This is a genomic window from Chelativorans xinjiangensis (assembly GCF_009812055.1).
Lineage (GTDB): Bacteria > Pseudomonadota > Alphaproteobacteria > Rhizobiales > Rhizobiaceae > Chelativorans > Chelativorans xinjiangense.
The window spans coordinates 173,015-223,699 of sequence record NZ_WQNH01000002.1; the positions used below are offsets into that span (position 1 = coordinate 173,015).

The following is a 50,685-nucleotide window of genomic DNA, read 5'->3' on the forward strand; positions in this document are numbered from 1 at the left end:
CGTCGCCGCCAGCACCAATCTCGCGCCAGTCGTCTGGAAGAGACGAGGCGGACGGTTCGTCGCCCTTCGGCGAGTCGGGATCACCCTCAGGTGGGTCTTTGGGCGCCCGGTCGCCACCCGGAGGATCGCCAGCAGGCGGATCGGCCGGAGGGTCAATCGGTGTCGGGTTGGGGTTCTGCGGATCGACGGGATCAGCAGCCGGGTCTAGTTCGCTCATGCCTCTGCCTCTGGTTTCTTGCCTCTACGCGGAGACCGCTTTGTGGTGGCGGTCTCCAATGCCTTCAACGTATCGTCACGCAGCATCTTGACGATCTGGGAGCCGACGAAGCGCCGACCCTCATGGAACGCCGTGGCGGTCGGGTCGGACTTGCGGTAGCTCATGTCATACAGGTTGCTGGCGGCGTTGATGATCCAGTCCATCGCCAGTTTCTGTTGGCCGTCATTCGCCTTGCCAGCGATGCATGCGCGGACGGCCATCAACACGACCTTGTCGTATTTGGCCGGGGAATGGGCCTCCATCAGTGCAGGTCGCCCGGAAGGATGATGCTGCTGGCGCTGGACCGCATTGCATCCATGCCCATATCGACGTTTGCCACGGCCATTTCTCGGAGTTGGCGGCGGACGTTCCTGTTTGTGTTCGGATCGCGCATGATGGCGGCGCCGGCACAGAACGCCAGGACACCGACAATCCCTTCGATCTTCATCGGGGATTGCGTGGTGTGCTGCATGATGACATCGCCAATGGCGAGCATCAGGCGCTCGTGGCTTTCGTCCACCTTCGTCTTTACGATGGCCATAGGTTTTGCCTCTCTATGGTCGTTGTGGTAGATTTGCGGAATGACAGATTATGTGCGGACGGCAACAATCGTAGGCATTGAGCGTCACCCGATTGGGCGCGCCGCGAACTCCATCGAATGCGATATCTGTCAGCGCTTCGCCGTCATTCCTCGCGGTGGCCTAGACGAACTCCGCCAAGCGGGTTGGCGCATTCAAGAGCGGCAGATACTCTCACCCGACAGGGACGATGACGTTATTCGGGACATCTGCCCAGATCACTAGGCCAATCCGGCCTGCTGAAGCTGGGTTGTGGCACCGGCAACATCACTCGCCACGCCTGCACCCTCACGAAGCGCTGCCGCAGCCGCCTGCAAGCCCTCAACAGCCTTCGCGGCCTCTTCCTCGCTCTGCTGCACCTCTTCGTCATTGAACCAGTCTGCTGGCGCACCAGTGCCCTTCACGGCGTCCTTGGTCATGTCCTTGAACTTCATGAGGGTCGGCACGGTCTGGTCAAATTCCGCCGCACCAGCCAGGATTTGCACGCTCTCCTGGAACGCCTGGACATTCGCCCTGCCCTCTGCGGTATGTAGTGGGCTATCAAACGTAAATGTGACATCGGCCTCGGACAGCGCATCGGGCATTTCGCGGACATTGAACTGATCGTTGCGCACCGCCATCTGGAACGCCACGTCGAGCAGCGGCAGGTGATATTCGCTCTCGACCGGGCCGAAGAACGGCAACACAGCCCTGCGGAACTCAGCAAGACGGGCCTGCGTTTCAAACGCTGTCATCTCCCTTTGTGCGGGGAGCAGAAGCTTGTTGAGCAGGAATGCCTCGGCAATCAGGTTGCGAACGTCCGCCTTCATCTCAAGGCCGGCGTTGAACCCCTGATGCGGCTCCTCGAACATCATGGCGTCACGGATATTCTCGTCTGCCTCCAGATCTACATAGGTCATGCCGCCGGCGTAGCGGTTAATCGCATCGCGGAATATCTCGCCCCGGCCGTACATCGGCGGGTCAAGGGCCTTTTCTCCCTGCTCCAGAACAATGCGGGCGATGGATTGCAGCATGCGCCCATCGGGCAACGCCGTAATCGCAGCCGGTGAGAAGCCCTGCGGGTAGTTCGATATCGTCTTCCAGCGGGGAATGACGTAGTTGAAGACGGGCAAGCCGCCCTCGCCCAGTACGATTTCATGCTCGCAATCGATATAGAGAGAGACGAAGGACAAATCCTTGAACTTGCGGCGCTTCGCCTTGTCGTCGCCGTAAATCTCATCGAGCGGCAGAACGATGTGGCGCAGCTTGAATTCCTTGGTCGGCTCCTTCTGCGCTGCGTCCTTGATGGACTGGTGCGCGTTCTTCGCCCACATTGGTCGGCTCATGATACCTCGAGCCGTCATCATCACGTTGCGCTGGTTGTGGTCGATCTTGCCGACGCCGTTTTCCATCCACGCGCATTCCTTAGGATGCCATGAACGGAACAGGAAGTGCGATCTGTCAGGGCTCTCTTCCACCGACAACACCGGATTGCCAAACGCAACCCAGTCGTGATCCGCCTCGCCCGTGGCGCGCACGAAGTTGGCGCGACGGTCATAGATCAGATTGCGGAAATGCTTCGTCGTGTGCTCCATCCAGCGGGCGCTCGACGGGTCTTCGTTCAGATACTCCTCTGACGTCTTGACATCAAACCATTCGCCCTGGCGCAGCATGGCGGAGGGTGCATTGCCGAGCGTCTCCCGCGCCAGCACCGGGAAGGAATCCATGATGCCGGTAGCGAAGTCCTCGCCAAGCGTGAAGCTCTCCGTGAAATCGGCGCGCAGCGGATAGAAGTTCTCCGCTATCTCCTGGCACAGCTCATCGTACTGGACCTTCTTCTTGAAGAGCCCATCGCCTATTTTGGTGAGTTCGCGCGCGCGGCTGTCCATTTAGGCGACCGTCACGCGGTGGAAGGAGCCGATGTGGAATACGGCATCGCTCGGACAGCCGGCCGCAGACCAATAGGCGGCAACGGTATGGCTGATGTCATTGCCGGGACGCTGGTCAGGGTTTTGCTTCAATCTATAAACGCGCCATCTCAGTATGCGTCCCATGCAGCCCACCTCTTGATCGCGAACGACCTTGAACGGGCCGCTCTCAACATAGTCCGGAGGCATGCAATCGGGGCTGAATGCCGGAAACATCAGCCGGCCTGCCCGAGAAGGCTATTGGTGAAGGCCTGCGTGCCGGCACCGCCGCCGCTGCGTTGCGACAGGATGGTGGACGTGCGGCCCGAGCGCGCGGCTATCTGGCGGCGCTTGCGCTCTTCGGCCTCCATGCTCTCCGGGTCTTCCGGGTCGGGCATACGGACAGGCTTTGCGACCTCGGGCATTTTAGGCTTGAAAAGGTTTCCGATGGGAGTATCCTCCGAGTTGCAACCCATGAAAGGATTGACAGTTGCCTCGTTTCTACGATCATACCGGGCAGACGTTCGGGCGGCTTTTTGTCGTTGGCAATAACGGCCAGCATCCCAAAACTTATGAGCGTCTATTCCTTTGCCGCTGCGAGTGCGGGACCGAAGTCACCGTCGCTGGAAGTCAATTACGACGCGGGAAATCAACTTCCTGCGGATGCCTGCGTTCAGAGCGCGTACTGGGCCTTGGGCGCACCACGTTTTATATGCGCTTATACCAAGGCTGGAATGTATATGACGCGGCAACCACGCCCGCAAAACCAGGACAGTCCGCAAAGCGTTGATCGTTTGATTCGCCTAGCGTCTCCGTTTTTTCATGTGCGCATACCCGACATTGACCTTCGGCCTGCCGGATGGATTGTTGTGAACACGGATACGGGCTGAGACGCTGCTTTCGCCCTCGCTCCACGCCATGACGACCGCGTCGCCTTTGTCGGTGGACCGACCGAGACGCTTGCGGATGTCTTCCTTTTTCTCGATCTGAATGCCCGCGCTGGTCAGTTTCCAGCACGGCGACGTGAGGTCTGCCAGCAACTCTTGATCAGTCGGGAGTGCGATGGGTTCCCCAAGGTTGGGCTCTAGAGCCTCCCTAAACTTCCACCAAAGCTCTGCCCGCTTGTTGAAAAAGGCCAGCTTGCCGTCGCGCGTTCGCTTCTTGGAGGCGTTCGCAACGTTGATGCCGCGCACGTCGATACCGGAAACGTTGTTCTTCAGATGTGAAAACGTCCCGGACCCAACCCCGATGACATCAACCGCGACCGGGCACTTGTCCCGCATGAGCGTGATTGCCTTGGCCGCCGTGTCAATTGGGTCTTTCGTTTCCCTACCGGGCACCGTCACCAGTTCATCGAACCAGTGCCCATGCCTGCGGGCGAATACAGAGTTGTCCTCTCCACCAAGGGCCGGGTCTATGGCGAGACAAGACATACCCATTCCCTCGGGTGCCTTCTCCTGCCACCGCGCCATGGCGGCGCGAACCCATTCCGTGGGGATGACTTGGTAGTCATCGTCCTTGAACGCGGTCTGGAAGCCACCCATGAGCAGGGAGCGATACGGCTCGGGGAGAGCGTCAAGCTGCCTTTCGTAGTCCGTGGCGGCGTAATACGGGTTGTCCTTCACCGACGCCGGGATATAGGTCCGTGACGTTGGCCGGATGATCTTGCCGTTGACCTCCCGCACATCGTCAGGGCCATCGACCCATTCGTCCTTGCCGTCCTCGTTCGAGACCACCCACCGCAGTTCACCCGGCCTGGCGGGGTCTGGATAGCGCGGGTCCAGCCAGGGAGCGAACATCTGGTTCACCCACAGCCCCTCAGCGGTCAGCGGCGGGTTGGTCGCCAGCACAGTGCGGCAACGCTGGCCCGGTATTTCGGTACGCACCCAGCCCATCAGGAACCGGATCTGCGATTCCGCGAAGTGGGTAGCCTCATCTATGCCGAGGAAGTCACGGCCCTGGCCCATCGTGCCCTGCTCATCACCGACACGGTGAGCGGCGCGGAAATTGATGACCTGGTCTTCTGATATTCTGAGGCGAGGAGGAGGCGAACCGTTGAAGCCGTTGCGGCCGCCATTGATGGTCAGCGCGTCCTCGATAATCCTTTCCAGATCGCCGTATTCCCGGCGCATGATGAGCGAGCGCTTGTGCTCGTTGAACGCCAGTCCGAGAATGAGCTGACTCTTTCCCCCGCCAGGTTCGCCGCCATACAACAGGCAGTCGGCCTCACTGAAATAGGCGTCGGTCTGTGGCCCGTCGTTGGGCACCCACCACATCTTGGACGTGCCGGCGAACGCCTCCTTGGTCAGGTCTGCCCTTTCCTTCTCGCCAAGCGTGCCGAGGCGAGCCAGGATATCGTCAAGCATCCTGACGCGTGGCCTTGTTCAGCAGGAAGGCGACACGACGGGCAACCTCAAGGTCTGAGGTATCCTTGGTCTCGATTGGACCACCATCCTTGCCGGTGTGCTCCTGCTTTTCCGCAAGGCCCAGATCGCGGGCGATGATGTTGGCATTGAGCAGGTCAGCAGCAGCACCAGAGAACTTCTGATCGCGGATGATTTCTTCGGCTCGCGTAACGACCGGCAAATAATCTTCTCTTCCTCGATATTCGTCCCATGTGCGCCGGCTGATATCGAGGAAGATGCACAAGCCGCCAATCGTCATGGCTCGCATCTTGCAGACTGGCTCGTGCGTGGTGACGCCCTGGTAGGAGACGAGCTTGTCTTCCCACAGCGGGTTCTCTTCAACCCACTCGAAATACTCGACGCAGGCTGTCCACAAGTCCTCGGGCGCAGCAAAGATTGGATTGCGCCCGTGGGAGCTACGGGCTTTCCAGAACTGGTTTCCTTTAGGAGCGGCCATCTTTACCACAAGTCGCCGGCATCGACGACAACCGTGCGGACGCCCGCCTTCTTATAGTGAGCATGGAGTTCGTACATCTTCTTATCGAATTCCGCCGTGAATTCCGCCGCAGCGTACCGCCGTCTGCGCTCCATGATGCCGCGAAGCACAAATAGGCGCTCGGGGAGATCGTTCGCCCACAAGCCGGAGCGATGTGCCCTTTCAATGAGCCGAGCGCCCTCCTGTGAGGCTTGCTGATAAGAGAACCCGTCGTATTGATGTGTGTCGCACTCGCGTGTCTCGATGGTCATTGATTTTTGCCTCTCAATGAAAAGCCCGGCCCCATCGAATGATAGAGCCGGGCTTTGTTACAGTGTTACACTAATTAGGTAACGGTTGCAGAGAACGGCGTTGCTTCCGTCCCGGTTGCCGAACCGGTCACGCGCACGTGCCAGAGATCGGCTGCGATATCGACCAGCTCGACCATATCGCCCTTAACGCCGCCGGTCGTGGTGCCGTTGAAGGTGATTGTGTCGCTATCGGCGGCGGTCTCAAAGCCCGACACACTGTTGTCGGTGTCGTTGGCGATCAGTGCGACACCAGTCACGGTATCGTTGCCAACGACCTTGATCGTGGTCGTATTAGACGTAACCGTCGTGCCGACGATGAATTTGTATGCCACCCCCGAGCCCGAGGCCGCAGGAAGCGTCACGGCGATGCCTGCGGCGCGATTGAGCGTGACAACGCGGCTGTCGTGGCCATCTGCCGTAACAGTGAGCGTGGCTGCCGTGGCGTCAACGACACGCGTGGTGGGGATAATGGTCTGATTCGCACCGTGCTTGACAAGGAGCGAGCCGTCCTGCGCAAGCCCGAGACGCTTGCCGTGAATCGAGGTTAGAATGTCCATGTGTGGATCTCCGATTGCTTGTTGCTGTTGCTGGGGAGGGTTTGCCCGGATGAAGCGACGGGCGCGCTATCGGTTGCGGCTCTATCCTGCCGCCCATATCTCAAGTTCAGCGTTGCGTGTGCTTACCAGTGTAGCGGGGAGTATGCGTATCCAGACGTGATCCCACAGCGTTGTGGTGTCGTTGCTGTTGATCGTCTTGACCTCGCGCACAGAGGTATCCGTGAAGGTTATGCTGCCTAGCAACGTGCCCTCTGAACTGAGGGTTGGCGCGACGCCCTGCTTTGCCCGCAATTCAATTGTTGCGTCGCCATTGTCGTTGACGAGGAAGCCCTGGTTGTTTGCGCCGTAGCAGACGATATGGTCTATGGCCGCCGGGACGGCGAGCGTCTTACCCACGAAGGCGTCAAGCGTGGCGGTTTTAGCCGACGACGACGCCCCGCTCTGATCATCAATGCCGTCGAATGAGGCAGCTAAGCCGCCCACCTCCGTCATGTCACCAATGGCTGTGCCCGACGTGCGATCGATCAAGACGGGCGCTACCTCAGCGGCGCGGTAAAACGGCCCGAACGCATGGTCCGGCCAGAACGCAGACATCATGCAAAGCATCACACATACGCGATGTTGAGCCCAACAACATCGGCGGCGGTCAGGGCACCCGTGTCAGCATCCGCAACGCCGGTGGTCAGGGCGAAGGCAAGACCCGTCTTGAAATAAACCGGCACCGGGAAGTCGAGCGCGAAAGCCGTCGACGCTGGCAGCGGTATTGTCATGAACGGCGTATCGGTGCCGACAGTCGGGGCCGATGCCTTGTCGTAGAGCTTCAGGTACCGGAGCGCGGCAGCGGCATTGTAGCCGATTATCGAATACATCTCTGCCGGCGCTGCCTTGGCCGATGTCGCATTCGTGCTTGCCGCAGCCGATACCAGGCGCGTAACTGCTGTAATGGTCATGCTGGCAGTCCTTTCGCCGGCCTAACCGGCTATTGCTTGGCACGCCAAAATGGCGCATCGTACACTATGAGCCAACGCCACGAAGAGCGTTGACGGAATTCCCCATAGCGAATTTTCGGCGGCCACCATTCTATTTGTCTACTATGGCCCTCGTTAAGCGCGCTACCAATCACCAGCCTGCCATAATAACAATAGCAATAGATGTGGCGGGTACCGAGACGAATGTTTAGGATCGCCCTAGCAAATGTAATTCGCCACGGAAGTTGTATAGCTACCATATTCAGAGTCCCTAACGCTCGCGGAGCGCGATACTGGGCAGTCCTTTCGGAGATTGCCGGGGATGGGTCAGGAATGCTGACGGAACTTCACGAAGCCAATGGGTGCCATCTCCTCGACGGCGTAAAGCTCATTGCCTCGCGCATCGAGAAGGCCCGTTGGGATCGGCTTGGGATCTAGCTCGTAGACAGTGCGGGCGAGGAAGTCTGTGCCGTTCGCGTCCCAATCGTCTCTGTTAGCGCGGGGCTTGGTGCAGTAGCGGCGCATTATAGAACGTCACCCCATCCGTCGTTCTTGCGCATCACGCGCCTTCACACTCATCAGCCGGCACCCACTTGTCGCAGATCCGCACCAGCGCCGTTCCATCGGGCTGTACGGTCTGGGCGGTTACTGTGCCGATGGTGATGAAAGTTCCATCGTGGTGCTGGAGGAGCATGCCAAGCATGGTGGGTTCCCTTTCTTCGAAAAAAAATTGCGATGCCCTATTGTAATCCGTAGTCCGATAGACTACATTGAGATTATCAGCAAGGGAGATAGACAGATGACCAACACGGCCTGCGAAGTTTTCGAAATCACTGACAGCCGGGGCGATAAGTTTCTCAAAGCCTACAGCCCGGCACAGTACGACAAGGCGCTGATCGGCCGCATGAAGAACCTGCGCGGCGCATACTGCCGCAAGGACGAGCGCGGCTTTGTCTGGGCCATCGCAGCCGACCACGCCTGTGCCGACGAATTTCGGGCCGCATTCGACGCCGCCGCCCAGCGCATCAGTGCCTCGGCCGGCTCTTCGATCAACGGCAAGAACCTCGCCCATCACATGTACAACCCCAATGGCGCGCTGTACGGCTAAGGAGGATATTATGGTTACTATCATTCAAGCCGACGAAACCGAAACTGGCCCAAGGCTGCGCAAGACGCTTGTCGATAAGCACGGGGTCGAATGCGTCCTGGAGCGAACGGCTATTGGCGGCATCGTGACCGGAGACTACACCAAGCCCAAGATCGATCTCTATTCTTACGTGCGCCCATCCAACGGCGAGAGAATGTGGTTTGTCGAGGCGGAGCTTTTCTTTCCGCCCGACGTCCAAATGTGGCGATCCTATTCGCTCGATGAATCCCCGAGCGACGAACAGATCATAGAAATCGTTGCATCCGACCTACAGGCCGGGTCTCACCTATGAGGCAGCTTCCATAATTGTCGCCTCTCACGAGGGGCGTGGATCGAAACCGGTCAATCCGACGCAAAGAGGACACCATGGCAGCTTATTCCAAAGCCCGGCAAGCCGATGAAGCCTTCTTCGAGGACTGGTCCGAATGGGCCAGCCTTGATGACCTCCCGGAACTGCCGCGCATCAATGGGCAGCGCATGCGCCGCCACCGTGTTCCCCTCGGGTCGCAGCACCATCGCTATTACTGCCGGCTCTCTCTCGGCATGGCGGGCGCACCACATTTCGAGTTATCACTACCCCCTGCTGCGACCATCCTTTCGATTGTCGAAGCTATTCCCGGTGCGCGAATGCATCCGCGCGCGACGGGAGAATCCCGCGATGCCGCATGGAGTGGATTGGCGAGCACGCGATATATCCCGGCCGAGAATTGGTACCATCTTCGCGCCGCCCTCCCGGCTATCAAACAAGCCGTCTGCGCATGGGTGCGCCGATGACCCTCACCGACAAAAAAACACGCGCCCAGCGCTTCCGAGAAATCAGGGAGCGCCTTGGCATTTCGCAAGAGGCCTATGCCGATGCCCTTGGTGTCCCTGGCGGTAGGCAGCGCATCTATAAGCTCGAAGTGGGCCGCGCCGATATCCCCGAGCCGGTCTTTCGCCTTGCGCTCATGATGGGACAGCACGGACTGCCAAACCAGATCCACTAGGTCATGCCTTTAGACCAATGCAGCGGAGTGAATTGCCCGCGCTACCCACTCGCTAAGAGCTAGGATTGCTTCTGTGGTGGTCGATGGGTGGCGGGCAAATGAAAAGGCCGCGCGACTGACTGTCGGCGGCCCGTCGGAAGACAAACTTCCTGTTGTGAATATCTGCGCAGGAAAATACATTGGTGCGAAGCCCCAGTCAAGCCCTTGCGAAGTGGCGAGACAGTGCGTTCCCCAATTCTCTCAGGGCGCCGATCATGTACGCGTGTTCCTCCTCTCTCAGCACACAGTAATCGAGCGCGGCCCATAGGTTGTGCGACCGTTCCGCGTTCTGCATCTGCTGGATTGCCTCGGATGCATCCTTGTGAGCAGTGATGACAGACGTGCGCCATTCGGCTGTTGCGTCGTCGTCGCCCTCATTGGCCGATAGGCGCGGCTCGTAATAAGCGCCCGGCGCTCCAATAGCCTTGAGATAGTCGTTATGCAGCTCGCGGTATTGCAGGAGAGCGAAATACTGCCGTGTCGAGATGCTTTGAGAGGGTTGCGACGGCTCCATACCCCTGCCGCGCTTCTCCCATTCCTGATAGAGCTTCTTCCACGCCATGTAGGCCATGTGAAGCCGGCCAAGATATGTCGCTGCATGCTGATCCTTGGCGCGTTCAACGCTGATTTTATGCATTCTGGCCCTGGCTTCCAATGCGAGTTTCGATGGCGGGTCTTTGGCGCGTGAGATTTGCCCGGATTCCGTGCGATATACGTCTTCCTTCTTGGGCCTGCCCCGGCGCTTCTGGCTCTTGGTTTTCGCCTTACCCATGAAGAGCCCACCGCCTTCCGGATACAATGCCGCATATCGTAGAGTATGAAACTCCGTACTCATCAGCGAGTTTCTTCTGTTGTCCGCGCCGACCCGTATAGCGCCTTCGAATCGTCGCCACCTGTTCGTCTGTAAGTTTTGCCAATGGGTGCCTTTCGCACTTGAGCCGCGTGCCGTGTGCTTCTTTATCGGCCTCGTTCTCGGCCTTAGTAGCCCATCGCACATGATTGGGCGCGACACATCCCATCCTTCCGCGACCGCAGTTGTGCGCCGCTTCATGTTGTGTGGGGGGTAGCCCATACAGACTCTCACATATGTATCGAGAGACTTGCATGTTCCTACCGTTAACCCTGATTTTCGCGTATCCTTTATTATCATGATGAAATGGCCATACTAGGCACTCCTCTCCCTGGTAGGACAGGTGTTCCTCGATCCATTTCAGCGTGTCGCCACGATCTGGGTAATCTATCTCTGTAACGAGCGGATCGCCGTGCTTAAGCCATCGCTGGTAGTGCTTCGAGCACCACTCTCTTTTGCAAGCCGTCCTCGCGCACCCATCAATCCGACAAGGAAAGTTTTTCGCCTTCATTCCGTCTCCTCGCTGAGAGCGGCGTCAATCATGGCGCGGTATGCGTCATAGTCGCTGCGAGCATCGCCGGTTTCACCGACATCTTGCGTGCCGTTATTCTTCTGACGCCAGAAGGCCGCGATCATCTCAACTTCCGGCTCGCGCATGGCCTCTATGGCTGCGCGGGCGCAAGAAACGTAAAACTCCCAATTGCGCTTGTCCTCGCGCGGTACGTCAAAATCGTATTTGTCTGGGTAGTGGCCGTCGTCACTGCAAATTGCCCGCGCCACGCGCTCAATCATGTTCATCATTCCGTCTCCCGCTTCACGATCTTGCCGCAGCGCACGCAAACGTCATGCACGTATGTTTTGGGCTTCATGATCTCGAAAAACTCCAGGGTAGCGCGTTCAAAAGACTTGAAGCGCGATAGGTCTGGCGGCCCGAGATCATAGCGGGCCTCAAATCTGCACCCGCCAATCCACTTCCCCAATCTCTCGCACCTGTCGGTCATCATTCCGTCTCCTGCGCCATGCGCTCGATGTGCTTGCGGATGCCGTAAGGCTCCCGTTCCGTGCCCGTATAGCCAAGGACACGCTCTGCCGCTTTCCGTGCGATTTGCGCCTCATGTAGCGTTTTGAACGATCCGAGATAAACGTGGCGAGGGCCATTCCAGATGCGCGCCACCCAACGGCCGTCTCCTGGCTTGGAATTGTATTGCGGTTTCCAATTGACGCCATGAACGCCAGATGTGTTGTTGATGCGTCTACTACTGTTGCGCTGGTTTCCGCTCTTCGTGACTTTGCGGAGATTGGAGAGGCGATTGTCGTCGCGATTGCCGTTGATGTGGTCAATCTCGTATTGAGGATATTCGGCCCACTCCCCATGGATCATAAGCCAAATCACCCGGTGGGCAGAGTGGTAGGTGCCATCGATCAAGACCTTGATATAGCCATCTTGGTTGGGGCAACCGGCTGGCTTGCCTATGCGCTTAAGGTGGTCGCTGTAGCGCGGTGGCGAGAACTCCTCGCGCGGACGTTCCTTGAACGTCAGGACTCCAGTCTCTGGATCGTAATTGAAATATTCACGCGCACGTGCTTGTGTCGGCTTAGCCATTTCGGGCGTCCCTATCGCTCGTCTGGTCAGGGCTGGTTTCGGTGCTCGCAACACCAAATCAGCCCGTCTTTTATAGACTATTTCACCAATTTCGGCAAACACTTAGCTACCTCACCGCGCGAAGAAATCGGCCCATGGCGGCACGTTTTTTCGGATAAGCATTCTTCCCTGACAGGCAGGTAGTATGATCACGGCCGCCGATGAGTCTGCCAATCTCCGGAAGCGAGCGTTTGGTGAGCCGGCAGGTCCAGTACATGACGGCTTGGCGCGCCAACACGGTTCTCTTATCCCTCCGATTTGCCAGTAACTCCGCCCGGTTCATGCCGAATACGCGGCAGATGCGGCGCTCGATGGATTGGTACGAGTGCCATTTGGCAGAGACATGCACCTTGGGCTTGCCGGCGACGATCCATTCCAGCTCGCGTATCTTCGCAGCCATGACATCAATCTCACGGCGCAGGGCGATGACGACTTGGCTCTCAGGCACAATAACGGGCTCTGGGGCCGGAGGTGGTGGTGGTTCACGGTGCCGACGCGCCGCAGCCCTCATGCGCTCCTGAGCCGCTTTGTATTGCGCGTGGAGCTGTGCCTGGGTGCGGGTTGGATTTGTCGTGTATTGAGCGTCGTTTGTCGTGCATTGCGGTTCGCTCATGGCTATTCCTCCTTCGGCATGGACTGGAGGCTGGCGCGCGCCAAAATCTCCGCTGCCTTCCTGGCTCGTTCTTTCTGGTGCGCCTGCCCCTCCGGGGTGGAGAGCCATTGCTGATGGCGCTTCCATTCCTCTGCCTCGTCCAATTGGCTTTGGATGGCCTTCTGTTTCATCTGGCGGGAGGCTTCGATTTCGACGTGCTTGCGGGCCGCGAAGGCGATTTCCTCGGCAGCGGGGAGTTTGCCCCGTGCGCGGCGTTCGACGCGGCCCTGAATGAAATCCGTTACGGCCTGCTCGATGGCCCACGCAGGGATGCCCTGAACGGCAAGGACATATGCTCGCACTTTCGCATCGATCAGCTCTTGCGCATGGCTGGCGCTCTTGTCTGACCAAGGCTCTGGATAAGCAGCGAAGAGCATGGCTAGCGGCTGGCGCGCCTCGTCTATCGATAGAGGCGAGAGCGGTAGCTTGCTCTGGGTCTGGGTGGCTGGGAGTGTCAATGGTGCCTCGCGTATAGGGCATCGACAAGGGCGTGACCGGTGGAGGGGGGGGCACCTGGGCGCGGGCGATCACGCGGCCATGAGGCGTTGAAACCTTGCCAGCACTTCTCAATCATAATTTCAGCGGCCTCGTTTGGGTCTCCCCACTCGGAAAACCGCTTGGCAAGAAGCTTCGCGGCAAAGGGGGTGAGCTTGGCCTTCTTTGTCACACGCCGATATTCCTCGACGGCACGGGCGTGTTCTTCATCGAGACCGCCAGCCATGAGATTTTCGAGGATTTTCTTCATTTCGCGCTCTCCTCGTTGAGAGCGGCGTCTAAGATCGCATTGAAGATCGCCCGGCTGTCTCCATTCTCGGAATACGCTTCCTCGCCAGCTATTCGGATGGGTTCAGGGCAATCGGTGCCGTCCTCGTTAAAGCGCATTGCCTCTATGGCGGCGCGGGCGTACCCACGATAGCGATCCTTGATGCTCTCACCCATTTCGGACCAGTCGCCAAGATCATCGTCAGTCCCGATAGGGAACAGTGCTTCTGCAACGCGCTCAATAATGCTCTGTGTCATGCCTTCACAATCTCCACATCCAGCCCGAGAAGCGATTTCATGAGTTTGCGCTTGATCTTGAATTCCTTCGTCTCGAAGCCCTTCACGTCGATCACCCGGAAGCGATTTTCGATGTTGTCCCAGAAGGCTGCATCGGCGCGATAGGTGGTGATGAGCATTCCGTCCGGGCCTATCAGCGCGAATGGCCTCTGAAACTCGATGGCGCTCACCTCTCCCGCTTTCTCGCGGAGCAGGAGCGTCTCGCAATACGCGGCTTCCGCCTTGCTGTCGTAGGTGCGGCCGTCCACCGTCACCTTGCGGGCGTTGAACTTGTTGCGCTTGGGCTTCTTGGCCATGGCGCGATATTCTTTGGCTGAGATGGGGCTCATGGCGCGGATCATTCTCCAACCCTCATAGATGGGCGCTCGATGCGCTTCGGCGCGTCCGCCTCGATGGGCGGCTCGTGAAACGTCATCTCGCCACCGTCGCCGTCCATGGTAATCTGCACGCCATTGCCGCTCTCTATGGCGCCCTGCAATTGCTCTGCGGCTTGTGCGCTGTAGGGGAGACGGTGATAACGAGGGGGCTCACCGTCCAAGAGGACATAGATCGCCTCGTCAACGTCGATCCTGGCGCCAAGCACCTCGTACTCGCCGGGCGGAAGGCCACCATCGGCGGGCTTGCCGAGCATCGAGGTCAGGGCAAGCCACACCGCAGCCAACGCTAACGGCAATGCGGCTACCGCGATGTAGCGGCTGGCCGTAGGACGGCGCGCCCAAATTGTGAGCCATGCGAAGGCGGCGAGGATGGTGGTCAAGGCTAGCCAGGCGGTGGTCATTCGTCCCAATCCTCTCTGCCAAACACGATAATGTCGTAGGCAATCCCGCCGACAGCGAGCGCGAGGATGGCAATAGACATGACGATGATGATGGTCATCTTCTGCTCCTCAGTGGACGAAAGACGTGATCGACGCTGCCGGGAATGACATCTCCGTCTCCGTCGAGCTTGAACCGCACGACGGTCTTTTCCTGCGCGGCGCGAAGCACCACCGTCTCTTGAAAAAGCAATGCCTGCCGTCTGCCAAATTCGCCCTTACGGACCTCGACGGCGACCGTCACCGGCGAATTGGGAAGGCGGAAACCATGCAGGTTGATGATGTATTCTCCAGCAGGCAGGCCGCGACTGTAGGCGTGCTCCATGTTGAGCGGCATGGGGTCCGACGACGTGCCGAGGTCATCTCGAAGGAGGTTCCACAGACTGCCGCCGCGATTGCTATAGCCAACGGGTTTTGCCTGCCCCGGCCCGATGAGCCACAGGTCAACATCGTCGCTACCTTCGGGCCAGACGATGGTCACAGACATGTTGCCCGGCGGGGTTGCCGTGTCTGCCTCTGTCGGCGGGTTGATGAGCAAGAGCATCGCCAGCAGAGCCAGGAACAAGAAGTCGGTGAAGATGACCGGAAGGGCGAAGGTGCGCCGCGTCAACGTACGTCCTCCACAAATCCGGCCGTCGCCGTATCCAGCATTTGCGCGTTGACGCTCGTCCAAAGAGACAGGAAGCCCCCGAGGATTGTAGTGCCAATCGCCGTGCGCAGTCCCTCAAGCACAACGGTTGTCTCGTCGCCTTCAAGGCCGCCGATAGCAATTGAAAACCCAACAACAGTGCCGAGGATACCAAGCACCTGTAGCCATCCGGCGATGGCGCCAATGTGAGCGTTCTTGTCGGCAGACTTCGCCGCCTTCCGGCGCTTGGCTGCATCGGCTCGGCGGTCGGCTTTATGGCGATTGATGGCCTCGCTCACCTTTGCGGCGCGGACGAAGGTCGAGACGAGACCGGTCACGAAAAGCGCGACAATAGCATACGAAAGGCGCGATACATCGGCAGCAAAGATCGGCGTAATAAAGCCATTGGCGTGCGCCCATATTGCTAGGACGCAACCGGCGACGGTGACGATGGCAAGCCGCATGAGGAGGAGATGCGAGAGCATCAGCTCGCCTCCACGCAAGTTACCGTCCAAGAACCCTCAATTGCTCCCCTTGCGAAATTCTCTTCGATTACGCTTGTTGCGTGTATCGCATCCGCAAGGCATGCTTCATGCGTCTCGTATGGAAGCTTCTGGTACAGGGGAAAGCCACCAGATAGTGTGATGATGACGATCAACATCCAAGTCATTAAATCATATCCCCCGACAGCGGCAGCTTCTCTTGCGACCAATACACGCCGGAGGCCATTATGCAGGCTCTGCCATCGGCGGTTACGGAGACGAGGGTCCACGTCCGGCCGTCCGGTGATGCGAAGACGTGCACAATGGTTGTCTCATTGACGAGCCCGATACTTGTCGGCTGCTCGTGATATTTCTCCGCCAGACTGTCGGACAGCTTATCGAACGGCATGCAGGCCTGGCGCTGCTGTGAATGAGCCGGCCAAGCCGCTACAAGCGCGCCGGCAACCGCCGTGGTGGCGATGATGGAAGTGGCTACGGTCTTGAGATTACGTATCATCATCGTTCTCCTTGAGTCAGATGGGGATATCCCGAGCGTCACAGAACCGTGCCGACCGCTACGCCAATCGAAAAGACGACTAGAACAGCGGCGATGGCGGCTATGACGCCGGTGAGATTGAGAGCGAGTTTTTCTGATGGGGTTGGGGTGTACATTAGTCGTCTTCCCCCGGGAGGCGTTCGAGGATGTGCAGGCGCTTCTTGGTCAACCCGCAGAACTTCCATCCGTCCTGATAGAAGCAATGACCCCAAGTGGGCCGGCCGGCACGGATTGTCGGCTCGACCCCAAGGGGATCGACGTATGTGTAAAGACGTTCACCGGGCCAGCGCTGCCACGCCAGGCGCCGGGCCTCGGCAAGCAATTCGCTCGCCACGTCGCCGCTCTCGCGCCTAAACACCACACAATTCACGCCGTCTTGGCCATCGCCGCTGATGAACTTGCGCCAAACGCAGATAGCGCCCGCATCGGCGGTCATCAGAACCGTCTTTTCGCCCGGTCCAACGAACAGTTTGGGCTTTCTGCCGTCCTTGTAGAAATAGCGGCTGTAATGGTTGTCGAAGATTGCGCGCACAGTGTCGTTACCGTCGCGGACCTCGACCCATCCTTCGCCTATCAAGAACGGCTGAATGTTCATCAGAACGATACGGGCTCCGAGGGCGCCTTCCACGTAATGGCCACCCAGCCACGGCGCGGATAATGGGTGACGCCGCTGGCGTCTAGGATGCGGTGGCTGTCGCCGTCCTCGTCGCGCTTCCACCAGAGGCGCACGGGACCATCGATGCGATACACATCGCCATCGCCATAGTGATATTCGCGGTATTCCTCGGTGGTGATTTCTGCCTCGTTCATCTCATCTCCTTCTCAGCCGCTCGATCAGAAGCAGCAACCTCTGCAACGCCCGCCGAAGCAGGCTTTTGAAGAACCGCATGTCGTGTTGCCTTTAGTTCAAGCCGCTCGGCTCGATCTGCGTCGGCGGCAGCTTCGTTTCTCGCGCACATCTCATCGTGCGCGAGCTGGAGCCGGCGATAGACCTCGCCAGCCACATCTCTCATCTCGGCAAAGCGGTATTGAAGACGGAATAGTTTGTTCTCCTTCACGCCAAGCCGCTCGGAAAGCCGGTAACGGGCTGCCCCGTCCGTGTCTTTCCGGCCCCTGAACTCAGCATCCAGAAGCCCTTCGTACCAACTCTTCGCTTCAATAAGCGCTGTCGTGCTCATCTCATCCTCGGAAACACTTTTTACAAACTTGGAAACGACTTTGCCTCGCTTCATCACTCACTCCATGGCTACAGTAATGACCATGGAAGAGAGCAATTGGAGACAGATGGAAACTTTCGAGCAGGCGGCGAGCAGATTGCTTGCAGGCTTGGATGCACGCCGCAAATCGGTTCCCGGCGCCGTAAGGCCGGGCAGAATTTCGGAATTGAATGCGCAGTGCCGCCGCTCTGCGCTGCCGGGGATGGCCATGCGCAGTTCCTCGTTGAGATGGCCATCCCCACTCAGCTGCCGCCGCAACGGATATGCCAATGACAATTTCAGTCATGACACACGTATTCCCCGTTGATCATCTTGCACACTGTTTTTGTAGACATGCGAAAGGCTCTCGCGAGTTGTTCAATCGAGAGGTCTCCGGAGGAATAGAGAGAGCGAACTCTATTCACATGCCATCTGGGATGGGATCGATGGCACCTTTTCTTCCTCCCGCTAGCCAAGAAATGACCAACGTTTTCCAGAGGGGTATTCCATTCAAGATTATCAACTCTTGGATTTTGCCTATCAAAGTCCTTGTGGTTGACTTGAGGCTTCCCTTCTGGATTTGGAATGAAAGTCTCAGCCACAAGTCTATGAACGAGGAAATTATTCTCTTGCCCATTCTTGTAAATCTTGACGGAAAGATATCTATCGCGCCGCGAGGTTTTGGCTTTTTTCAAGCAACCAGATACGTGACTCCAGATGCGGCCGTGCGTCGACACGCTATAAAGCCCTTCAAATCCGGATATGTCTTTCCACACTTCTCCGGGATTCGCCGGTATAGCGGGCCTATCGAACTGGCTTTGACGGACGATGCCGCTCATGCCGCCTGCTCCTCGCAGTGGAACGAACCGCTGGAGCACGCCGCGTGGTATCGGCAATACGGAGAGCCGGGGGCGCGCTCATGAGCGCAGAAACCGAAATCAGCCTCCCTGGGATCGCCGTAGGGCCACTTGCATTCGTTGGGCTCCAGATCGAGCAGGGAGACCATGCGGGGCGGTGGGGCATCGTCCGGTATGGGGAGATCGCGCCATGCGGGGCGGTTGGGTTTCCGGACACGAAAATCAAGCGCCGTGGTCCCGTAATCGCGACGACCCTCTATATCCTGAAGATTTGCCAACCTTGCGCCGGGCTTGCCGACGCGCGGACGATATCCGCCAACATCCCCGCGCGGGATGATGTGGCCATTTGCCTTGGCAACGGTGTGGACATAGCTGTGGTTGGTGCGAACGTGTTTTGCTATCTCCGATGCCGTAGCCTTGGGATTGGCTTCGATGAAGGAAATGATGGCTTCGGCCTGCGCGCCCTTGCGTTTCTTGGTGGTGATGGTGCCAGGGCCGCTAGGGAGGGCGAATCCGACAAGCTTGTTGGCGTGGCGGTGGTACATGCCGATTATGCTGTTCCGGGATGCTCCGGGAATCTCCTGGGCAATCTTGCGCGCGCTCATGCCGTGTTCGTGCACCGCCTTGATCGCGTCGATCTTTCCGGGCGTGTCGAGGTCCTTCCAATGAAGGAAGACGTGGATGTTCATCCTCTACACCTCCTTTTCCGGTGTGCGGATGGGGGGGTGCGGCTTGCCCAGCTTGACGCGGAAATACGGATCGCCCTTTCGCGGGGTGTGCATTGTCAATCCGCGCTCCATGAGGAAGCGGCAGAGCTTGGCAAATTGGAAATCGTAGTGGGGTTGCCGTGTCATGCTCGCCACCAATTGTCATGGGTGACGGTCCAGGGTGAGTAGAGATAATGGTGGACCGGCGCGGGTGCGGGGTCCGCGAGGGGCAAACCCGCGCCGGTCTCATTCGCGACGACAGGACTGGCAACGCCGCGAATTGAAGAAAGGGCGTCAGGAGGCGTGGAGGGGTTCGCCTCCTGACGCAGGGTCGCCTCGGCTTGGGAGGAGTAGACGAGGCGATGGGGATTGGTGGGGAATGGGAGGATGGTCATGAGACGTCTCCCTCGTGGGGAGCGGTGGGAAATTGGATGACAACGCCGATGCAGGGAACGGGGAGGATGTAGAGCTTGCGCTTACCGCCATCCCAGAACGCGCCAATCCAAAGGTCGTACCAAGCGAAAATGGGTCTAATGGTCATGAGGACTGCTCCTCGACTGGAGACTTGGGGAGGGGTTGCCAGTGGGTGTACGGGGCTTCCGGATACTGATGCATGGCACGGGGCCAATGCTCGCTAAAGAGGTCTATATGCACGTGCGGGTCGGTCGCGTTCTTATTGTTCGCGCGCTTCTTGCCGGGGCTGTAGAACAGGCATTCCGTCCCATCCTTCGGCGCGGTTTCTATGCTGCGCCAGCCGTTTGCGTCGGGGATGCTCATGCATTCGCTCCTTCTTTAGGAGCGGGGCCGTTAACGGTTTCGAAACCAAGAGCCCGGAAGGCAACGGACGTGTAGGAGATGCCTCTTGCTACAACCGATATATCTGCGTGAAACTCTCCGTGAAGGGCACAAGAATAAGAACCCAAGGGGGCCTCATCTCCATGCGCGCCATCGAAATGCTTTCCGAGCCGGTCAATGTGCCGGATACCTATGTCTCCGGTCTCTCGCACGTCGAAGACATGGGGGACGGGATGTACAGGCTGACATTCTACGCCACGCGGGAATCCATCTACGGCGGCATGGAACACACCATCGAGGTCAGGCTTGTCGCCACCCTCCCGGCCATACTGGCGGGGATGAAGACCTGCATGACGGCGGTGGGCTACCGATGCTGTGGGGCGGAGGACCTGCGGGCGCTGTCTCATTAGGCTGCGGCCTCCCTTTTCGATGCCGCCAGCGCCGCCAAGTCATCAACGCTAATCAGGTGCCCATGGCGACGGGCGGCGGACACGATGTCGTTCCACCACTCGGCCGGGATGCTGTTGCGTTGCTTCCATTTGCGGGCGGCGGGGAGGCTCGCGCCTATCTCTTGCGCCATCGCATCCGGGGAGGGCCAAAGGCCGATTACATCTTGGAATGACGTGTACATGCATCCCTTATAGGACCAATTGTCCTTGGATGCAAGCGCATATCGTCCTTGGACACGATTTTTCGAATTGGGCAAACTGTCCTTAGCTGAATTTTCGAAGAACGAACCCGCTATGGCTCCGAGATCCAAACAGCCCTCGAGGGCGCCGCAAGCTGCCTATGATGTGAGGTTCATAGAGCGCACCAAGCTGGCGCGCGTGCGGTCCGGCCTTACTCAGGCCGAAATCGCCAAACTTCTCGACATGGAGCAGGATCGCTATAAGCAATACGAAACCCGCAGCAAATTACCCCATCAGTTTGTCGAGCGCTTTTGCCTGGCGTGCCGCATCTCAATCGGCTGGCTCGTGACGGGCAAAGAACGTCTTCCGGCCCTCAGTGATATAGATAACCTCTCTCAGAGCCCTATACCGAAAGAATAACCTTTTGTAATTGTGCCTTTTAAATTTATGTGACACCCATGTCACTTTCCCAAGGTGACACCCATGTCACTTTCAGAGCCACGGATAGAGCAGTTCATATCGATTGACGGCCTTCTGTCGGCCGCGCTGTCCGTCACGGCGAACGAATAGAAGCTCCTCTCCCTCTAGGGTGGCTACGGCCCTAATCACTGTTCGAGAAGAAACGCCCGTTTTCAGGGCAATCGTGCTCACCTGATACCAGGTGTCCCGCGTGTTCTCGTTGATCCGCCGCGCAATCCAGCACCCGATAAGGCGTATCGTCGGGTGCAGGTCGTCCCGCTCCAGCACGTAATCCACCCACTCATTTCTGTTCCGGTGAAAACCGGCTTCGCCGCTGTCCTTATTCATGCGGCAACACTTAGGACATTTCGTCCTTGACAGCAAGGACAAACGGTCCTACATTCACTCCCATACCCACCCACCCCACCCGGAAACGGGGAAGCACACGGTGAGAGACGGAAGGAACCCGAGATGAACGCACTGGCCCGCACCTTTTCCGACCTAGCCGAGGCATTGGCCTCGCAGAAGCAACGCTTCTTTGTCGTGAAGCAGCGTTTCGGCAATAGCGCCCTGTCCGGCAAGCCGACGCATACCGCCGATGTCTTCGACCGGGAGACCGGCAAGACGTGGCGATGCCACGGCCACCAGTTGCAGTTCGTGCTTTCGGGCGAGGAAGAGCCCGACGAGGACTGGCTGACGCTGATCGATGAGCCGGAGGACGTTCCCGACGGGTTCGACCGGGAGGCTTCCAGAGCCGATTTCCAGAACGACGAGCGCCTTGAGGGAGTTCGGTGATGAGCAGCGAGAAGTATACGCCGGGAGAATGGGAAGCCAAGGGCAGGTACGTCTTTTCGGGCAATAACTGCATCGGCATTTGCGACACGGACAACGACACCGAAACGCGGATGAAAGCAAATGCCCGCCTCATGGCTGCGGCTCCCGACATGCTGGATGCGCTGAAGGAAGCCGAAGATCATCTTTTGTGGGCAAAGGCCACACTCGATGATGCCGGTCGCCGGTCAGTCGGGGAAGCGATGGACAGGTGCGTTACTGAAATCCGCGCCGCCATCGCCAAGGCAGAAGGCCGAGGGGAAGAATCATGAGCGACTCCAAACGCTGGGACCGCATCATCGCGTCCGACTACCGGCATTCCGCCATGGAATACCGTGAGTTTGAAGACGAGGTAATCGCGCGGATGACGCCGGAAGAGGCATTCGCAGAGTTCTGCGAGTGGCACGGCCTAATCGGATGGGCTCGCACGCTGATGGCGGTCCACGATTCCGCGAGGGCACATTTGCCGATTGCCCCCCCCTCCAGTGAAGGAGTTCGGTGATGAGCGGATGCATGACGTGCTCTCTTGCCCGCTGGCGCACCACGAAGACGGGGAGGCTTCATCCGTCTGGTGATGGTCGGTGCACGTGGGAGATGCCCGAAACCCCACTCCCATCCGCTTGGTATTTTGTCGGCGGAATGAGCCGGCCATGTGGTGGGTATATCGACCGCCACCAGCCGTATCAGGATTGCCCGCAATATGTCGCCTCCCCCTCCAGTGAAGGATGAGATGATGAGCCGCAACCCCCTAGAGGTCGATGAAGCCGCGAACATCGCCGTGAGCAAGATGCTGCGCCAGATGTATCACATTCCGACGCTCCGCATTCTGGAACTGATAGACGCCGGCTTAAGCCTTGAAGAGGCAGAACGGGCATGCGCTCCCGAGCCCACACCCATCCCCGGTGCCATCCTTACACCCGAGGCAGAGCGCGCCGGCATAAATCTACAGCGCAAGCGTATCCGCGAAATGCTCGGAGAGAAATCATGAGCGAAGCACAGCAAGCCATGAACGGCAAGCACATCAGGTGTGCCAGATGCGATGGGGCCGGATATCTCACGGTTTGGTCGTTTGGCGTCAAGGAGCCGGATGAGTGCCCTGATTGCGGCGGTTCCGGCAAGAGCTGGCGATACGATAGCGGCGCTATCGCCCGCTACTACAGCGGCCCTCTGATTGGGAGGGATGCGTCATGATCCCGACCGACACGCTGGAGCGCCCAGAGGCGCCCACGAAACGCCCGCCAGGTTTAGACGAGTACGAGGCACGCTGCGCAATCCGCAACCTGATTGAACTGTACGGGGCAGAGAGGGCGGCGTGGATGCTGTCTTGGATGTTGGAAGACGAGCGAGAGAGGGCGAAGCGATGACCAAGAATATTGACCCCAGGTTGATCGAAATCCTCACCGAATATGGGGAGAGCCCGAATGACGCGTTGTGGGATTGCCACGGCACATGGGTAGCATATCACAAGGCAATCGAGCGTATCGCAGCTAAGGCCGGCGTCGTCTTCGACATGCCGCAGATCATCGAGGCGAACAGCGCCGGCAAGACAGTTGCTATCGCCGTCTCTGGAAAGATGGGCGACCGCCAAGAGTGGTCATTCGGGGAAGCGGCTCCGAGCAACAACAAGAATGCGTACCCCTACGCAATGGCGGAGAAGAGGGCCAAGGACCGCGTTGTTCTGAAGCTCGTCGGTCTGCACGGCCTCGTCTATTCCGAGGAAGAGAGTGACGACTTCAAGCCCGGAGGCGCTCCCCAAGAGCCCCCCCACAAGTCATCCGCCGCTCTTAAGCGCGAAGGTGCATGGCCTGCCGTCATGGAGCAATTCCACGCCGATATCCAGGACGTGAAAACCCTCATGGCCCTTGAGGCGATGAAAGCATCCTACCGCGCACAGGCGAAGAAGGACGGGTGGACGACGGCGTGGCTGTCTTCTTTGGCCAATGAATTCGATACCTTCGAAGAAAAGCTAATCGAACAAATGGAAAAAGAGGACGCATAGCTATGGCATTCGATGCCAAAAAGCTCGACTCTCTGCGAGAGAGACTGCGGAGAAAATCCAAGGTCTTGTCGTCCGGGTGCATCGAATGGACCGGATATCGTGGGCCTACGGGCTACGGCGCTGTCGGTTTTGGCGGAAAGGTTCTGCGCGCCCATAGGGCCGCGTTCATTCTTGCGAATGGCAGTATCCCTGCGGGGATAAGCGTCTGCCACACGTGTGACAACCGATCTTGCATCAATCCAGACCATCTATTCCTTGGCACCCACTCCGAGAACATGGCGGATATGGCCCGAAAGGGCAGGGCGAATTGCGTAGATGCGGTCGCCGCGTCTGTGAAGGCCGGAAGACGGCGCGGATCGTCACACCATGCTACGCGCGTCAATCGCGAAACGGTCATGGCTATGCGGGCAGATCGGCACGCCGGGATGACCTATTCGGAAATTGTGAGGAAGTACGGGGTTCCTCTGGGAACCGTTACGGACATTTGCCTTGGAACAACTTGGTCACACGTTCCGGGCGCGGTGGAAAAGAAGTGGACCAGAAGGAAAGCACTATGAGCTACGAACGGAAAGATATGACGTTTTCGCTGTTCCCCAACAAAGACAGGAAAACAGACAAACACCCCGACATGTCGGGAACCGCCCTAGTCGATGGCGTCCAGTATTTTGCTGACGCATGGACGAACGTGGACCGAAACGGAAACAAATATATCTCCGGGAAGCTCAAGCCCAAAGAACAGCGCGCCGCTGAAATCCGCCGCTCCTACGGCGAGCAGCAGAGCGGATACGACCCCGACCCCGACGACGCAGACGATCTGCCATTCTGACGGAGGCTAGAGAGACATGCGCTTCACCATTCGAGACGAGACGGTTCACGCGGCGTTCGACATGCTGGAAAGCCATGCGCAGCCAGCAGCCGCTGCAAGGGCCATGCGTGAGCGCCGGGAAGACGAGCGCCGGGCCGCGAAGGCCCGCGCCTTCCTAGAAGCCGCCGGCAGCGTTGCCGAGCGGGAATCCAAGGCGGTCCTGTCGGAAGAATACCAACTTGCCTGCGAGCGCTTCTATGCCGCCGTCGAGACCGACGAGGAATATCGCAATCAGCGGTCAAAATGCGAGGCCGTGATAGAGGCATGGCGCACGGTGCAGAGCAACTACCGCGCTATGGGCAAGGTGGCAGCATGACAAAGTTCTTGCATATTAAGCAACATCTGCGTCGCTCTCCCCGCGACCCCTACGCCGATATCCGCGAAGCAAAGACACGTCAGCTACGCGAAGAGGTTGATGCCCATCTCACGCGGGTATGCGTCTTTGCGCTGGAGGAGGTGTTTAGCGAGGGTGAACTGACCGTGCTGCGGGAGACGTGGTGATGCTACCCATGATGCCCCCTCCAATGCCAGAGCCGCCCCGGTGTATGTTCGACAGCGATGCCGAATATGAGAAGGCCATGAAGCGGTACAGGGCCGAGAGGCGCGCGCGCGACGAAAGGATGAAGAACCAGGATGCGATGCTTATCCTGATGGCCATCATCTATATCGGGTCCGCAATCGGTATGTTTTCCCTCACCCTCCACATGCTTTTGGGCATCAAGGGCATTCTGTACGGCCTTAGCGTCGTGGGTCTCTTGTGGGTTGCCTATGTGCAGATACGGAAGCGGCTCTGATGGCACGCAGGGAGTTCACCAAGGCAACACGCCGTGCCGCCCTAGAGCGCTCACAGGGCCGCTGTGAGGCGATTGGCGCGTGGTATGGCCTAGAACCCGGGAAGCGCTGCAACGCGCCCCTGTCGGCCGGCGTGGAGTTCGACCATATAGACCTCGACGCCAACTCGAAGGACAACAGCCTGTCGAATTGCGCGGCGACATGCATTCCCTGCCACAGGCACAAATCCGCCAAGCATGACACGCCGAAAGCCGCGAAGACGCTTCGGCAGCAGGACAAGGCGCGTGGCGTTTCCAAGCCTGCTGGCAATCTCAAGAGCCGACCATCTTTCCCCAAGCCATCGAAACCAGAGCGACAGGGCAAACAGCCGTTGCCGCCACGCAAACTATTTGAGGCCATATCATGACCACCGATAAACCAATGGACGTTGAGGCGCTGTGCAAGCGTCTAGAGGCAACTGGCGGCTACGGCCAAAGCGGCCCTCTGAAGCGCGAAGCTGCCATTGCCCTGCGCTCGTTATCCGCCGACCTTGAGAAAGCCCGCGAATTTGGGGGATGGATGAAGAAGCGCGAGCGGGACATCACTGCTGGAACGACAGAAACGATTGAGGCTCTTTTCGCAGAGCGCGATGTGCTGAAGGCCCGCTCTGACCAATTGCAAACCCTCATCCTCAAAGCCGACGATGAACGCGGTCTTGGCCCGGTTCTCATGGAGGCGGTTGATAAGATCGCAGCCGCCGAAGCCGAATGCGTCCGCCTCACCGCCAGACTAGAGGCTGCGGAGAGGGTTGTCGCACCATTGGCAGAAGCGGCAGACAGTTATGATCCACCCGAAGATGGTGACGACGATTGGGTGGCGTGGGCGCACGACTTCACGCAGGGCCATCTTCGCGCCGCACGCGAATGGATGAAGGAGGCAAAGCGCCATGACGATTGACACAGACGCGCTCGCGCAAGAAATCAGACGCGTTGACGGCAGCAATTCGCTTGGTGCCGGTGCTCTGGCAGAAGCATTGATGCCCTTCCTCTCCGCAGCCCTCGCCCATGCCCCGAAGGGTGATGTGGTGGGGGTGAGGGCGTTGGAGTGGATATTCCATCAAGGCGCTCAGGGTATTTCCTACGATGCATGGATAGCTAAAAGCCCTTTCGGTGAAGTTGCTGTAGTCCGTTACGGTGACGCTTCTTACGGGTGGTCATGGCCGTTCAATAAAGGCAACAAGCCGACAGAAGAAGCAGCCAAAGCCGACGCCAAAGCCGATTTCGAGGCGCGCATCCTTTCCGCCCTCGTTCAGAGCGAGGGTCATTCCTCCCCAGCCCCGGCGCAGGAAGCGGGGGCGGTCTGCATGGACTGTGGGCTCCCCTACGGTGACGCCAAGTTCCCGGACCTTGTTGTCCCGCATGACATATGGCGGCAGATCGCGCCGGATGATGGCCTGCTCTGCCCCAACTGCCTATGCGGTCGCGCGGCAAAACTAGGCATTGAATGCACGGCAACGTTTCGCTCTGGGCCGTTTGCCGCGTGGCGCGACAAGCCGGCGCAGGAAGCGGGGGCGGATCCGGAGTGGGGTGATCTAGTCCAGCGTCTCGAAACCATCGTTGCCGATCTCGGCGGCGAGCGGGAAATCCCGCGCCAGCATGACGACTATCCCATTGAATGGACCTTGGGAGACTGCCGGAAACTTCTCGCCCTCATCCGCTCTGCCGCTCCCCTTATGGTGCCGGAGGGTAATGCGGTGGCGTGGCGCGATGAATCCATGGCGCTACACTGGATCGACCGCTATGCGTCCGGGATCGATGCCGAGCCCCAAATGGACCGCATTCTCTCGTGTGTCACCCCCTCCACAGAACCGGAGGGCGACCATGGCTGACCTGCGCGACCTCATATCTCGTATCGCAGCGCGGGATACGATATCAGATATTGTGCACGCACAGCGTCATACGAGCCGCATCTACGGCTCGGACGACATAGCAGACAACATACTCGAAGCCCTAGCAGCCGCAGGCTACCGCCTTGTTGCTCCCGGCGATCCTGATCCAGTGAAGATTGCGGGGACGGCCCTTCGCAGGATTGCAATGGACCATCTGAGCGCCGCCGAACAGTCCGATGTGGCTCACAAGGCGCTCTGCGAGATGGGCCGCGCCCTGAAGCAGGAAGGGGGCGGGGAATGAGGCTGACGGAAGCGCAGAGGCTTGCGTGGGGCGCGGCAGAAAACGCCGCTAGGAAGGATGACATAGCGGCGGTCAAGGGAGGGTTGATTCCACTTGAGGAGGCTCAGAAGAGAGCCCGGTACCGGTCCCGCAAGTCCGGCATGACGCCATCGCAGGCGCACCGGGCATTGATTGACGCCCAAATTGCCGGGCGCCGCTCCCTCTCTGAACAAGGGGAGGAGAGATAGGTGACGAGACGCGCAGCTCGCATCACCCAAGACGAGGTATGCCGCATGGTCAAGGCCGTGCGGAGTTGCGGGCTTATCGTCGGTCAAGTCATTTTCAACGGCGATGAGCTGCGGGTTGTGATTAGCGGGGATATCGGGGATGGCCCAGCCCCGCGTATTGACGAGATCGCGAACGATGACGGGCTAATTCGGGAGCCGCAACCGTGAACGCCCCGATGAAGCTCAGGCTCCAGCACGTCACCGCCTATCCCAATAGGGATGGCTCTTTCCGTTACTATTTCCGGCGCCGGGGCCAGCCCATGGCGCGCCTGCCCGACGATCCTCTTTCGCCCGAGTTCATGGAGGCGTATCAGCGCAACCTCGATTGGGTTGCTCCAGCCGTCCATGCCGCCGAGGGTACATTCGCATGGCTCTGCGACCAGTACATGGACAGCGCCGAATTCAAGGGGAAGGCAAAGACCACCAGGGAGGCGCGCCGCCGCGTCATACTGTCGATGACGAAGGAGCGGATAAACCCTCGTTATCCTGAGACGTTTGCCATTGAACGCGCCCACAAGATCGGGCCCCGTCATATCTCTGCCTTGCGCGACCGGAAAGCCGAGAGCCCGAATGCAGCCAACGAGCGGCTGAAAATCCTGTCTCAAGTTTTCAAGCTGGCCATCGCCAGGGGGTGGCGTGCGGACAACCCTGTAAAGGTCGTGGAGCGTCTCTCTGTTCCCCGTGGTGGCCACGATACAGCAACGGACGACGACATCACCGCATACCTCGCAAGGCACACCAGCGGGCCGGCATGGCTCGCCATGACGATCCTGAGGCACACAGGGGTTCGTGTATCGGATCTCCGCATTCTCGGCCGTCAGCATATTCGCCAAGGTCACCTCGTATTCGAGACGGTTAAGACCGGCGTTCGGTGCGAACTGTCGATCCATCCCGAGCTTATGGCGGCGCTGCCGCGCGATCAGATGACGTTCCTGACTAACGAGTGGGGCAGACCGTTCGCCAGCGACAAGGCTCTTTCGCAGCGTGTAGCGAAGTGGTTTCGGCAGGCGGGCGTGGAGAAGATGACGGCGCACAGTGTTAGAAAATGGCGTGCGACGAAGATAGCCGAGAATGGCGCATCAGAAATGCAGCTTATGGCGCTATTCGGCTGGAGAGACGCGAAAGAGGCGCGGCCTTATGTGCAGGCGGCGAATCGGCGCAAGATGGCCGATGAGGCGTCAGAGAAATTTGGTAATGTGTAGCGTTTAAACGACACTACACACGTATTCGTGTAGCGCGAAAGGTCATGACACTGAAAACGCAGCGGAAAATTTGGGAGGTGGAGGCCTCGCCCGGAATCGAACCGGGGTGCAAGGATTTGCAGTCCTCTGCGTAACCACTCCGCCACGAGGCCATGCCGCTCATGAGCAGCGAGGAGGTTCAATAGGTGGCGCCGAAATTCGCGTCAAGCCGACATATGTCATTACTGACGGTTTCCTGCGCATCTTCCGCGAGCGCCTTCCCCCGCGCTCCATGTAGTATCGGGACGGCAGAATGGGAACACGCCAGGCGATCGTCGTTGACGGTGACCGCATCCGGCCGCGGCGCCCGTCAGTCCCGCCTTCCCTTTCGCCGGTGCCACCAGACCTCGAGGCGCCGCCGCCACCGTCTGATAGCGGCCAAGTCGTAGGAAAGGATAAGCAGGCCCACGGGGATCATCCAGAAGCCGAGAACCGGCAGAAAGCCGAAAATGCCGAGCAGGACCAGCACGCCGCCGCTCAAGAGCCGTGCCGGACGGGAATGCGGAATAGGCAGGCGCCGCCCGGCTATGGAGACGTACGGCCGCTTCTTCCTGCCCGGATCATCGTCCGTGTCTTCCGGCGAGGTGTTGTGCTGTTGCATTGGCTTCCGCTGTCCATTCCATTCAGCCTCCTCCGGCCCGGTTTCCCTCTTGCCGTACGTCGGGCGTCCCCCCATATGTGGCCATGCCGCGGCGAATGCGAGGCCGCCCTCGAAAATAGTGGAAAAAAGTCGCCGATGGCGCTTTGCAAAAGTGAAAGCTCTTTGCTATAGCCACGCGCCAGAGCACAGGCATTCCCCGGTAGCTCAGCGGTAGAGCAACCGGCTGTTAACCGGTTGGTCGCTGGTTCGAATCCGGCCCGGGGAGCCATTTCTTTCTTTACCGACGGTTGAAATACCGGAATTGCGCGGTTTTTTCTGCGTTGTCGTGCCGTCTCGGGCGTTTCAACGCCCTTTCCGGCCGCCTTTGCCCGATTTGGAAACGAAGTCCGCGGCCAGCCGCATCTCCCTTAGCGGGCGCACCTTGGTGATGCACTCGGCATAGATGGGGTGCGCCTTGTAGGCGGCGAGCGCGGCCTCGTCGCGGAACTCGCCATAGACCACCACGTCGACCTCCCCGCCAAGCTGATCGACCTTGCGGTTGATGCCTATCTCGAAGAAATCCGAATGCGGGATCTGCCCCAGGATGCTCAGTTCCTCGGCGATGCGCTCGACGTCCTCGCGCTTTCGGGCGCTGAAAAAAACGATGTGGCGAATCACGGGCGGCCTCCGGCTTTGTCACCCGCAGAACTCGTGCGACCGAGGGCAGGTTGTCAATGCGCCGCGCTGCCGCGCCCTAAGTGGCCTGACCCAAACAGATGGTCCCCATCTGTTTGGAAAAGTCAGCCCACAAGCTATTAATCCGGTGGGGCGATTTGTCCTGACAGATGGGGACCATCTGTCAGGATCGCACCACTGGCGTTCAGGTTCACAGCTTCCGCCAGCCACTCACCCGACCACTCACCCAGCTACTCATAGGGCGATGCGGTAGAGCGCAAAGCCCTCCTGCCCCTCACCCGCCGGCTCGATTGAAACCCCTTCCACGTCCGCCGCGAACGCGGCACCCTTCGGCCCGGTTTCGAACAGAACCGACGTGTTCTCCAGCGGCGCAAAACGCCAGTTGGCGTCGGCCGACGGGTTGATGGTGCCTTCTTCGATGATGTAGCGCACGATCACGTCGCGGTTGGTGTCGGGCGCCTCGAAGATCAGCTTGTCCGGCCCGATGGCGGGAAAGTTGCCGCCGCCGCCGGCGCGGTAATTATTGGAGGCGACGACGAATTTCTGTTCCGGGTCAATGGGTTCACCATCGAACATCAAGTCCGTTATACGGTGAGCGTCGGGATCGATCAGCTCCCCGTCCGACGAATAGCGCGACGGCTGGCTAAGATCGATCGCATAGGTGACACCGTCGATCACATCGAAATTGTAGGAAGGAAAGGCTGTGTTCAACAGCGGCTGGTCCGCCTTGCCTGGCTCTATCGTGTTGAAGATGCCGGCCGACCGCTCCAGCCATTCCTTCACATCCGCCCCGGTGACGAGCACCGCCTGTACGGTGTTGGGATAAAGGTAGAGGTCGGCCACGTGCTTGATGGCCACGTCGCCCGCCGGGACGTCCGTATAGTAGTCGGGACCGCCGCGCCCGCCCGCCTTGAAGGGGGCGGCCGCCGAAAGCACGGGAATATCCTTGTAGTCCGTGTCCTTCAGCATGTCCTTGATATACCAGACCTGCGCCTTCGAGACGATCTGCACCGACGGGTCGTCGGCAACGAGCGCGAAATAGGAATGCAGCGGCGCGGAAGTCTTGCCGACGGGCGTGCGCACGTAGGTGAGCGTTGCCTGGTGGTCTTCGCGCACCGCCTCTTCCACGTCTGCCTTGCTCTCCACCGTCGGCTTGACCGCCCGCTCGACGCGATCGAAGATGGGCCGCGCTTCGCTGGTGGAGCCGACGACCCGCCAGGCGTTGCCGTCGCGCTCGAGCATCAGGTCGATAAGCCCAAGATGCGAGCCCCAGAAGCCGCCCATCACGCCCGGCTTGCCGCCGATCAGGCCCTTGGCATTGTCCACCCCTTCCACGCCGTCGAACTTCGATCCCGGAAAATCGAGATGGCTATGACCGGTCACAACCGCGTCGATGCCATCGACGCCGGCCACCAGCAGGGAGGCATTCTCCAGGTTCTCCTCGTATTGCGCCGGGCCGACGCCGGAGTGCGAAAGCGCGATGACGATGTCCGCACCCTCCTCCTTCATCTGCGGCACCCAGGCCTCCGCGGACTTGACGATGTCGCGCGTCATCGCCTTGCCCGCCAGGTGTCTCGAATCCCAGGTCATGATCTGCGGCGGCACGAAGCCGATGAGGCCGACGCGGATGGGATGCTCCTCCCCCGCTCCGTCCGTAAGCTTCTTGTCGAGGATGATGTAGGGTTTGAGGAAAAGCGCATCGTCGCGCGCGTTGGTGGCAAGCCCGCCCTTGGTCAGGTTGGCGCAGACGAACGGGAAATTGGCGCCGGCCAGCACCTTGAACATGAAGTCGAGGCCGTAGTTGAATTCGTGGTTGCCGAGGGTGGAGCAGTCGTAGCCGAGCGTGTTCATGGCCTTGATGATCGGGTGAACGTCGCCCTCCTTCATGCCGCGCTCGTAGGCAACGTAGTCGCCCATCGGGTTGCCCTGGAGAAAATCGCCGTTGTCGATCAGCATCGCATTGGTCGCCTCGGCGCGAATCTGGTCCATGATCGTCGCCGTGCGGGCCAGCCCCATCGTGTCGTTGGGCTTGTCGGCGTAATAGTCATAGGGGAAGACGTGCACGTGCAGGTCCGTCGTCTCCATGATGCGCAGATGCGCCTGATTGGCGGCCGCCCGCGCGGAGAAGGGGTGGAGAGCAATCAACGCGCCGGTCGCGCCGGCTCCGGCAAGGAAGGAACGGCGGGAAATGGGATAGTGCGTCGCGGACATGAATTCCCTCTCTGGCAGGCCTTGATAACAAGGAAGAACTGTTGCGCCTAATGCCCGTCCAGTCCAGCAAATTCGAATGACGGCAGCGTGACGAAATGGGCCCCTTCCGCCACAGTTGTCGGGCCGTGGCGGTGACCTTAGTATTCCACGGTCAAGGGGCGCAAAAGGCAAGGGGTTGGTTATGGAACAGCCAGTTGAGGCTCCCGATCTGGGCGGACTTGCGAATTCGCTCCTCGGCCTGCTGCGGCAAGGTTTCGACCAGGTAACCGAACCCTGGTTCGCCTATCAGCTTGTCATCATCCTGATCCTCTTCGCCAGCGCCAAGTTCCTGTCGCGCGGGGTCGTGCCGAGGCTGGAGGACCGGGCACGCCAGATCCACGGCCACCGGGGCTTCATGCGCATCGCGGTGGCGCTTATCCACCAGGCGGACTGGATCATCTTCGCAGCGCTCCTCTTCCTGGCACTGTCGGTCATGCGCGCCGTCACCTGGCCGAGCCGCAGTTGGCTGATCGCGGTGGTGCTGTCGCTCTCTTCGGCCTGGATCGCTGCCTCCGTTCTGTCGCGCGTCATCCGCAACAGGCTCGCCGCGCGCATTGTCGCTTGGTTGGTGTGGGTCTATGCCGCGCTGGTGATCCTCGGTCTCGACCAGCCGATCGCGGCCCTTCTCGATTCGCTTGCCCTCCCCCTGGGCGACTTCAGGCTGTCGGCACTGGTCGTCCTGAAATCGCTGCTGGTGCTGGCGGCTGCACTGTGGATTTCAGTGCTTGCCGGCAATTTTCTCGACGAAAGGGTGCAGCAGACGACGGACCTTACGCCGTCGATCCGCGTGCTGGTCGGCAAGGTCGCCAAGATCGGCGTGATCCTGATTGCCGGTGCCGTCGCCCTTTCCACCGTCGGCATCGACCTTACCGCCCTCACCGTCTTTTCCGGCGCCATCGGTCTCGGGCTCGGCTTCGGCCTGCAGAAGGTGGTCTCCAATTTCATCTCCGGCATCATCATCCTGCTCGACAAGTCGATCAAGCCGGGCGACACGATATCGCTCGGCGAGACTTTCGGCTGGATCCGCGAATTGCGCGCGCGTTTCGTCTCCGTGATAACGCGCGACGGGCGCGAGTACCTCATTCCCAACGAGGATTTCATCACCGAGCGGGTGATCAACTGGTCGTTCTCGGACGAGCTGGTTCGTCTCGACGTGGAATTCGGCGTCTCCTATGACGCCGACCCGCACAAGGTCATCGAACTGGTGATCGAGGCCGCAGCGGGTGTCGGCCGTGTCGAGGCAAGCCGCCGCCCGGTCTGCTGGCTCACCGGCTTCGGCGATTCGTCCCTCGATTTCGTGCTGCGCTTCTGGATCCGCGATCCGCAGCAGGGACTGACCAATATCCGCGGCAAGGTGCTCCTGGCTCTCTGGGACGCCTTTAAGGAAAACGGCATCCAGATCCCCTACCCGCACCGCGAAATCATCATGAAACAGCCGCAGAAGCTGCCGGACGGGATGGCCGGACTGCCGGCCGACTGACAGCAGGGTTCAAGCATCAAGCCATTTCCGGCCGGATGCCGATTGCCGTGCGGTCGATCACCTCGCGCAGCGCGAAGGAGGAATTGATCTTGATGACGTGCGGCATGCCCGTCAGCCATTCCTTGTGGATGCGTTCGTAGTCCTCCAGATCGCGTGCGGCGATCCTCAGGATATAATCGTATTCCCCCGACATCAGATGGCAGGACAGGATGTTGGGGCAACGCTTCACCGCCGCCTCGAACTCGGTCAGCGTCTTCTCGAACTGGCCGGTGAGCGAGATGTGCACGATCACCGTCATTCGATGTCCTAATGCGGCGTTGGAAAGCTGGGCGTGATAGCCTCGTATGACGCCCGTCTTCTCCAGGGTATCGAGCCGGCGCGAGCAGGCCGATTGCGAAAGCCCCACCTTTTCCGCAAGCGCTGCATTGGAAATGCGCCCGTCCTGCTGAAGCGTGTCGAGAATGGCAATATCAATCCTGTCGAGCGGCATCCTTCGTATTTTCTCCATCGATACCTATATTTTACGCAAGAAATAACGAAAGCGGACCGACAAGGCAAACCACTTCGCAAGGACGTGCGGGGCCGGTTGCGCTACTTTTGCGTATCGAACCCCCCACATGCTGGAGATCGCCTGAAATGCGCGTCGGATGCCCCAAGGAAATCAAGAACCACGAGTACCGCGTGGGCCTCACCCCCGGCTCGGTGCGCGAATACGTGGCGCACGGCCACGAGGTGCTGGTGGAGACGGGCGCGGGCGCCGGCATCGGCGCCGACGACAATGCCTACCGTGCAGCCGGCGCCGCGATAGCCAAGACTGCCGACGAGGTTTTTGCCAGGGCGGACATGATCGTTAAGGTCAAGGAGCCGCAGGCCTCCGAATGGGTACAGCTGCGCGAGGACCAGATCCTCTACACCTATCTGCATCTCGCCCCGGACCCGGAGCAGACCAAGGGGCTGGTCGCATCGGGCGTGAGCGCGATCGCCTACGAGACGGTGACGGACGAGCGCGGCGGCTTGCCGCTGCTGGCACCGATGTCCGAGGTCGCCGGGCGGCTCGCCATCCAGGCCGGCGCCACCGCGCTTCAGAAGGCGAATGGCGGGCGCGGCGTTCTCCTGGGCGGCGTGCCGGGCGTTCTGCCGGGCAAGGTCGCCGTCATCGGCGGCGGCGTCGTCGGCCTCAACGCCGCCAAGATGGCGGTGGGACTGGGAGCCGACGTCACCATCATCGACCGCTCCATCCCGCGCCTGCGCCAGCTCGACGACATCTTTGCCGGGCGCGTGCATACGCGCTATTCCACCGTCGAGGCGCTGGAAGAGGAATGCTTCTCCTCCGACGTGATCGTCGGCGCCGTGCTCATTCCGGGTGCTGCCGCACCCAAGCTCGTCACCCGCGAGATGCTGTCGGGCATGAAACCGGGCGCCGTGCTCGTCGACGTCGCCATCGACCAGGGCGGCTGCTTCGAGACCTCGCATCCGACCACCCATTCGGCCCCTACCTACGCGGTGGACGGCATCATCCACTACTGTGTTGCCAATATGCCGGGAGCAGTCCCCGTCACCTCGGCCCACGCCCTCAACAACGCCACGCTCCATTACGGCCTGCAGCTCGCCGACAGGGGCCTGAAAGCGCTTGCCGACGACCCCAACCTGCGCAACGGCCTCAACGTCCACAAGGGCCGCATCACCAATCGCGCGGTGGCCGAGGCGCTGGGTTACGAGATGGCCGAGCCGAAGGCCGCGCTGGCCGCCTGAGACTGCCGCCTTTCCTCCCGAAAAACCTGCCCGCCACCCGTGGCGGGCATTTTCATGCGCGTTCGATGCGGCACTGGTAGCAATTGTTTTTCGCCGAACGCAGGTGAAGGTAAGCGACCTCCGGCCGCTGCAGGAGCTCATGCGACCGCGTGCAGACGTGTTGCTTCGGCGTCACAGCACCGGTGCCGTAGACGATGCGGTCGTCGGCGCCATACCCGCGGAGCAGGAATTCCGTGGAGACGCGAAGCATTTCCGGCATCACGTCGCTCTCTTCCGCCCGCGGGCATTCATCCGCACACAGGAAGATCGGTCCCGTCTCCGCGTAGGGCTGGAGGTCGGGGAATGGCCGGTAGGCGAGCACGAGATAGGGCCGCCCTGCCGGCACATGGCGCAGGCAGTGGCGGCAGGGAACGCCGTCGCCGTCCGAGATGCGGCGCTCCGGCGGCTTGCCGTAGGCGTCGATGCCGCCACCTTGAAAAGCGCGCGCCTCCAACGTCGGCATGGCGATGAATCGTATGAGGCCCATGGTTCTTCTCCTGCTTTCGAAGTAGGAAAAGATATCGATCACCGGCGGCCCGACCACCCGATTCATGAGCGATCAGCGCAAAAGCACCGCCGCCCGCGCCTCGGGCGTGAGCACGGTGACGATCTCCTCCCTTCGCCATACGGGGCTGAAGCCCATCTTCTGGTAGAGCCCGAGTGCGGCCGGATGGTCGAGCGTGCAGGTCTCCACCGAGACCAGCCGCGGCCCGTGCGACCAGGCGGTGCGGATGGCGGCACCCAGGAACCAGCGGCCGAGCCCGGTGCCGACGGCATGCGCCATCAGGCCGAAATGCACCAGCCGGCATTCATCGCCCTTTAGAAGCCGCAATTCGAAGAAGCCCGCGGTGCATCCCTCCATGTTGAGGACGTGGATGTCCGTCTGCGCGCTTTGAAGACGCTCGGCCAACGCCGCGTCGGAAAGGTTCAGCGCCGCCGTCCAGTGCCAGTCGCGGCCCACGCGGTCGTAGAGGTAGCGGTAGAAGTGAAGCGGCATGTCGTGGCAGCGCAGGAGCGCAAGCTGCCGCCCCGAGGGTATGGCCGGATAGGTGCGCGGCGGCGCCGCCATCTCCAGATGGATGACGGTGGCGCGCAGCATGTGGCCGCCGCGCTGCTTGAGGACGGCGTTCATTCGGACCCCGCGACGACCGGCGTATCGTCGCGCCCGCCCCACTCGCTCCACGAGCCGTCGTAGAGGCGGTTGTCGCGGTGGCCGAGCGATTCGAGCGCAAAGGTGATGACGGCCGCCGTCACACCCGACCCGCAGGAGGTGACCACCGGCTTCTCAAGGTCGAGCCCCGCTTCTTCCAGTCTCTTGCGCAGGCGGTCGGGCGGCAGCAGGCTGCCGTCTTCCGAAAGCGACGTGGCCGGCACGTTGATCGCGCCCGGCATATGGCCGGAGCGCATGCCGGCGCGCGGCTCCGGCTCCGCGCCCGTAAAGCGCCCGGCAGGCCGCGCATCGGCGACCTGCGCGCTGCCTTCCTCGACGATCCGCCGCATGTCGGCGAGCCGGGCAACGCGGGTCCTGTCGAAATGCGGCAGGAAGGCGGTGGGCGCGATCTTCGTCGGCTCGCTCGTCACCGGGCGGCCTTCCGCGCGCCAGCGGTCGAACCCGCCATCGAGCACGAACACCTCCTCCACACCCATCACCCGGAACAGCCACCACACGCGCGGAGCGGAGAAAAGACCGGGACCGTCATAGACGACGATGGTATCGCGCTCGGAAACGCCCATGGAACTGGCGAAGCGCTCGAAGGTGAGCGGTTCCGGCAGGGCGTGCGGCAGGTCGGAGTCGGGATCGACCACCAGATCGTGATCGAAGAACACGGCGCGCGGGATGTGGGCCGCCTCGTATTCCGCGCGCGCGTCACGCCCTTGCGCGGGCAGATACCAGGAACCATCGAGGATCGACAGTCCCGGCTCGTGGAGGCGCTCTTCCAGCCAGTCGGCGGAAACGATGAAAGGGCTCTTCTGGCTCATGCGGTTCTATTCCGTTGCGGTTTCCGGTGGCTGCCGCCTCTACTGGCACAACATAGAAATCTCGCGCAAACGGCAAGAGCCTTCGCCACGCTCCGCCGGCTCCTCAGCCCGCCGGCAACGGCCCGAAGCGGATGCGGAAGCGGCGGTTCTCCCGCCCCTTCTTCTCGATCTTGCCGATGTGGATCTCGCCGATCTCGCCCGTGCGCCCCACATGCGTGCCGCCGCAGGGCTGGCTGTCGACCGAGGAGCCCTCGCCGATGCAGACGAGGCGGATGCGGCCGGTGCCGGCGGGCGGGCGCACGTTCTTCGATTTCACCAGCGACGGGTTGGCCGCAAGTTCCTCCTCGTCGATCAAGCGCGTGAAGACGGGATGGTCGGCGGCGACCAGCGCCATCAGCTCTTCCGTCACCCCTTCCTTGGTGAAGCCCGCGTCAGGCAGGTCGAAATCGAGGCGCGAATCCTCCTCCCCCACCGAGGCGCCAGTGATGGGAAACGGGCAAATGGCGCTCAGGAGATGGCAGGCGGTGTGCATGCGCATCAGCCGGTAGCGGCGGTCCCAATCGATCTCGAGCTTCAGCGTCTCGCCCACCTCGGGCAGCGGCTCGCCCGCCGCCGGCACATGGACGATCTCGTCCTTGGTGAGCCCGGTCACGGTGGCCGCGACGGCGATCCTCGAGCCATCGGAGCGCAAAAAGCGGCCCGTATCGCCCGGCTGGCCGCCGGAGGTGGCGTAGAAAACCGTGCGGTCGAGGATAACGCCGCCGCGGTCGTTTATGCCGAGAACGGCGGCCTCCGTCGAGGTGAGATAGGGCTTGTCGCGAAAAAGCGCTTCGGTGCGCGTCATCTGCTCCACGGCATCCTCCAATGAAACGTTCCGGCGAAACCGTAATCCGGCGATAGTCATATTGGAACCGGCAGGCTTTCGATTTCCGTTCAAGCTGTGGCAGAATGCCGGCGCGCCGCCGGAAGCTGCGGCGCCGCCAATGGAGGGGAATTTCCCATGCGGCGGGTTGGGATTTTGCGAGCGGGACCGTTGTTCGGCCTGTGTCTGGCGGCCTTCATGCTCCTGGCGGGCAGCTGCGCGATCGAGCCGGACGCTCCGGGGCCGTTCTACCAGGTGGAGAAATCGGAGTTGGCGGGCGCGCCCGGCGACATCATCCGCTCGGAAGCGTTTGCCGGCGCGCCCACGGGTGCGCGCGCCTGGCGCGTTCTCTACCGCACCACCGGGCTTGAAGGCGAGCCGATCGCCGTTTCCGGCGTGATCGTTGCGCCCGAGGAGCCGAGCGACGCGCCACGGAAGGTGGTCGCCTGGGCACATGGAACGACCGGTATCGTCAGCCGGTGCGCGCCGTCGCTGCGCAGGGGTTTCTTCGGCTCGGTTCCGGGGCTGAAGGCGTTTCTGGACCGCGGCTATGTGGTCGTCGCCACGGACTATCCCGGCCTCGGGACGCCCGCCCCGCATCCCTATCTGGTGGGCACGAGCGAGGGGCGAGCGGTGCTGGACTCGGTCCGTGCCGCGATGCGGCTGGCCGAGATCCGGGCATCGAACGAGTTTGCCGTCTGGGGCCACTCGCAGGGCGGCCATGCGGCCCTGTTCACGGGGCAGTTGGCGGCCTCCTATGCGCCGGATCTGAAGCTCGCCGGCATCGCCGCGGCGGCTCCGGCCTCCGACCTGACAAAGCTTCTGCGCGACGACATCGACAGCGGGCCCGGCAGGGTTCTGACCGCCTATGCACTCTGGTCGTGGAACCGGGTCTACGGCGCCCCGCTCGACAATCTGCTCGATCCTTACACCAACGCCGCCGTCGACCGCATCGCCGATGACTGCCTCGAAGGCCTGTTCCAGGCGCTTTTGCTGCGCAGGCACGAAAAGGCGATCGAAAAGGACTTCATCCACGGCGACTTGAGCGAGGTCGAGCCCTGGAGATCGCTTCTCGTGAAAAATTCCACCGACAGCGCGGCCGCAGGCGCGCCGCTCTTCATCGCCCAGGGTTCGGCCGATATGGTCGTCCGGCCCGCGGTCACCATCTCCTACGCGCAGGGCGCCTGCCGCACCGGCACGCCCGTCAGTTTCGACTGGATCGAAGGCGGGGACCACCTCGCGGCGGCCAAGAAGGGCGCCGACAAGGCGGCCGGCTGGATCGCCGCGCGCTTTGCGGGCGAGGCCGCGCCCAACGACTGCGGCAAGCTGCCGACGGCGGCCGCGCCTGGGTAGGGTCGCCGGGAGTTCGGTGGGTGCCATGGGAGATTGCCTTTCTCGCTCTTCGACCCTTCGACAGCCTCACCCTTCGGCAAGCTCAGGGCGAGGGTAGGCGCGCGCCATCGCCGCCACGCCCGCCTTCGCGTCTGGCCTCTTGGGTAAGTTGGGAAGCGGGGCGCGTTGTCCGAGCCACTCAATTTTTTTTTTTAGGCGCGTCCAACGCGCCCCGCCGGAGTCTGTCCCGACAGTCGGCCGATCACTCGGCCTCCCCGCCCTTCCCGGCTGCACCCAATTGGGAGCTTTGCCGGGCCGGACGAGAAGCCCTGGCGGCTTCTCCGCAATGCCGGCAACGCTGTCACCCAGCGCTCCCGGCACCGCCGGCTGTCGCGGGCCCTCAGGCCTCCGGGTACCGAGCCCGAAGGGAGAGGTCTCCGCCGCTCTCCCTGATCCCCGGTCCGGACCCGGTTCCCGTAAGAGCGATGGGGAGGATTTTAAGGGCAGGCTGGGCAGGGGGAGTATTTTCCTGCGAAAAAAGTTGGAGAAATTTTCTGCAGCGAAGGAAAACAATGGGTTGGTGGGAAAGAAAAAATTTTTGTCGTCACATTTTATCCCCGCGCAGGCAAGCCATCGCCGGCTGAGGTGAAGGGCGCCGCCGCCGCCTTTCCGACGCGCGTCATCCCACCCGCGCGCGTCATCCCGGAAAGCCGAAGGCTTGTCCGGGACCCATTCCGTGACTCGTCCACCTTCCGGCCCGCTTCGCCGGAGCTTCAGCGAGGCGAGAATGGGTCCCGGACAGTCTCCGCTTCGCTCCGACTTCCGGGATGACGCGCGGGCGGTGGGGTGGAGATGGGCACGTAGTACGCACATGTCGCCGCGCGGCCGGGATGACGCGCGCGGGTGGGATGGGGAGGATTTTAAGGGCAGGCTGGGCAGGGGGGCGTATTTTCCTGCGAAAAAAGTTGGAGAAATTATTCCGAAGCGAAGGAAAACAATGGGTTGGTGCGGAAGAAAAAATCTTTGTCGCCACATTTTATCCCCGCGCAGGCGAGGCATCGCCGGCTGAGGTGAAGGGCGCCCGCCGCCTTTCCAACGCGCGTCATCCCTACCCGCGCGCGTCATCCCGGAAAGCCGAAAGGCTTGTCCGGGACCCATTCCGGAAGGTGGACGAGTCACGGAATGGGTCCCGGACAGTCTCCGCTTCGCTCCGACTTCCGGGATGACGCGCGCGGGTGGGGTGGGATGGGGGTGGAGATGGGCACGTAGTACGCACATGTCGTCGCGCGACCGGGGTGACGCGAGTGATGGGTTTTCCTTGAAATGCCGGCACTCCTTCGCGCCCCCCTCTGTCCGGCCCTTCGACAAAGCTCAGGACAGAGGGGGGCGCGAAGGGGCGCGGGCTTATCCGAGGTCACGCCTTGAGCCGGTAAGGATGCACGGTTCCTCCAAACGCGTCATCCCCACCCGCGCGTCATCCCTACTCCGCCGGCACCTCCTCATACGGCACCGGGATCGTCACGTCCTTCTCCATCCAGTCCGGCACGGGGAGCCCCTTCTCGCGCAGGAAAACGGGGTTGAAGAGCTTGGACTGGTAGCGCGTGCCGTAGTCGGCGAGCACGGTGACGATCACGTGGCCGGGGCCCATCTCCTTCGCCAGGCGGATGGCGCCGGCGATGTTGATGCCGGTGGAGCCGCCCATGCACAGGCCCTCCTCCTGGACGAGGTCGAAGATGATGGGCAGCGCCTCGGCGTCGGGGATCTGGTAGGAAAAGTCGGGGCGGAAGCCGGTGAGGTTGGCGGTGACGCGGCCCTGGCCGATGCCTTCGGTGATGGAGCTTCCCTCCGATTTCAACTCGCCGGTCGTATAATAGCTGAAGAGCGCCGCGCCCATGGGATCGGCGAGCGCGATCTTGACGCCCGGTTTCTTCTCCCTGAGGCCGTCGGCGACGCCCGCTAGCGTGCCGCCGGTGCCGACGGCGGAGGCGAAGCCGTCGACCTTGCCTTCCGTCTGGCGCCAGATTTCCTGCGCGGTCGTCGCCCGGTGGCCGTCGCGGTTGGCGACATTGTCGAACTGGTTGGCCCAGATGGCGCCGTTCGGGTCGGTCCTGGCGAGCTGTTCGGCAAGGCGGCCGGAGACCTTCACGTAGTTGTTGGGGTTGCGGTAGGGCACCGCCGGCACCTCGATCAGCTCGGCGCCGAGGACGCGCAGCGCGTCCTTCTTCTCCTGGCTCTGGGTCTCGGGGATGACGATCGCCGTGCGGTAGCCGAGCGCCTTGGCGACGACGGTGAGGCCGATGCCGGTGTTGCCCGCCGTCCCCTCGACGATGACGCCGCCGGGCCGAAGCAGGCCCTTCTTCTCCGCATCGCGGATGATGAAGAGCCCTGCCCTGTCCTTCACGGACTGGCCGGGGTTCATGAACTCGGCCTTGCCGTAGATCTCGCACCCCGTTTCCTCGGAGGCGCGACGGAGGCGGATGAGCGGCGTGTTGCCGATGGTTTCGATCACCGAAGGCTGCATGGGGGATTCCTCGTTTTTCCGGCCTCGTTTTTGCCGGCGAAGCCTAAAAGCCGCCGTCAGCCGCGACAAGGCGTGTTTTTGCGCCGGCATACCCCCTGCTGGCATACGGTTCGGCGCGGGCGGCAGCGGGAAGACGATTTTCCCTCAAGGTTTCAGCGCTCCGCCGGCCGGGGGGACGGCCGCGAGATAGGCTCCGGCCGGGCATCGCGCGAAAAAAGATAGACCAGCACACTCGCCAGGAGCACGCCGGCATAGAAGACGAACAGCGTGCGGTAGGCGACGGCCGGCTCCCCCGGGACGGTGGACGCGGTGACGACGGCGCCGGTGGCGAACTGCATCAGCCCCACGCCGCCGATGGAAAAGAAGTTGAGGAGCGTGACGCCGCGCCCCGTCAGATGCGCGGGCATGAAGGCGCGGCCATGGGCCATGATCACCCCGTAGCTGCCGCCGGTGAGCCCGATCAAGACGAGGGCGGCCGTCGCCGCGCCGACGCCGGCGAGCGGAAAGACGGCGAGCCAGGCGACGGCGGCGGCGCCGAGCGTGTTGCCCGCCGCGGCCACCCATTTGCGCGTTCTGAAGATCGTGTCGAGCGGGCCGTAGATGAAGGTGCCGGCGGCCATGGCGAGCGCCATGAAAAGGGTGACCTGGCCGATGAGCAGCGCGTCGGCGCCATGGACGTCGGCGAGATACGGCCCCGCCCACAGGCCGCGGATGCCGGCGGTGGCGGCGTAGTTCAGCGCGGCGAGCGGGATGATCGGCCACAGGGCCCTGAGCCGGATGAGTTCGAGATAGCCGCCGAGGCCGGGATTGCCGGCAGCACCCTCCTCGCGCGCCGGGTCGCGCACGATCAGGAGGATCCCGCCGGCCACCAGGAGGGTGACGATGCCCAGCCCCGCCATCACCTCGCGCCATCCGAAGGCCTCGGCCGCGGCCGCCAAGGGCGAAGCGCTGACGACGTTGCCCATCGTGCCGATGGCCATCATCCAGGAGGTGAGCACGGCCAGCCGCGCCGGCGAAAAGGACTTTGCGAAGATGAAAACGGAAGCCATGAGCACGGGCGCGCAGCCCATGCCGATCAGCGCCATGGCGGCGATCACCATCCAGGGCTGGGTTGCAAAGGCGAAGAGGAAGGCGCCGCCGCCCGCGCAAAGGGCGAGCAATATGCCGGCCGTCAGGCGCGGGCCGTAGCGGTCGAGCGACACGCCGACGGCGAACTGCATCAGCGCGAAGAGGGCGAACCAGGCGCCGGAGGCGGCGGAGAGGTCGGCCTTGGTGGCGCCAAGCTCCACAGTCAGCGCGGGGGTGAGGACGGCGAGGAAGGAGCGGTAGAACTGCGAAAGGACGTAAGCCGCCGCCAGCGCGGCAATTCCTGCCATCGATGCTCCTCCTCCCGGCCTTTTGCGCGCAGGCGTGCGAGGCGGTGCGCGGGCCGGCCTGAGGTCTATCGCAGGGGGAGAGGCCAGGCAATTGTGCCAGGGTGGGCGGTGACGGGGTCCAGGGTGCCGGCTTGATGCGCCTGGCGCCCTGCCCAAAACGGGCAATCGCTTGAGAGCCGGAGCCCTACGGCGCCCCCCTCTGTCCTGCCGGACATCTCCCCCACAAGGGGGGAGATTGCGCCGGCCGCTTGCTCCGGCATCTGCTCTGCAATGTCGCCAATTGGCGAAGGCCATTGTGATAGCCAATCTCCCCCCTTGTGGGGGAGATGTCCGGCAGGACAGAGGGGGCGCGAAGGGGCGAAAACCTATCGAGCGATTGCCCTGGCGGATCGTCAGGCCGCCTTCGAGCCGAAGCGGACGGCGCCGTTCTTCGGTCCGCCGCGGCGGTTGCGCTTGCGGCGTGGGGGCTTGGAGCCCGGCCGCTCGCCGCCGGCGTTGCCCTTCGGCTTGAAGGCGCGCGGACGGTCGTTGGCGGGCTCCTGGCGGGCCGGCGCGGGATCGCGGTGCACGGGATCGGGCTCGCGCGTGACGTCCTGCGTCACGTCAAGGCGCATGCGGATGATGCGCTCCACCTGGCGGAGCTTCGACGCCTCGGTGGGATCGCAGAGCGTGATGGCTTCGCCCGTCGCGCCGTTGCGGCCGGTGCGGCCGATGCGGTGGACGTAGCTTTCCGCCTCGTCCGGCAGGTCGAAGTTCACGACGTGGCTGATGCCCGGCACGTCGATGCCGCGCGCGGCGATGTCGGTGGCCACGAGGATGCGCACCGAACCGCTGCGGAAGCCGTCGAGCGCGCGCTGGCGGGCGTTCTGCGACTTGTTGCCGTGGATGACGGCGGCCTCGAAACCGTCGCGCGAAAGATCGCGCGTCACTCGGTCGGCGCCGTGCTTGGTGCGGGCGAAGATGATCACCTGGCGCATCTTATCGTCGGCCAGCATGTCGGAGAGCACCTTGCGCTTCTGCTTGGTGCGCGCCATCACCACGCTCTGGCGGATTTCGGCGGCCGTGGTGCCCTGGCGGGCGATCTCGACGCGCACGGGCTCGCGCAGGAGGCTTGCCGAGAGCTTCTCGATCTCGCTCGGCATGGTGGCCGAGAAGAGGGCCGTCTGGCGCGCGGGGTGCGTCGCCTTGGCGATGCGGCGGACGTCGTTGATGAAGCCCATGTCGAGCATGCGGTCGGCCTCGTCGAGGACGAGCCAGGTGGTATCGGAAAGCACGATCTCGCCCTCGCGCACGAGGTCGGTCAGGCGGCCGGGCGTGGCGATCAGGACGTCGACGCCGGGCGCCATGCGCTTTACCTGGCTGCGGCGCGAGACGCCGCCGAGCACCAGCGCGGTGGAGACATGCGCGCCCTTGGCGAGCTCGCGCACGACCTTCTCGATCTGCACCGCGAGTTCGCGCGTCGGCACCAGCACCAGGGCACGCGCCGTGCGCGGCCGGCGCTTGTTGCCGAGGCCGATGATCTTCGACAGGATGGGCAGCGAGAACGCCGCCGTCTTGCCCGAGCCGGTCTGGGCGACGCCGAGGATGTCGCGGCCTTCGAGGAAGGCGGGAATGGCTTTTTCCTGGATGGGCTTGGGAACGGACATGCCGGCGGCAATGGCCGCGTCGAGCAGTGTGCCGGAGATCCCGAGCTGTGCGAAGCCTGCCGGCTTCGCGTTGTTGTCATTGGTCAATTCTTATCTCTTTCATAAGCGGCGCCGGGGTTTCGGCGCGCGAATCGGATTGCGGCAGGGCGCAACCTGCCGAAATGGGTTTTGGGTGAACGACAAGGCGGCGGAGACGTGCTCCGCGCGGCTGCGCTGTCGCGCCCGAAGCGTTACCGCCCGGGGCTTTTCCCGCCTGCCGGTCCAAAGGGAACGTTAGGGAGAATGAGACGCAACCAGTCTCTTTGCGAGAAAGCCGGAGGGTCCGGCCCATGCGCCTATGGGGCCCATATGGCGTATGACGGGCGAAAGTGCAAACGAATAATTGTGCGGCGCAAAAAAAGGCGCTCAGGCCAGTGGTGCGATCCTGACAGATGGTACCCATCTGTCAGGAAAAATCGCCCCACCGGATTAATAGCTTGTGGGCTGACTTTTCCAAACAGATGGGCACCATCTGTTTGGGTCAGACCACTGGCACGGCCTGCGGCAGGACGAACGGCGTCGCCCCCGCCGGCACGGCGCCGACCTTCAACGGGCAGTCGAACACCTCCGACAGAAGCGCATCCTGCATCACCGCGTCCGGCGCTCCCGCCGCCGCGCGCGTGCCGCGGCGCATGACGAGCACGTGTTCGGCGAAGGCGGCGGTGAGGTTCAAGTCGTGCAGGACGGCGACCACCCCTCCCCCGCGCGCCGCGAACTCGCGGGCGATCTTCATGACGAGAAGCTGGTGCTTGATGTCGAGGCTCGATACCGGCTCGTCGAGGATGAGGTAGCGGGGGCGGCCTTCGAGCACCGGCGCCCACACCTGGCATAGCACACGGGCAAGCTGCACGCGCTGCTGCTCGCCGCCGGAAAGCTCCTGGTAGAAGCGGCCGGCGAAGCCGGAGAGGTCCACCTTGGCGAGCGCGCGTTCCGGCAGGTGCTCGTCCTGCCCGGCGAGCGCGCCCGAGCGCCCGCCCATCAGCCCCAGGCGGACGACCTCGCGCACCGTATAGGGGAAGGACAGCGCGACGGCCTGCGGCAGCACGGCGCGTGAGGCTGCCGCCTCCACCGGCTTCATCTGCGCCAGCTCGCGGCCGTTGAAGGTGATGCTGCCGCCATAGGGAAGATCGCCCGAGAGCGCCTTGACGAGCGTCGACTTGCCCGAACCGTTGGGGCCGACGATGGCCGTCACGCGGCCGGGCTCGGCGGTGAAGTCGACGCCGGAAAGGATGCGTGCGCGGCCGAGGGAGACGGTGACGTTGCGGGCTTCGATCATGGTTTTTTCCTAAAGATCGAGGATGCCGCGGCGACGCAGGAGCACCCACAGGAAGAAGGGAGCGCCGAAGACGGCGGTGACGATGCCGATGGGCAGTTCGGCCGGCGCGACGACGGTGCGGCTGACGGCGTCGGCGAGGAGAAGCAGGCTGGCGCCGAGGAGGGCCGCGGCCGGCAGCAGGTAGCGGTGGTCGGGGCCGATGACGAGCCTGAGCAGATGCGGCACGACGATGCCGACGAAGCCGATGCCGCCGGAAACGGCGACGGCCGCGCCCGTGGCCGCGGCGACGGCGAGGATGGCGGTGTTCTTCATGCGCTGGACGGGGATGCCGAGATGGCGGGCCGAGGCCTCGCCGAGCGCCAGGGCGTTGAGGCCGCGGGCAAGGAAGGAGGAGGAGGCGAGCGCCAGCACGATGATGGGACCGGCCGACCCGATCTTGCTCCATGTCGCCCCGCCGAGGGAGCCGAGCTGCCAGAATGTGAGGTCGCGCAGCTGCCGGTCGTCGGCCATGTAGATGAGGATACCCGACAAGGCCATCGCCAGCGCCGCCAGCGCGATGCCGGCAAGAAGCATGGTGGCGATCGACGTCTGCCCCTGCCGCGTGGCCACGCGATAGAGCAGCAGGGTCGTCACCAGCCCGCCGATAAACGCCGCCAGCGGCAGCGCATAGATGCCGAACAGGCCGACGAAGGGACCGAGCACCGTGCCGCCCAGGACGATGACGGTGATGGCGCCCAGGCTCGCCCCCGCCGACACGCCGACAATGCCCGGATCGGCCAGGGGATTGCGGAACAGCCCTTGCATGAGGGCGCCGGAGACGGCGAGTGCGGCACCGACGAGGATGCCGAGCGCGACGCGCGGCAGGCGGATTTCGTAGACGATGAGCCGGTCGCGCGCCGACAGCGCCGCCTCCTCGCTGGGATGGAACCAGCCCTTGATGACGCCGAGGACGGAGGCATCCGAGGCGCCGGTGGCGGTGCTGATCGCCGCGACAACGACAAGCGCCGCGACAAGAAGCGCGATCGCCAGCCGCGCCCGCGCCGAGCGGTCGCCCGCAGGGGCGGCATCGAGATGCCGGAAGGAGATCATCCGGGCCGAAAGAGACATGGATTAAACCTGCCGGGAGTATGGAAGTAAGTGGCGCCCGAGAACCCCCACCCCTCACCCCTCCCCTCAAGGGGGAGGGGGGCGGAGCCGTGCTCGACCTGCCTCCCTCCCCCTTGAGGGGAGGGATTGAGGGTGGGGGTCCGGCGAAGCCGAACAAAGACTCCATCCACATGCGATACCCCCGCCTGGCGGGGGAGAAAGCAAATTCTTGGGTTTGGGCGGAAGCCCAAGTCCTTAGAATTTGCAAGAGAGGGGGTCATCGGCGGGTTTCCAACTCAATAACTTTCAGTTCGCCGCCGGCGGGCCGTAGAGGGCGGCGGCGAGGTCGCGGATGGCGCTGGCGGTGCGCGGGCCGAAGCCGAGGAGGTAGCCGCCGTCCATGCGCACGACCGCCCTGTCGCGGGCAGCCGGCGTCGGCGCGATGGCCGGATGGCTGAAAAGCTCTTCGTCGGCGGCCCCGTGGTCGCCGCCGCGGTCCATCATCAAGATGACGTCGGGCCGGGCCTCGGCCACCGCTTCCTCCGAGACCTGCTTGTAGCCGGAGAACCCGTCGACGGCGTTGACGCCGCCAGCCATGGCGATGATGCCGTCGGCGGCGGTGCCCTTCCCCGACGCCATGACGCGCCCGCCCTGCATGCTGAGGATGAAGAGCACGCGCCTGGGCTCGGCAACGCCGTCCGTCAGGCGCTCGGCGGCGTCGATGTCCCGTTCCACCGTGGCGGCAAGCGCGTCCGCCTTCTCCGTCGCGCCGAGGGCGGCGCCGACGAAGCGGATCTTGCGCAGGATGCCTTGGCGGTCGAAGGTTTCGGGCACCACGACGAGCGGCACGCTGGCCTTTTCCAGCACCTCCATGGCCTCGGGCGGGCCGCTGCCCTCCAGCGCCAGGATGGCGCTCGGCGTGACCGAAAGCACGCCCTCCGGCGAAAGGGCGCGCATGTAGCCGACGTCGGGCAGGTCTTGCGCCTCGGGCGGGAAAGTGCCGGTCGAATCACGCGCCACGAGGCGCCCTTCCTCGCCCAGCGCATAGACGATCTCCGTCAGCGAGCCGCCGATGGAAACGAGGCGCGAGGCGTCCTCGAAGGGCGGGGGGAGGTCTTCGGCGGCGTGGGTGGGCGTGGCCAGGAGAGCGGCGGCGATGAGGGCGGCGGCGATGAGGGCGGCGAAAAGGCGGAGGGGAACGGAATTATTCAACATAGCCTTTATCCTAGTGATCGCCTCTCGGAGGGGACCGCAGAGCCTTTGTCCTCGTCCACGCGTTGCTCCACAACCGGCGTCATCCCGGAAGCTGGAGCAAAGCGGAGGCTGTCCGGGACCCATTCTCGCCTCGCTGAAGCTCCGGCGAAGCGGGCCGGAACGTGGACGAGTCACGGAATGGATCCCGGACAAGCCTTCGGCTTTCCGGGATGACGCGCGGTCATAAGGAGTTCCCATAACTTCAAGCCGCCGAGGCCTGGGGCACGCGCGGCAGGTGTTCCATGAGGAAGCGCCATTCGCCGCGTTCGTCCTCGCCTTCCCGCCTTTTGCCGAAGAACTGGATGATGAGGCGGCCGTTGCCGTCGTAGGCTTCGAGCGAGGTGACGTGGCCGTCGCTGTTGGGCTTGCGCACCGACCACACCTCCATCACGTGGTCGAGCCTCAGATGCAGGTGGAAGGTCGGGTCCATGACGTTGAGCCACGGGCCCATCGTCTTCACATTGGCGATGGGGCCGGAATGGATCTGGATGCAGCCGCGGCTGCCGACGAAGCACATAATGGGGATTTCCTGCTGCACGGCATGGCTCATCATCGCCGGCAGCGCCCCTTCGTCGAGCCGCCAGGCGTACTCCTCGCCGATCATGCGCACGGCCTGCCGGCGCGAAAGCTTCAGCGTGCGCAGGATGCCGGCGAACTGGTGCACGTCGGTCATGGCGCTCCAGCGCTCGCGCAGCGTCTGCGTCACCGTGTCGTCGCTCTCGTGCGGCGGCCCGCTTTCCTTGACGGGCCCTACCTGCACCTCGGGGCTCTGGTCGGTCGAGGCCAGCGCCTCGATAAGGTTCTGGTAGGCGTAGAAATTCGAATCAGGCCGCAGGTGCACCTTGTGCGCCGCATCGCCCGCCTGGTCGAAGAACTGCAGGCTATGGCGCACGTCGTTGCCGTCCCGCTTCTCGACCGCGAAGGCGTGCGCCCATTGCGAGGGAAATATCCTCAGATCGATGTCCTTGCCGAGCACGATGGCGCTTTTGTCCATCGCCTTGGCATTCTCGTAGACGCCGATCTTCTCGTGCACGGCGCTTTCGTTGCGCGTCAGCGCCATCACGTTGCCGACGGCCGGCATGCCGGCGAGAAAATCCGCCACGCGCGGGGCGACGCGCGTTGCACCGTGGCCGCAATGGGCGCCCACCAGCTCGGCTTCGGAAATGCCCAGGATCCGGGCAAGGTCGCGCTCGCGCATCTTCGGGTTCTCGGCGCGCTTGCGCCGGATGTCCTCGGGCTGAAGAGCCGTCTCCACCGTCATGTCCGCCACCGTGCTCACTTGTTGAGGATCAACTTGCCCTGCCGCGTGATCTTCAGGCGGTAGAACGATCCGGCATGCTCGATGGCGATCTCGCGGCGGCCGCAAAAAAGGTCGTCGCTGGTGACGGTGCGATCCGGGATTGCGCCGCTATTGCGAAAA

At 62.0% G+C, this 50,685-nt stretch carries 77 protein-coding genes and 2 tRNA genes (2 of these 79 only partly in view); 25 read left to right on the forward strand and 54 right to left on the reverse strand.

What is annotated here, in order from left to right; genetic code table 11:
• The 13 genes from GM910_RS02490 to GM910_RS02545 all read right to left on the reverse strand — a co-directional run.
• On the reverse strand, positions 1–217 hold the 5' portion of the coding sequence (locus tag GM910_RS02490) for a hypothetical protein (RefSeq protein ID WP_159585923.1). Its footprint begins 719 nt before the window's first position; the window shows 217 of its 936 coding nt (coding positions 1–217); its start codon is at positions 215–217; its stop codon lies beyond the left edge, outside the window.
• On the reverse strand, positions 214–519 hold the full coding sequence (locus tag GM910_RS02495; protein WP_159585924.1) for a hypothetical protein: 306 nt from the start codon (positions 517–519) through the stop codon (positions 214–216). The genes GM910_RS02490 and GM910_RS02495 overlap by 4 nt, the downstream gene beginning before the upstream one ends.
• Positions 519–797: a hypothetical protein gene (locus tag GM910_RS02500; RefSeq protein ID WP_159585925.1), complete on the reverse strand. Its 279-nt coding sequence runs from the start codon at positions 795–797 to the stop codon at positions 519–521. Before GM910_RS02500 ends, GM910_RS02495 begins: the two co-directional genes overlap by 1 nt.
• Positions 798–1,055: 258 nt before the next feature.
• Positions 1,056–2,702, reverse strand: coding sequence for a portal protein (locus GM910_RS02505; RefSeq protein ID WP_159585926.1), 1,647 nt, complete (start codon positions 2,700–2,702; stop codon positions 1,056–1,058).
• Entirely contained in the window at positions 2,703–2,834 is a 132-nt protein-coding gene (locus GM910_RS27565) for a hypothetical protein (RefSeq protein WP_281354859.1), read from the reverse strand.
• A 122-nt stretch (positions 2,835–2,956) separates the two neighbouring features.
• Complete coding sequence (locus GM910_RS02510; RefSeq protein ID WP_159585927.1) at positions 2,957–3,145, reverse strand: hypothetical protein; 189 nt, start codon at positions 3,143–3,145, stop codon at positions 2,957–2,959.
• A 378-nt stretch (positions 3,146–3,523) separates the two neighbouring features.
• On the reverse strand, positions 3,524–5,086 hold the full coding sequence (locus GM910_RS02515; protein WP_159585928.1) for a terminase: 1,563 nt from the start codon (positions 5,084–5,086) through the stop codon (positions 3,524–3,526).
• Positions 5,079–5,582 carry a DNA-packaging protein gene (locus GM910_RS02520; protein ID WP_159585929.1) on the reverse strand — a complete coding sequence of 168 codons (504 nt, stop codon included), beginning with the start codon at positions 5,580–5,582 and terminating at the stop codon, positions 5,079–5,081. Before GM910_RS02520 ends, GM910_RS02515 begins: the two co-directional genes overlap by 8 nt.
• 2 nt (positions 5,583–5,584) lie before the next feature.
• Complete coding sequence (locus GM910_RS02525) at positions 5,585–5,872, reverse strand: hypothetical protein (protein ID WP_159585930.1); 288 nt, start codon at positions 5,870–5,872, stop codon at positions 5,585–5,587.
• 74 nt (positions 5,873–5,946) lie between these two features.
• Positions 5,947–6,468, reverse strand: coding sequence for a hypothetical protein (locus GM910_RS02530; protein ID WP_246225828.1), 522 nt, complete (start codon positions 6,466–6,468; stop codon positions 5,947–5,949).
• A gap of 81 nt (positions 6,469–6,549) precedes the next feature.
• Positions 6,550–7,065, reverse strand: a complete 516-nt coding sequence (locus GM910_RS02535; RefSeq protein ID WP_159585931.1) for a hypothetical protein — start codon at positions 7,063–7,065, stop codon at positions 6,550–6,552.
• An 8-nt stretch (positions 7,066–7,073) separates the two neighbouring features.
• Positions 7,074–7,418, reverse strand: coding sequence for a hypothetical protein (locus GM910_RS02540; protein ID WP_159585932.1), 345 nt, complete (start codon positions 7,416–7,418; stop codon positions 7,074–7,076).
• Between the two features lie 577 nt (positions 7,419–7,995).
• The gene (locus GM910_RS02545; protein ID WP_159585933.1) at positions 7,996–8,139 is read right to left on the reverse strand and encodes a hypothetical protein; all 144 of its coding nucleotides are present in this window, start codon (positions 8,137–8,139) and stop codon (positions 7,996–7,998) included.
• A 96-nt stretch (positions 8,140–8,235) separates the two neighbouring features.
• Here GM910_RS02545 and GM910_RS02550 point away from each other — a divergent pair, with 96 nt between their 5' ends.
• The 4 genes from GM910_RS02550 to GM910_RS02565 all read left to right on the forward strand — a co-directional run bounded on the left by GM910_RS02550 (position 8,236) and on the right by GM910_RS02565 (position 9,569).
• Positions 8,236–8,544, forward strand: a complete 309-nt coding sequence (locus GM910_RS02550; RefSeq protein WP_159585934.1) for a hypothetical protein — start codon at positions 8,236–8,238, stop codon at positions 8,542–8,544.
• Between the two features lie 10 nt (positions 8,545–8,554).
• Positions 8,555–8,875: a hypothetical protein gene (locus tag GM910_RS02555; protein WP_159585935.1), complete on the forward strand. Its 321-nt coding sequence runs from the start codon at positions 8,555–8,557 to the stop codon at positions 8,873–8,875.
• A gap of 74 nt (positions 8,876–8,949) precedes the next feature.
• The gene (locus GM910_RS02560) at positions 8,950–9,357 is read left to right on the forward strand and encodes a hypothetical protein (protein ID WP_159585936.1); all 408 of its coding nucleotides are present in this window, start codon (positions 8,950–8,952) and stop codon (positions 9,355–9,357) included.
• Complete coding sequence (locus GM910_RS02565) at positions 9,354–9,569, forward strand: helix-turn-helix domain-containing protein (RefSeq protein ID WP_159585937.1); 216 nt, start codon at positions 9,354–9,356, stop codon at positions 9,567–9,569. Before GM910_RS02560 ends, GM910_RS02565 begins: the two co-directional genes overlap by 4 nt.
• 196 nt (positions 9,570–9,765) lie before the next feature.
• On the opposite strand, the gene GM910_RS02570 is transcribed toward GM910_RS02565, so the two are convergent.
• From GM910_RS02570 to GM910_RS02675, 22 genes are all read right to left on the reverse strand, one after another.
• Positions 9,766–10,443 (reverse strand): hypothetical protein, encoded by a 678-nt coding sequence (locus GM910_RS02570; protein ID WP_159585938.1) that lies wholly within the window; start codon positions 10,441–10,443, stop codon positions 9,766–9,768.
• A gap of 522 nt (positions 10,444–10,965) precedes the next feature.
• Positions 10,966–11,259, reverse strand: a complete 294-nt coding sequence (locus GM910_RS02575) for a hypothetical protein (RefSeq protein ID WP_159585939.1) — start codon at positions 11,257–11,259, stop codon at positions 10,966–10,968.
• Entirely contained in the window at positions 11,256–11,462 is a 207-nt protein-coding gene (locus GM910_RS02580) for a hypothetical protein (protein WP_159585940.1), read from the reverse strand. The genes GM910_RS02575 and GM910_RS02580 overlap by 4 nt, the downstream gene beginning before the upstream one ends.
• On the reverse strand, positions 11,459–12,061 hold the full coding sequence (locus GM910_RS02585) for an HNH endonuclease (RefSeq protein ID WP_159585941.1): 603 nt from the start codon (positions 12,059–12,061) through the stop codon (positions 11,459–11,461). The genes GM910_RS02580 and GM910_RS02585 overlap by 4 nt, the downstream gene beginning before the upstream one ends.
• 106 nt (positions 12,062–12,167) lie before the next feature.
• A complete protein-coding gene (locus GM910_RS02590) occupies positions 12,168–12,713 on the reverse strand; it encodes a helix-turn-helix domain-containing protein (protein ID WP_159585942.1) in 546 nt (181 codons plus the stop codon).
• Positions 12,714–12,715: 2 nt separating this feature from the next.
• Positions 12,716–13,129, reverse strand: coding sequence for a hypothetical protein (locus GM910_RS02595; protein ID WP_159585943.1), 414 nt, complete (start codon positions 13,127–13,129; stop codon positions 12,716–12,718).
• A 77-nt stretch (positions 13,130–13,206) separates the two neighbouring features.
• Positions 13,207–13,497: a hypothetical protein gene (locus tag GM910_RS02600; protein WP_159585944.1), complete on the reverse strand. Its 291-nt coding sequence runs from the start codon at positions 13,495–13,497 to the stop codon at positions 13,207–13,209.
• Positions 13,494–13,772, reverse strand: a complete 279-nt coding sequence (locus GM910_RS02605; RefSeq protein ID WP_159585945.1) for a hypothetical protein — start codon at positions 13,770–13,772, stop codon at positions 13,494–13,496. Before GM910_RS02605 ends, GM910_RS02600 begins: the two co-directional genes overlap by 4 nt.
• A complete protein-coding gene (locus GM910_RS02610) occupies positions 13,769–14,107 on the reverse strand; it encodes a DUF1064 domain-containing protein (protein WP_159585946.1) in 339 nt (112 codons plus the stop codon). The genes GM910_RS02605 and GM910_RS02610 overlap by 4 nt, the downstream gene beginning before the upstream one ends.
• A 41-nt stretch (positions 14,108–14,148) precedes the next feature.
• Complete coding sequence (locus tag GM910_RS02615) at positions 14,149–14,589, reverse strand: hypothetical protein (RefSeq protein ID WP_159585947.1); 441 nt, start codon at positions 14,587–14,589, stop codon at positions 14,149–14,151.
• Positions 14,590–14,683: 94 nt separating this feature from the next.
• The gene (locus tag GM910_RS02620) at positions 14,684–15,235 is read right to left on the reverse strand and encodes a hypothetical protein (protein WP_159585948.1); all 552 of its coding nucleotides are present in this window, start codon (positions 15,233–15,235) and stop codon (positions 14,684–14,686) included.
• A complete protein-coding gene (locus GM910_RS02625; RefSeq protein WP_159585949.1) occupies positions 15,232–15,738 on the reverse strand; it encodes a MotA/TolQ/ExbB proton channel family protein in 507 nt (168 codons plus the stop codon). The genes GM910_RS02620 and GM910_RS02625 overlap by 4 nt, the downstream gene beginning before the upstream one ends.
• Before the next feature lie 184 nt (positions 15,739–15,922).
• Positions 15,923–16,252 carry a hypothetical protein gene (locus GM910_RS02630; RefSeq protein ID WP_159585950.1) on the reverse strand — a complete coding sequence of 110 codons (330 nt, stop codon included), beginning with the start codon at positions 16,250–16,252 and terminating at the stop codon, positions 15,923–15,925.
• 154 nt (positions 16,253–16,406) lie between these two features.
• Entirely contained in the window at positions 16,407–16,886 is a 480-nt protein-coding gene (locus GM910_RS02635; protein WP_159585951.1) for a hypothetical protein, read from the reverse strand.
• A complete protein-coding gene (locus tag GM910_RS02640) occupies positions 16,886–17,101 on the reverse strand; it encodes a hypothetical protein (RefSeq protein WP_159585952.1) in 216 nt (71 codons plus the stop codon). Before GM910_RS02640 ends, GM910_RS02635 begins: the two co-directional genes overlap by 1 nt.
• On the reverse strand, positions 17,098–17,523 hold the full coding sequence (locus tag GM910_RS02645; RefSeq protein ID WP_159585953.1) for a hypothetical protein: 426 nt from the start codon (positions 17,521–17,523) through the stop codon (positions 17,098–17,100). The genes GM910_RS02640 and GM910_RS02645 overlap by 4 nt, the downstream gene beginning before the upstream one ends.
• 3 nt (positions 17,524–17,526) lie before the next feature.
• Entirely contained in the window at positions 17,527–17,718 is a 192-nt protein-coding gene (locus tag GM910_RS02650; RefSeq protein WP_159585954.1) for a hypothetical protein, read from the reverse strand.
• A 68-nt stretch (positions 17,719–17,786) separates the two neighbouring features.
• A complete protein-coding gene (locus GM910_RS02655) occupies positions 17,787–18,326 on the reverse strand; it encodes an NUMOD4 domain-containing protein (RefSeq protein ID WP_159585955.1) in 540 nt (179 codons plus the stop codon).
• On the reverse strand, positions 18,323–19,033 hold the full coding sequence (locus GM910_RS02660) for a GcrA family cell cycle regulator (RefSeq protein WP_159585956.1): 711 nt from the start codon (positions 19,031–19,033) through the stop codon (positions 18,323–18,325). The genes GM910_RS02655 and GM910_RS02660 overlap by 4 nt, the downstream gene beginning before the upstream one ends.
• 3 nt (positions 19,034–19,036) lie before the next feature.
• A complete protein-coding gene (locus GM910_RS02665; protein WP_159585957.1) occupies positions 19,037–19,198 on the reverse strand; it encodes a hypothetical protein in 162 nt (53 codons plus the stop codon).
• 244 nt (positions 19,199–19,442) lie between these two features.
• The gene (locus tag GM910_RS02670) at positions 19,443–19,592 is read right to left on the reverse strand and encodes a hypothetical protein (protein WP_159585958.1); all 150 of its coding nucleotides are present in this window, start codon (positions 19,590–19,592) and stop codon (positions 19,443–19,445) included.
• The gene (locus GM910_RS02675; protein ID WP_159585959.1) at positions 19,589–19,828 is read right to left on the reverse strand and encodes a hypothetical protein; all 240 of its coding nucleotides are present in this window, start codon (positions 19,826–19,828) and stop codon (positions 19,589–19,591) included. The genes GM910_RS02670 and GM910_RS02675 overlap by 4 nt, the downstream gene beginning before the upstream one ends.
• 161 nt (positions 19,829–19,989) lie before the next feature.
• On the opposite strand from GM910_RS02675, the gene GM910_RS02680 reads away from it, so the two are divergent.
• Positions 19,990–20,256 carry a hypothetical protein gene (locus GM910_RS02680; RefSeq protein ID WP_159585960.1) on the forward strand — a complete coding sequence of 89 codons (267 nt, stop codon included), beginning with the start codon at positions 19,990–19,992 and terminating at the stop codon, positions 20,254–20,256.
• On the opposite strand, the gene GM910_RS02685 is transcribed toward GM910_RS02680, so the two are convergent.
• Entirely contained in the window at positions 20,253–20,477 is a 225-nt protein-coding gene (locus tag GM910_RS02685; RefSeq protein WP_159585961.1) for a carph-isopro domain-containing protein, read from the reverse strand. The two genes, GM910_RS02680 and GM910_RS02685, sit on opposite strands and share 4 nt — an antisense overlap.
• A 25-nt stretch (positions 20,478–20,502) precedes the next feature.
• Here GM910_RS02685 and GM910_RS02690 point away from each other — a divergent pair, with 25 nt between their 5' ends.
• Positions 20,503–20,895 carry a helix-turn-helix domain-containing protein gene (locus GM910_RS02690; protein ID WP_159585962.1) on the forward strand — a complete coding sequence of 131 codons (393 nt, stop codon included), beginning with the start codon at positions 20,503–20,505 and terminating at the stop codon, positions 20,893–20,895.
• Positions 20,896–20,967: 72 nt separating this feature from the next.
• Here the strand turns inward: GM910_RS02690 and GM910_RS02695 are convergent, their stop codons facing one another.
• Positions 20,968–21,282, reverse strand: a complete 315-nt coding sequence (locus tag GM910_RS02695; protein ID WP_159585963.1) for a helix-turn-helix domain-containing protein — start codon at positions 21,280–21,282, stop codon at positions 20,968–20,970.
• A 123-nt stretch (positions 21,283–21,405) separates the two neighbouring features.
• Here GM910_RS02695 and GM910_RS02700 point away from each other — a divergent pair, with 123 nt between their 5' ends.
• The 15 genes from GM910_RS02700 (at position 21,406) to GM910_RS02770 (ending at position 29,057) form a co-directional block, all read left to right on the forward strand.
• On the forward strand, positions 21,406–21,729 hold the full coding sequence (locus tag GM910_RS02700; RefSeq protein WP_159585964.1) for a hypothetical protein: 324 nt from the start codon (positions 21,406–21,408) through the stop codon (positions 21,727–21,729).
• A complete protein-coding gene (locus GM910_RS02705) occupies positions 21,729–22,037 on the forward strand; it encodes a hypothetical protein (protein WP_159585965.1) in 309 nt (102 codons plus the stop codon). Before GM910_RS02700 ends, GM910_RS02705 begins: the two co-directional genes overlap by 1 nt.
• Positions 22,034–22,267 carry a hypothetical protein gene (locus tag GM910_RS02710; RefSeq protein ID WP_159585966.1) on the forward strand — a complete coding sequence of 78 codons (234 nt, stop codon included), beginning with the start codon at positions 22,034–22,036 and terminating at the stop codon, positions 22,265–22,267. The genes GM910_RS02705 and GM910_RS02710 overlap by 4 nt, the downstream gene beginning before the upstream one ends.
• A gap of 231 nt (positions 22,268–22,498) precedes the next feature.
• Positions 22,499–22,753: a hypothetical protein gene (locus GM910_RS02715; RefSeq protein ID WP_159585967.1), complete on the forward strand. Its 255-nt coding sequence runs from the start codon at positions 22,499–22,501 to the stop codon at positions 22,751–22,753.
• A gap of 372 nt (positions 22,754–23,125) precedes the next feature.
• Entirely contained in the window at positions 23,126–23,764 is a 639-nt protein-coding gene (locus GM910_RS02720) for a trna delta -isopentenylpyrophosphate transferase (protein ID WP_159585968.1), read from the forward strand.
• 2 nt (positions 23,765–23,766) lie between these two features.
• The gene (locus GM910_RS27785; protein ID WP_159585969.1) at positions 23,767–24,321 is read left to right on the forward strand and encodes an HNH endonuclease signature motif containing protein; all 555 of its coding nucleotides are present in this window, start codon (positions 23,767–23,769) and stop codon (positions 24,319–24,321) included.
• A complete protein-coding gene (locus GM910_RS02730; protein WP_159585970.1) occupies positions 24,318–24,590 on the forward strand; it encodes a hypothetical protein in 273 nt (90 codons plus the stop codon). Before GM910_RS27785 ends, GM910_RS02730 begins: the two co-directional genes overlap by 4 nt.
• Before the next feature lie 16 nt (positions 24,591–24,606).
• Positions 24,607–24,945, forward strand: a complete 339-nt coding sequence (locus GM910_RS02735; protein WP_159585971.1) for a hypothetical protein — start codon at positions 24,607–24,609, stop codon at positions 24,943–24,945.
• Entirely contained in the window at positions 24,942–25,130 is a 189-nt protein-coding gene (locus GM910_RS02740; protein WP_159585972.1) for a hypothetical protein, read from the forward strand. Before GM910_RS02735 ends, GM910_RS02740 begins: the two co-directional genes overlap by 4 nt.
• A 77-nt stretch (positions 25,131–25,207) precedes the next feature.
• On the forward strand, positions 25,208–25,423 hold the full coding sequence (locus GM910_RS02745; protein ID WP_159585973.1) for a hypothetical protein: 216 nt from the start codon (positions 25,208–25,210) through the stop codon (positions 25,421–25,423).
• Positions 25,423–25,827, forward strand: a complete 405-nt coding sequence (locus GM910_RS02750; RefSeq protein ID WP_159585974.1) for an HNH endonuclease — start codon at positions 25,423–25,425, stop codon at positions 25,825–25,827. The genes GM910_RS02745 and GM910_RS02750 overlap by 1 nt, the downstream gene beginning before the upstream one ends.
• Entirely contained in the window at positions 25,824–26,357 is a 534-nt protein-coding gene (locus GM910_RS02755) for a hypothetical protein (RefSeq protein ID WP_159585975.1), read from the forward strand. The genes GM910_RS02750 and GM910_RS02755 overlap by 4 nt, the downstream gene beginning before the upstream one ends.
• A complete protein-coding gene (locus GM910_RS02760; RefSeq protein ID WP_159585976.1) occupies positions 26,347–27,288 on the forward strand; it encodes a hypothetical protein in 942 nt (313 codons plus the stop codon). Before GM910_RS02755 ends, GM910_RS02760 begins: the two co-directional genes overlap by 11 nt.
• Positions 27,281–27,589, forward strand: coding sequence for a hypothetical protein (locus GM910_RS02765; RefSeq protein ID WP_159585977.1), 309 nt, complete (start codon positions 27,281–27,283; stop codon positions 27,587–27,589). Before GM910_RS02760 ends, GM910_RS02765 begins: the two co-directional genes overlap by 8 nt.
• Positions 27,590–28,019: 430 nt before the next feature.
• Positions 28,020–29,057 carry a tyrosine-type recombinase/integrase gene (locus GM910_RS02770; RefSeq protein ID WP_159585978.1) on the forward strand — a complete coding sequence of 346 codons (1,038 nt, stop codon included), beginning with the start codon at positions 28,020–28,022 and terminating at the stop codon, positions 29,055–29,057.
• 78 nt (positions 29,058–29,135) lie between these two features.
• Here GM910_RS02770 and GM910_RS02775 read toward each other — a convergent pair.
• A tRNA-Cys gene (locus GM910_RS02775) sits at positions 29,136–29,209 on the reverse strand.
• Positions 29,210–29,406: 197 nt separating this feature from the next.
• The gene (locus GM910_RS02780) at positions 29,407–29,697 is read right to left on the reverse strand and encodes a hypothetical protein (protein ID WP_201285392.1); all 291 of its coding nucleotides are present in this window, start codon (positions 29,695–29,697) and stop codon (positions 29,407–29,409) included.
• A gap of 193 nt (positions 29,698–29,890) precedes the next feature.
• On the opposite strand from GM910_RS02780, the gene GM910_RS02785 reads away from it, so the two are divergent.
• Positions 29,891–29,965 (forward strand) — tRNA-Asn (locus GM910_RS02785).
• A 74-nt stretch (positions 29,966–30,039) separates the two neighbouring features.
• Here the strand turns inward: GM910_RS02785 and GM910_RS02790 are convergent.
• Positions 30,040–30,354 carry a Dabb family protein gene (locus tag GM910_RS02790; protein WP_159585979.1) on the reverse strand — a complete coding sequence of 105 codons (315 nt, stop codon included), beginning with the start codon at positions 30,352–30,354 and terminating at the stop codon, positions 30,040–30,042.
• Positions 30,355–30,606: 252 nt separating this feature from the next.
• On the reverse strand, positions 30,607–32,583 hold the full coding sequence (locus tag GM910_RS02795) for a bifunctional 2',3'-cyclic-nucleotide 2'-phosphodiesterase/3'-nucleotidase (protein WP_159585980.1): 1,977 nt from the start codon (positions 32,581–32,583) through the stop codon (positions 30,607–30,609).
• Between the two features lie 181 nt (positions 32,584–32,764).
• Between GM910_RS02795 and GM910_RS02800 the strand changes: the two genes are divergently transcribed.
• Positions 32,765–34,102: a mechanosensitive ion channel family protein gene (locus tag GM910_RS02800; RefSeq protein WP_159585981.1), complete on the forward strand. Its 1,338-nt coding sequence runs from the start codon at positions 32,765–32,767 to the stop codon at positions 34,100–34,102.
• 16 nt (positions 34,103–34,118) lie between these two features.
• Here GM910_RS02800 and GM910_RS02805 read toward each other — a convergent pair whose 3' ends face one another.
• The gene (locus GM910_RS02805) at positions 34,119–34,592 is read right to left on the reverse strand and encodes an Lrp/AsnC family transcriptional regulator (protein WP_159585982.1); all 474 of its coding nucleotides are present in this window, start codon (positions 34,590–34,592) and stop codon (positions 34,119–34,121) included.
• 146 nt (positions 34,593–34,738) lie between these two features.
• Between GM910_RS02805 and ald the strand changes: the two genes are divergently transcribed.
• Positions 34,739–35,854 (forward strand): alanine dehydrogenase, encoded by a 1,116-nt coding sequence (ald, locus tag GM910_RS02810; protein WP_159585983.1) that lies wholly within the window; start codon positions 34,739–34,741, stop codon positions 35,852–35,854.
• Positions 35,855–35,906: 52 nt separating this feature from the next.
• Here ald and GM910_RS02815 read toward each other — a convergent pair whose 3' ends face one another.
• From GM910_RS02815 to GM910_RS02830, 4 genes are all read right to left on the reverse strand, one after another.
• A complete protein-coding gene (locus GM910_RS02815; protein WP_159585984.1) occupies positions 35,907–36,380 on the reverse strand; it encodes a DUF1203 domain-containing protein in 474 nt (157 codons plus the stop codon).
• Between the two features lie 72 nt (positions 36,381–36,452).
• The gene (locus GM910_RS02820; protein WP_159585985.1) at positions 36,453–37,025 is read right to left on the reverse strand and encodes a GNAT family N-acetyltransferase; all 573 of its coding nucleotides are present in this window, start codon (positions 37,023–37,025) and stop codon (positions 36,453–36,455) included.
• Positions 37,022–37,873: a 3-mercaptopyruvate sulfurtransferase gene (sseA, locus tag GM910_RS02825; protein ID WP_159585986.1), complete on the reverse strand. Its 852-nt coding sequence runs from the start codon at positions 37,871–37,873 to the stop codon at positions 37,022–37,024. Before sseA ends, GM910_RS02820 begins: the two co-directional genes overlap by 4 nt.
• Positions 37,874–37,976: 103 nt before the next feature.
• Complete coding sequence (locus tag GM910_RS02830) at positions 37,977–38,717, reverse strand: alanyl-tRNA editing protein (protein WP_159586044.1); 741 nt, start codon at positions 38,715–38,717, stop codon at positions 37,977–37,979.
• A gap of 216 nt (positions 38,718–38,933) precedes the next feature.
• Here GM910_RS02830 and GM910_RS02835 point away from each other — a divergent pair, with 216 nt between their 5' ends.
• A complete protein-coding gene (locus tag GM910_RS02835) occupies positions 38,934–40,088 on the forward strand; it encodes an alpha/beta fold hydrolase (protein ID WP_159585987.1) in 1,155 nt (384 codons plus the stop codon).
• A gap of 1,459 nt (positions 40,089–41,547) precedes the next feature.
• Here the strand turns inward: GM910_RS02835 and GM910_RS02840 are convergent.
• From GM910_RS02840 to hemP, 8 genes are all read right to left on the reverse strand, one after another.
• On the reverse strand, positions 41,548–42,588 hold the full coding sequence (locus GM910_RS02840) for a cysteine synthase A (protein ID WP_159585988.1): 1,041 nt from the start codon (positions 42,586–42,588) through the stop codon (positions 41,548–41,550).
• A 152-nt stretch (positions 42,589–42,740) separates the two neighbouring features.
• Positions 42,741–43,964, reverse strand: a complete 1,224-nt coding sequence (locus tag GM910_RS02845; RefSeq protein ID WP_159585989.1) for an MFS transporter — start codon at positions 43,962–43,964, stop codon at positions 42,741–42,743.
• A gap of 392 nt (positions 43,965–44,356) precedes the next feature.
• Positions 44,357–45,697: a DEAD/DEAH box helicase gene (locus GM910_RS02850; protein WP_246225829.1), complete on the reverse strand. Its 1,341-nt coding sequence runs from the start codon at positions 45,695–45,697 to the stop codon at positions 44,357–44,359.
• 433 nt (positions 45,698–46,130) lie between these two features.
• Positions 46,131–46,925, reverse strand: a complete 795-nt coding sequence (locus GM910_RS02855; protein WP_159585990.1) for a heme ABC transporter ATP-binding protein — start codon at positions 46,923–46,925, stop codon at positions 46,131–46,133.
• Positions 46,926–46,934: 9 nt separating this feature from the next.
• Positions 46,935–48,032 (reverse strand): FecCD family ABC transporter permease, encoded by a 1,098-nt coding sequence (locus GM910_RS02860; RefSeq protein WP_201285393.1) that lies wholly within the window; start codon positions 48,030–48,032, stop codon positions 46,935–46,937.
• A gap of 285 nt (positions 48,033–48,317) precedes the next feature.
• The gene (locus GM910_RS02865) at positions 48,318–49,226 is read right to left on the reverse strand and encodes a heme/hemin ABC transporter substrate-binding protein (RefSeq protein WP_159585991.1); all 909 of its coding nucleotides are present in this window, start codon (positions 49,224–49,226) and stop codon (positions 48,318–48,320) included.
• A 241-nt stretch (positions 49,227–49,467) separates the two neighbouring features.
• The gene (locus GM910_RS02870; RefSeq protein WP_201285397.1) at positions 49,468–50,526 is read right to left on the reverse strand and encodes a hemin-degrading factor; all 1,059 of its coding nucleotides are present in this window, start codon (positions 50,524–50,526) and stop codon (positions 49,468–49,470) included.
• Positions 50,527–50,540: 14 nt separating this feature from the next.
• Positions 50,541–50,685, reverse strand: the 3' portion of a protein-coding gene (gene hemP / locus GM910_RS02875; RefSeq protein ID WP_159585992.1) for a hemin uptake protein HemP. It continues 59 nt past the right edge of the window; only the last 145 of its 204 coding nucleotides appear in the window; its start codon lies beyond the right edge, outside the window; it ends in the stop codon at positions 50,541–50,543.

Bases quoted from the DNA above. Each gene is read 5' to 3' on its own strand.
- GM910_RS02495 (WP_159585924.1), bottom strand. From the start codon at position 519: ATGGAGGCCCATTCCCCGGCCAAATACGACAAGGTCGTGTTGATGGCC.
- GM910_RS02500 (WP_159585925.1), bottom strand. From the start codon at position 797: ATGGCCATCGTAAAGACGAAGGTGGACGAAAGCCACGAGCGCCTGATG.
- GM910_RS02505 (WP_159585926.1), bottom strand. From the start codon at position 2,702: ATGGACAGCCGCGCGCGCGAACTCACCAAAATAGGCGATGGGCTCTTC.
- GM910_RS02510 (WP_159585927.1), bottom strand. From the start codon at position 3,145: ATGCCCGAGGTCGCAAAGCCTGTCCGTATGCCCGACCCGGAAGACCCG.
- GM910_RS02515 (WP_159585928.1), bottom strand. From the start codon at position 5,086: ATGCTTGACGATATCCTGGCTCGCCTCGGCACGCTTGGCGAGAAGGAA.
- GM910_RS02520 (WP_159585929.1), bottom strand. From the start codon at position 5,582: ATGGCCGCTCCTAAAGGAAACCAGTTCTGGAAAGCCCGTAGCTCCCAC.
- GM910_RS02525 (WP_159585930.1), bottom strand. From the start codon at position 5,872: ATGACCATCGAGACACGCGAGTGCGACACACATCAATACGACGGGTTC.
- GM910_RS02530 (WP_246225828.1), bottom strand. From the start codon at position 6,468: ATGGACATTCTAACCTCGATTCACGGCAAGCGTCTCGGGCTTGCGCAG.
- GM910_RS02535 (WP_159585931.1), bottom strand. From the start codon at position 7,065: ATGATGTCTGCGTTCTGGCCGGACCATGCGTTCGGGCCGTTTTACCGC.
- GM910_RS02540 (WP_159585932.1), bottom strand. From the start codon at position 7,418: ATGACCATTACAGCAGTTACGCGCCTGGTATCGGCTGCGGCAAGCACG.
- GM910_RS02545 (WP_159585933.1), bottom strand. From the start codon at position 8,139: ATGCTTGGCATGCTCCTCCAGCACCACGATGGAACTTTCATCACCATC.
- GM910_RS02550 (WP_159585934.1), top strand. From the start codon at position 8,236: ATGACCAACACGGCCTGCGAAGTTTTCGAAATCACTGACAGCCGGGGC.
- GM910_RS02555 (WP_159585935.1), top strand. From the start codon at position 8,555: ATGGTTACTATCATTCAAGCCGACGAAACCGAAACTGGCCCAAGGCTG.
- GM910_RS02560 (WP_159585936.1), top strand. From the start codon at position 8,950: ATGGCAGCTTATTCCAAAGCCCGGCAAGCCGATGAAGCCTTCTTCGAG.
- GM910_RS02565 (WP_159585937.1), top strand. From the start codon at position 9,354: ATGACCCTCACCGACAAAAAAACACGCGCCCAGCGCTTCCGAGAAATC.
- GM910_RS02570 (WP_159585938.1), bottom strand. From the start codon at position 10,443: ATGAGTACGGAGTTTCATACTCTACGATATGCGGCATTGTATCCGGAA.
- GM910_RS02575 (WP_159585939.1), bottom strand. From the start codon at position 11,259: ATGATGAACATGATTGAGCGCGTGGCGCGGGCAATTTGCAGTGACGAC.
- GM910_RS02580 (WP_159585940.1), bottom strand. From the start codon at position 11,462: ATGATGACCGACAGGTGCGAGAGATTGGGGAAGTGGATTGGCGGGTGC.
- GM910_RS02585 (WP_159585941.1), bottom strand. From the start codon at position 12,061: ATGGCTAAGCCGACACAAGCACGTGCGCGTGAATATTTCAATTACGAT.
- GM910_RS02590 (WP_159585942.1), bottom strand. From the start codon at position 12,713: ATGAGCGAACCGCAATGCACGACAAACGACGCTCAATACACGACAAAT.
- GM910_RS02595 (WP_159585943.1), bottom strand. From the start codon at position 13,129: ATGCTCTTCGCTGCTTATCCAGAGCCTTGGTCAGACAAGAGCGCCAGC.
- GM910_RS02600 (WP_159585944.1), bottom strand. From the start codon at position 13,497: ATGAAGAAAATCCTCGAAAATCTCATGGCTGGCGGTCTCGATGAAGAA.
- GM910_RS02605 (WP_159585945.1), bottom strand. From the start codon at position 13,772: ATGACACAGAGCATTATTGAGCGCGTTGCAGAAGCACTGTTCCCTATC.
- GM910_RS02610 (WP_159585946.1), bottom strand. From the start codon at position 14,107: ATGGCCAAGAAGCCCAAGCGCAACAAGTTCAACGCCCGCAAGGTGACG.
- GM910_RS02615 (WP_159585947.1), bottom strand. From the start codon at position 14,589: ATGACCACCGCCTGGCTAGCCTTGACCACCATCCTCGCCGCCTTCGCA.
- GM910_RS02625 (WP_159585949.1), bottom strand. From the start codon at position 15,738: ATGCTCTCGCATCTCCTCCTCATGCGGCTTGCCATCGTCACCGTCGCC.
- GM910_RS02630 (WP_159585950.1), bottom strand. From the start codon at position 16,252: ATGATACGTAATCTCAAGACCGTAGCCACTTCCATCATCGCCACCACG.
- GM910_RS02635 (WP_159585951.1), bottom strand. From the start codon at position 16,886: ATGAACATTCAGCCGTTCTTGATAGGCGAAGGATGGGTCGAGGTCCGC.
- GM910_RS02640 (WP_159585952.1), bottom strand. From the start codon at position 17,101: ATGAACGAGGCAGAAATCACCACCGAGGAATACCGCGAATATCACTAT.
- GM910_RS02645 (WP_159585953.1), bottom strand. From the start codon at position 17,523: ATGAAGCGAGGCAAAGTCGTTTCCAAGTTTGTAAAAAGTGTTTCCGAG.
- GM910_RS02650 (WP_159585954.1), bottom strand. From the start codon at position 17,718: ATGGCCATCCCCGGCAGCGCAGAGCGGCGGCACTGCGCATTCAATTCC.
- GM910_RS02655 (WP_159585955.1), bottom strand. From the start codon at position 18,326: ATGAGCGGCATCGTCCGTCAAAGCCAGTTCGATAGGCCCGCTATACCG.
- GM910_RS02660 (WP_159585956.1), bottom strand. From the start codon at position 19,033: ATGAACATCCACGTCTTCCTTCATTGGAAGGACCTCGACACGCCCGGA.
- GM910_RS02665 (WP_159585957.1), bottom strand. From the start codon at position 19,198: ATGACACGGCAACCCCACTACGATTTCCAATTTGCCAAGCTCTGCCGC.
- GM910_RS02670 (WP_159585958.1), bottom strand. From the start codon at position 19,592: ATGACCATTAGACCCATTTTCGCTTGGTACGACCTTTGGATTGGCGCG.
- GM910_RS02675 (WP_159585959.1), bottom strand. From the start codon at position 19,828: ATGAGCATCCCCGACGCAAACGGCTGGCGCAGCATAGAAACCGCGCCG.
- GM910_RS02680 (WP_159585960.1), top strand. From the start codon at position 19,990: ATGCGCGCCATCGAAATGCTTTCCGAGCCGGTCAATGTGCCGGATACC.
- GM910_RS02685 (WP_159585961.1), bottom strand. From the start codon at position 20,477: ATGTACACGTCATTCCAAGATGTAATCGGCCTTTGGCCCTCCCCGGAT.
- GM910_RS02695 (WP_159585963.1), bottom strand. From the start codon at position 21,282: ATGAATAAGGACAGCGGCGAAGCCGGTTTTCACCGGAACAGAAATGAG.
- GM910_RS02700 (WP_159585964.1), top strand. From the start codon at position 21,406: ATGAACGCACTGGCCCGCACCTTTTCCGACCTAGCCGAGGCATTGGCC.
- GM910_RS02705 (WP_159585965.1), top strand. From the start codon at position 21,729: ATGAGCAGCGAGAAGTATACGCCGGGAGAATGGGAAGCCAAGGGCAGG.
- GM910_RS02710 (WP_159585966.1), top strand. From the start codon at position 22,034: ATGAGCGACTCCAAACGCTGGGACCGCATCATCGCGTCCGACTACCGG.
- GM910_RS02715 (WP_159585967.1), top strand. From the start codon at position 22,499: ATGAGCCGCAACCCCCTAGAGGTCGATGAAGCCGCGAACATCGCCGTG.
- GM910_RS02720 (WP_159585968.1), top strand. From the start codon at position 23,126: ATGACCAAGAATATTGACCCCAGGTTGATCGAAATCCTCACCGAATAT.
- GM910_RS27785 (WP_159585969.1), top strand. From the start codon at position 23,767: ATGGCATTCGATGCCAAAAAGCTCGACTCTCTGCGAGAGAGACTGCGG.
- GM910_RS02730 (WP_159585970.1), top strand. From the start codon at position 24,318: ATGAGCTACGAACGGAAAGATATGACGTTTTCGCTGTTCCCCAACAAA.
- GM910_RS02735 (WP_159585971.1), top strand. From the start codon at position 24,607: ATGCGCTTCACCATTCGAGACGAGACGGTTCACGCGGCGTTCGACATG.
- GM910_RS02740 (WP_159585972.1), top strand. From the start codon at position 24,942: ATGACAAAGTTCTTGCATATTAAGCAACATCTGCGTCGCTCTCCCCGC.
- GM910_RS02745 (WP_159585973.1), top strand. From the start codon at position 25,208: ATGAAGCGGTACAGGGCCGAGAGGCGCGCGCGCGACGAAAGGATGAAG.
- GM910_RS02750 (WP_159585974.1), top strand. From the start codon at position 25,423: ATGGCACGCAGGGAGTTCACCAAGGCAACACGCCGTGCCGCCCTAGAG.
- GM910_RS02755 (WP_159585975.1), top strand. From the start codon at position 25,824: ATGACCACCGATAAACCAATGGACGTTGAGGCGCTGTGCAAGCGTCTA.
- GM910_RS02760 (WP_159585976.1), top strand. From the start codon at position 26,347: ATGACGATTGACACAGACGCGCTCGCGCAAGAAATCAGACGCGTTGAC.
- GM910_RS02765 (WP_159585977.1), top strand. From the start codon at position 27,281: ATGGCTGACCTGCGCGACCTCATATCTCGTATCGCAGCGCGGGATACG.
- GM910_RS02780 (WP_201285392.1), bottom strand. From the start codon at position 29,697: ATGCAACAGCACAACACCTCGCCGGAAGACACGGACGATGATCCGGGC.
- GM910_RS02795 (WP_159585980.1), bottom strand. From the start codon at position 32,583: ATGTCCGCGACGCACTATCCCATTTCCCGCCGTTCCTTCCTTGCCGGA.
- GM910_RS02800 (WP_159585981.1), top strand. From the start codon at position 32,765: ATGGAACAGCCAGTTGAGGCTCCCGATCTGGGCGGACTTGCGAATTCG.
- GM910_RS02805 (WP_159585982.1), bottom strand. From the start codon at position 34,592: ATGCCGCTCGACAGGATTGATATTGCCATTCTCGACACGCTTCAGCAG.
- ald (WP_159585983.1), top strand. From the start codon at position 34,739: ATGCGCGTCGGATGCCCCAAGGAAATCAAGAACCACGAGTACCGCGTG.
- GM910_RS02815 (WP_159585984.1), bottom strand. From the start codon at position 36,380: ATGGGCCTCATACGATTCATCGCCATGCCGACGTTGGAGGCGCGCGCT.
- GM910_RS02820 (WP_159585985.1), bottom strand. From the start codon at position 37,025: ATGAACGCCGTCCTCAAGCAGCGCGGCGGCCACATGCTGCGCGCCACC.
- sseA (WP_159585986.1), bottom strand. From the start codon at position 37,873: ATGAGCCAGAAGAGCCCTTTCATCGTTTCCGCCGACTGGCTGGAAGAG.
- GM910_RS02830 (WP_159586044.1), bottom strand. From the start codon at position 38,717: ATGACGCGCACCGAAGCGCTTTTTCGCGACAAGCCCTATCTCACCTCG.
- GM910_RS02835 (WP_159585987.1), top strand. From the start codon at position 38,934: ATGCTCCTGGCGGGCAGCTGCGCGATCGAGCCGGACGCTCCGGGGCCG.
- GM910_RS02840 (WP_159585988.1), bottom strand. From the start codon at position 42,588: ATGCAGCCTTCGGTGATCGAAACCATCGGCAACACGCCGCTCATCCGC.
- GM910_RS02845 (WP_159585989.1), bottom strand. From the start codon at position 43,964: ATGGCAGGAATTGCCGCGCTGGCGGCGGCTTACGTCCTTTCGCAGTTC.
- GM910_RS02855 (WP_159585990.1), bottom strand. From the start codon at position 46,925: ATGATCGAAGCCCGCAACGTCACCGTCTCCCTCGGCCGCGCACGCATC.
- GM910_RS02860 (WP_201285393.1), bottom strand. From the start codon at position 48,032: ATGTCTCTTTCGGCCCGGATGATCTCCTTCCGGCATCTCGATGCCGCC.
- GM910_RS02865 (WP_159585991.1), bottom strand. From the start codon at position 49,226: ATGTTGAATAATTCCGTTCCCCTCCGCCTTTTCGCCGCCCTCATCGCC.
- GM910_RS02870 (WP_201285397.1), bottom strand. From the start codon at position 50,526: ATGACGGTGGAGACGGCTCTTCAGCCCGAGGACATCCGGCGCAAGCGC.